The organism is Amycolatopsis sp. (genome assembly GCF_035276945.1).
Classification (GTDB): Bacteria; Actinomycetota; Actinomycetes; order Mycobacteriales; family Pseudonocardiaceae; genus Amycolatopsis_E.
Genome location: NZ_DATELF010000099.1, coordinates 1 through 57,671 on the forward strand (window position 1 = coordinate 1; position 57,671 = coordinate 57,671).

48 protein-coding genes and 2 pseudogenes (1 of these 50 running past the window's edge) are annotated in these 57,671 nt (G+C 71.5%); 6 read left to right on the top strand and 44 right to left on the bottom strand.

The annotated features are described in order from the left end of the window. The 4 genes from pgk to VJT49_RS16870 form a co-directional block, all read right to left on the bottom strand. A partial coding sequence (gene pgk, locus VJT49_RS16855; protein ID WP_324165852.1) for a phosphoglycerate kinase occupies positions 1-166 on the bottom strand: 166 nt, incomplete at its 3' end. A 4-nt stretch (positions 167-170) separates the two neighbouring features. After that, positions 171-1,172, bottom strand: coding sequence for a type I glyceraldehyde-3-phosphate dehydrogenase (gap, locus tag VJT49_RS16860; protein WP_324165780.1), 1,002 nt, complete (start codon positions 1,170-1,172; stop codon positions 171-173). Between the two features lie 130 nt (positions 1,173-1,302). Beyond that, positions 1,303-2,472, bottom strand: a complete 1,170-nt coding sequence (locus VJT49_RS16865) for a winged helix DNA-binding domain-containing protein (RefSeq protein ID WP_324165781.1) — start codon at positions 2,470-2,472, stop codon at positions 1,303-1,305. A 65-nt stretch (positions 2,473-2,537) separates the two neighbouring features. Beyond that, complete coding sequence (locus VJT49_RS16870) at positions 2,538-3,026, bottom strand: DUF6069 family protein (protein ID WP_324165782.1); 489 nt, start codon at positions 3,024-3,026, stop codon at positions 2,538-2,540. 83 nt (positions 3,027-3,109) lie between these two features. On the opposite strand from VJT49_RS16870, the gene VJT49_RS16875 reads away from it, so the two are divergent. Next, complete coding sequence (locus VJT49_RS16875; RefSeq protein ID WP_324165783.1) at positions 3,110-3,754, top strand: LysE family translocator; 645 nt, start codon at positions 3,110-3,112, stop codon at positions 3,752-3,754. 37 nt (positions 3,755-3,791) lie between these two features. Here the strand turns inward: VJT49_RS16875 and VJT49_RS16880 are convergent, their stop codons facing one another. The 4 genes and pseudogenes from VJT49_RS16880 to VJT49_RS16895 all read right to left on the bottom strand — a co-directional run bounded on the left by VJT49_RS16880 (position 3,792) and on the right by VJT49_RS16895 (position 11,241). Beyond that, positions 3,792-8,240: a hypothetical protein gene (locus VJT49_RS16880; RefSeq protein WP_324165784.1), complete on the bottom strand. Its 4,449-nt coding sequence runs from the start codon at positions 8,238-8,240 to the stop codon at positions 3,792-3,794. A gap of 87 nt (positions 8,241-8,327) precedes the next feature. Continuing rightward, complete coding sequence (locus VJT49_RS16885) at positions 8,328-9,128, bottom strand: hypothetical protein (RefSeq protein ID WP_324165785.1); 801 nt, start codon at positions 9,126-9,128, stop codon at positions 8,328-8,330. A gap of 57 nt (positions 9,129-9,185) precedes the next feature. Next, positions 9,186-10,667, bottom strand: a complete 1,482-nt coding sequence (locus VJT49_RS16890) for a hypothetical protein (RefSeq protein ID WP_324165786.1) — start codon at positions 10,665-10,667, stop codon at positions 9,186-9,188. A 125-nt stretch (positions 10,668-10,792) separates the two neighbouring features. Next, positions 10,793-11,241 (bottom strand): annotated as a pseudogene (locus VJT49_RS16895) (MarR family transcriptional regulator). A 90-nt stretch (positions 11,242-11,331) separates the two neighbouring features. Between VJT49_RS16895 and VJT49_RS16900 the strand changes: the two are divergent. After that, positions 11,332-11,769 (top strand): PPOX class F420-dependent oxidoreductase, encoded by a 438-nt coding sequence (locus VJT49_RS16900; protein WP_324165787.1) that lies wholly within the window; start codon positions 11,332-11,334, stop codon positions 11,767-11,769. Positions 11,770-11,885: 116 nt separating this feature from the next. Here VJT49_RS16900 and VJT49_RS16905 read toward each other — a convergent pair whose 3' ends face one another. The 5 genes from VJT49_RS16905 to uvrC all read right to left on the bottom strand — a co-directional run bounded on the left by VJT49_RS16905 (position 11,886) and on the right by uvrC (position 18,058). Then, positions 11,886-12,875, bottom strand: a complete 990-nt coding sequence (locus VJT49_RS16905) for a glucosyl-3-phosphoglycerate synthase (RefSeq protein WP_324165788.1) — start codon at positions 12,873-12,875, stop codon at positions 11,886-11,888. Between the two features lie 233 nt (positions 12,876-13,108). After that, positions 13,109-14,095 (bottom strand): DNA-binding protein WhiA, encoded by a 987-nt coding sequence (whiA, locus tag VJT49_RS16910; RefSeq protein ID WP_324165789.1) that lies wholly within the window; start codon positions 14,093-14,095, stop codon positions 13,109-13,111. Positions 14,096-14,177: 82 nt separating this feature from the next. Then, on the bottom strand, positions 14,178-15,137 hold the full coding sequence (locus VJT49_RS16915) for a uridine diphosphate-N-acetylglucosamine-binding protein YvcK (RefSeq protein ID WP_324165853.1): 960 nt from the start codon (positions 15,135-15,137) through the stop codon (positions 14,178-14,180). A gap of 14 nt (positions 15,138-15,151) precedes the next feature. Continuing rightward, positions 15,152-16,009: an RNase adapter RapZ gene (gene rapZ, locus VJT49_RS16920; RefSeq protein WP_324165854.1), complete on the bottom strand. Its 858-nt coding sequence runs from the start codon at positions 16,007-16,009 to the stop codon at positions 15,152-15,154. Positions 16,010-16,090: 81 nt separating this feature from the next. After that, entirely contained in the window at positions 16,091-18,058 is a 1,968-nt protein-coding gene (uvrC, locus tag VJT49_RS16925; protein ID WP_324165790.1) for an excinuclease ABC subunit UvrC, read from the bottom strand. Positions 18,059-18,246: 188 nt separating this feature from the next. Between uvrC and VJT49_RS16930 the strand changes: the two genes are divergently transcribed. Further along, positions 18,247-19,026, top strand: coding sequence for an exodeoxyribonuclease III (locus tag VJT49_RS16930; protein WP_324165791.1), 780 nt, complete (start codon positions 18,247-18,249; stop codon positions 19,024-19,026). A 242-nt stretch (positions 19,027-19,268) separates the two neighbouring features. On the opposite strand, the gene VJT49_RS16935 is transcribed toward VJT49_RS16930, so the two are convergent. The 22 genes and pseudogenes from VJT49_RS16935 to pyrR all read right to left on the bottom strand — a co-directional run bounded on the left by VJT49_RS16935 (position 19,269) and on the right by pyrR (position 42,698). Continuing rightward, positions 19,269-19,670 (bottom strand): PH domain-containing protein, encoded by a 402-nt coding sequence (locus VJT49_RS16935; RefSeq protein ID WP_324165855.1) that lies wholly within the window; start codon positions 19,668-19,670, stop codon positions 19,269-19,271. A gap of 124 nt (positions 19,671-19,794) precedes the next feature. Beyond that, a complete protein-coding gene (gene ribH / locus VJT49_RS16940) occupies positions 19,795-20,301 on the bottom strand; it encodes a 6,7-dimethyl-8-ribityllumazine synthase (protein WP_324165792.1) in 507 nt (168 codons plus the stop codon). Next, positions 20,298-21,557: a bifunctional 3,4-dihydroxy-2-butanone-4-phosphate synthase/GTP cyclohydrolase II gene (locus VJT49_RS16945; RefSeq protein ID WP_324165856.1), complete on the bottom strand. Its 1,260-nt coding sequence runs from the start codon at positions 21,555-21,557 to the stop codon at positions 20,298-20,300. Before VJT49_RS16945 ends, ribH begins: the two co-directional genes overlap by 4 nt. 91 nt (positions 21,558-21,648) lie before the next feature. Further along, complete coding sequence (locus VJT49_RS16950; RefSeq protein ID WP_324165857.1) at positions 21,649-22,284, bottom strand: riboflavin synthase; 636 nt, start codon at positions 22,282-22,284, stop codon at positions 21,649-21,651. A gap of 41 nt (positions 22,285-22,325) precedes the next feature. After that, the gene (gene rpe / locus VJT49_RS16955; RefSeq protein ID WP_324165793.1) at positions 22,326-23,009 is read right to left on the bottom strand and encodes a ribulose-phosphate 3-epimerase; all 684 of its coding nucleotides are present in this window, start codon (positions 23,007-23,009) and stop codon (positions 22,326-22,328) included. Between the two features lie 75 nt (positions 23,010-23,084). Further along, complete coding sequence (locus tag VJT49_RS16960; RefSeq protein ID WP_324165794.1) at positions 23,085-23,594, bottom strand: flavoprotein; 510 nt, start codon at positions 23,592-23,594, stop codon at positions 23,085-23,087. Further along, entirely contained in the window at positions 23,591-25,006 is a 1,416-nt protein-coding gene (locus tag VJT49_RS16965) for an RsmB/NOP family class I SAM-dependent RNA methyltransferase (RefSeq protein ID WP_324165795.1), read from the bottom strand. The genes VJT49_RS16960 and VJT49_RS16965 overlap by 4 nt, the downstream gene beginning before the upstream one ends. After that, positions 25,003-25,968: a methionyl-tRNA formyltransferase gene (gene fmt / locus VJT49_RS16970; RefSeq protein WP_324165796.1), complete on the bottom strand. Its 966-nt coding sequence runs from the start codon at positions 25,966-25,968 to the stop codon at positions 25,003-25,005. The genes VJT49_RS16965 and fmt overlap by 4 nt, the downstream gene beginning before the upstream one ends. A 72-nt stretch (positions 25,969-26,040) precedes the next feature. After that, positions 26,041-27,797, bottom strand: a pseudogene (gene ggt / locus VJT49_RS16975) (gamma-glutamyltransferase). Positions 27,798-27,929: 132 nt separating this feature from the next. Then, entirely contained in the window at positions 27,930-30,080 is a 2,151-nt protein-coding gene (locus VJT49_RS16980; RefSeq protein ID WP_324165797.1) for a primosomal protein N', read from the bottom strand. A 35-nt stretch (positions 30,081-30,115) separates the two neighbouring features. Beyond that, on the bottom strand, positions 30,116-31,324 hold the full coding sequence (gene metK, locus VJT49_RS16985; protein WP_324165798.1) for a methionine adenosyltransferase: 1,209 nt from the start codon (positions 31,322-31,324) through the stop codon (positions 30,116-30,118). Between the two features lie 59 nt (positions 31,325-31,383). Beyond that, positions 31,384-32,616 (bottom strand): bifunctional phosphopantothenoylcysteine decarboxylase/phosphopantothenate--cysteine ligase CoaBC, encoded by a 1,233-nt coding sequence (coaBC, locus tag VJT49_RS16990; protein ID WP_324165799.1) that lies wholly within the window; start codon positions 32,614-32,616, stop codon positions 31,384-31,386. A 64-nt stretch (positions 32,617-32,680) separates the two neighbouring features. Then, positions 32,681-32,953, bottom strand: coding sequence for a DNA-directed RNA polymerase subunit omega (rpoZ, locus tag VJT49_RS16995; protein WP_324165800.1), 273 nt, complete (start codon positions 32,951-32,953; stop codon positions 32,681-32,683). Positions 32,954-32,972: 19 nt separating this feature from the next. Next, positions 32,973-33,566: a guanylate kinase gene (gene gmk / locus VJT49_RS17000; protein ID WP_324165801.1), complete on the bottom strand. Its 594-nt coding sequence runs from the start codon at positions 33,564-33,566 to the stop codon at positions 32,973-32,975. A gap of 11 nt (positions 33,567-33,577) precedes the next feature. After that, positions 33,578-33,895, bottom strand: coding sequence for an integration host factor, actinobacterial type (mihF, locus tag VJT49_RS17005; RefSeq protein WP_017983071.1), 318 nt, complete (start codon positions 33,893-33,895; stop codon positions 33,578-33,580). Positions 33,896-34,013: 118 nt separating this feature from the next. Beyond that, positions 34,014-34,832 (bottom strand): orotidine-5'-phosphate decarboxylase, encoded by an 819-nt coding sequence (gene pyrF / locus VJT49_RS17010; protein WP_324165802.1) that lies wholly within the window; start codon positions 34,830-34,832, stop codon positions 34,014-34,016. A 14-nt stretch (positions 34,833-34,846) separates the two neighbouring features. Next, the gene (carB, locus tag VJT49_RS17015; RefSeq protein WP_324165803.1) at positions 34,847-38,182 is read right to left on the bottom strand and encodes a carbamoyl-phosphate synthase large subunit; all 3,336 of its coding nucleotides are present in this window, start codon (positions 38,180-38,182) and stop codon (positions 34,847-34,849) included. Beyond that, a complete protein-coding gene (gene carA, locus VJT49_RS17020; RefSeq protein WP_324165804.1) occupies positions 38,182-39,372 on the bottom strand; it encodes a glutamine-hydrolyzing carbamoyl-phosphate synthase small subunit in 1,191 nt (396 codons plus the stop codon). Before carA ends, carB begins: the two co-directional genes overlap by 1 nt. Continuing rightward, complete coding sequence (locus VJT49_RS17025; RefSeq protein WP_324165805.1) at positions 39,369-39,863, bottom strand: transporter; 495 nt, start codon at positions 39,861-39,863, stop codon at positions 39,369-39,371. Before VJT49_RS17025 ends, carA begins: the two co-directional genes overlap by 4 nt. Next, positions 39,863-41,158, bottom strand: coding sequence for a dihydroorotase (locus VJT49_RS17030; RefSeq protein ID WP_324165806.1), 1,296 nt, complete (start codon positions 41,156-41,158; stop codon positions 39,863-39,865). The genes VJT49_RS17025 and VJT49_RS17030 overlap by 1 nt, the downstream gene beginning before the upstream one ends. Next, a complete protein-coding gene (locus VJT49_RS17035) occupies positions 41,155-42,111 on the bottom strand; it encodes an aspartate carbamoyltransferase catalytic subunit (RefSeq protein WP_324165807.1) in 957 nt (318 codons plus the stop codon). Before VJT49_RS17035 ends, VJT49_RS17030 begins: the two co-directional genes overlap by 4 nt. After that, positions 42,108-42,698, bottom strand: a complete 591-nt coding sequence (gene pyrR / locus VJT49_RS17040; RefSeq protein ID WP_324165808.1) for a bifunctional pyr operon transcriptional regulator/uracil phosphoribosyltransferase PyrR — start codon at positions 42,696-42,698, stop codon at positions 42,108-42,110. The genes VJT49_RS17035 and pyrR overlap by 4 nt, the downstream gene beginning before the upstream one ends. A gap of 244 nt (positions 42,699-42,942) precedes the next feature. On the opposite strand from pyrR, the gene VJT49_RS17045 reads away from it, so the two are divergent. Beyond that, positions 42,943-43,431, top strand: coding sequence for a transcriptional regulator (locus VJT49_RS17045; RefSeq protein ID WP_020422358.1), 489 nt, complete (start codon positions 42,943-42,945; stop codon positions 43,429-43,431). Positions 43,432-43,597: 166 nt separating this feature from the next. Here VJT49_RS17045 and nusB read toward each other — a convergent pair whose 3' ends face one another. From nusB to VJT49_RS17060, 3 genes are read right to left on the bottom strand one after another with little or no spacing between them, the layout of a single operon-like run. Further along, on the bottom strand, positions 43,598-44,053 hold the full coding sequence (gene nusB, locus VJT49_RS17050) for a transcription antitermination factor NusB (protein ID WP_324165809.1): 456 nt from the start codon (positions 44,051-44,053) through the stop codon (positions 43,598-43,600). After that, on the bottom strand, positions 44,050-44,613 hold the full coding sequence (efp, locus tag VJT49_RS17055) for an elongation factor P (RefSeq protein WP_324165810.1): 564 nt from the start codon (positions 44,611-44,613) through the stop codon (positions 44,050-44,052). The genes nusB and efp overlap by 4 nt, the downstream gene beginning before the upstream one ends. 41 nt (positions 44,614-44,654) lie before the next feature. Continuing rightward, complete coding sequence (locus VJT49_RS17060) at positions 44,655-45,752, bottom strand: Xaa-Pro peptidase family protein (RefSeq protein ID WP_324165811.1); 1,098 nt, start codon at positions 45,750-45,752, stop codon at positions 44,655-44,657. A gap of 126 nt (positions 45,753-45,878) precedes the next feature. Here VJT49_RS17060 and VJT49_RS17065 point away from each other — a divergent pair, with 126 nt between their 5' ends. Next, complete coding sequence (locus tag VJT49_RS17065; protein WP_324165812.1) at positions 45,879-46,334, top strand: B-4DMT family transporter; 456 nt, start codon at positions 45,879-45,881, stop codon at positions 46,332-46,334. 4 nt (positions 46,335-46,338) lie between these two features. On the opposite strand, the gene VJT49_RS17070 is transcribed toward VJT49_RS17065, so the two are convergent. Then, positions 46,339-52,080 carry a TIR domain-containing protein gene (locus tag VJT49_RS17070; RefSeq protein WP_324165813.1) on the bottom strand — a complete coding sequence of 1,914 codons (5,742 nt, stop codon included), beginning with the start codon at positions 52,078-52,080 and terminating at the stop codon, positions 46,339-46,341. Positions 52,081-52,185: 105 nt separating this feature from the next. Here VJT49_RS17070 and VJT49_RS17075 point away from each other — a divergent pair, with 105 nt between their 5' ends. Further along, the gene (locus VJT49_RS17075) at positions 52,186-53,400 is read left to right on the top strand and encodes an SLC13 family permease (RefSeq protein ID WP_324165814.1); all 1,215 of its coding nucleotides are present in this window, start codon (positions 52,186-52,188) and stop codon (positions 53,398-53,400) included. On the opposite strand, the gene VJT49_RS17080 is transcribed toward VJT49_RS17075, so the two are convergent. From VJT49_RS17080 to aroQ, 5 genes are all read right to left on the bottom strand, one after another. Beyond that, positions 53,389-54,243, bottom strand: a complete 855-nt coding sequence (locus tag VJT49_RS17080; protein ID WP_324165815.1) for an inositol monophosphatase — start codon at positions 54,241-54,243, stop codon at positions 53,389-53,391. The genes VJT49_RS17075 and VJT49_RS17080 overlap by 12 nt on opposite strands. After that, positions 54,222-54,962 (bottom strand): hypothetical protein, encoded by a 741-nt coding sequence (locus tag VJT49_RS17085; protein ID WP_324165816.1) that lies wholly within the window; start codon positions 54,960-54,962, stop codon positions 54,222-54,224. The genes VJT49_RS17080 and VJT49_RS17085 overlap by 22 nt, the downstream gene beginning before the upstream one ends. A 46-nt stretch (positions 54,963-55,008) precedes the next feature. Beyond that, positions 55,009-55,902 (bottom strand): hypothetical protein, encoded by an 894-nt coding sequence (locus tag VJT49_RS17090; RefSeq protein ID WP_324165817.1) that lies wholly within the window; start codon positions 55,900-55,902, stop codon positions 55,009-55,011. A 115-nt stretch (positions 55,903-56,017) separates the two neighbouring features. Further along, the gene (locus tag VJT49_RS17095) at positions 56,018-57,490 is read right to left on the bottom strand and encodes a beta-xylosidase (protein WP_324165858.1); all 1,473 of its coding nucleotides are present in this window, start codon (positions 57,488-57,490) and stop codon (positions 56,018-56,020) included. Positions 57,491-57,644: 154 nt separating this feature from the next. Further along, positions 57,645-57,671: the end of a type II 3-dehydroquinate dehydratase gene (aroQ, locus tag VJT49_RS17100; protein ID WP_324165818.1), read on the bottom strand. The gene runs 405 nt beyond the window's last position; only the last 27 of its 432 coding nucleotides appear in the window; its start codon lies beyond the right edge, outside the window; the stop codon is at positions 57,645-57,647.

The following is a 57,671-nucleotide window of genomic DNA, read 5'->3' on the forward strand; positions in this document are numbered from 1 at the left end:
GCGCACCGTTGGAGCACAACGCGTTGATGGTCGGGAGCACCGCGCGGATCCGGCCGTCGTCCGTGATGGCGCTTCCGTCGAGGGGCACGTTCAGGTCGGCGCGTACCAGGACGCGCCGACCCGAGACGCCCTCGGCAAGGAGATCCTGAAGGGTCTTGACTGCCATGGGTTTACAGCGACTTGCCGACGAGGCCGATCAGGTCGGCGAGGCGGTTGGAGTATCCCCACTCGTTGTCGTACCAGCCGACGACCTTGACCTGGTTGCCGATGACCTTGGTCAGCGGCGCGTCGTAGACGCAGGACGACGGGTCGGTCACGATGTCGCTGGAGACGATCGGGTCCTCGCTGTAGCGGAGGATGCCTTTGAGCTGGCCTTCCGCCGCCGCCTTGTACGCGGCGTTGACCTCCTCGACGGTGGCGTTCCTGCTCAGCGTCGCGGTGAGGTCGGTGGTGGAGCCGGTGGGCACCGGGACACGCAGCGCGTAACCGTCGAGCTTGCCGTTCAGCTCGGGCAGCACCAGACCGATCGCCTTGGCCGCGCCGGTGGAGGTGGGCACGATGTTCAGCGCGGCGGCGCGGGCCCGGCGGAGGTCCTTGTGCGGGCCGTCCTGCAGGTTCTGGTCCTGGGTGTAGGCGTGGATGGTGGTCATCAGGCCCTGCTCGATCCCGAAGTTCTCGTGCAGCACCTTGGCGAGCGGGCCGAGGCAGTTGGTGGTGCAGGAGGCGTTGGAGATGATCACCTGCGAGCCGTCGTAGGCGGCGTCGTTCACGCCCAGCACGACGGTGAGGTCCTCGCCCTTGGCGGGCGCGGAGATGATGACCTTCTTGGCGCCGCCCGCGATGTGCGCCTTCGCGGCGTCGGCGTTGGTGAAGAAGCCGGTGGACTCCACGACGACGTCCACGCCCAGCTCGCCCCACGGCAGGTTGGCCGGGTCACGCTCGGCGAGGGCTTTGATGGTCTTGCCACCCACGACGATGCCCTCGTCGCTGACGCTGACCGCTTCGGGGAACCGGCCGAGGATGCTGTCGTACTTGAGAAGGTGCGCCATGGTCGCGACATCGCCGAGGTCGTTGAAAGCGACGACCTCGATGTCGTGGCCGGCGGCCTGCACGGCGCGGAAGAAGTTGCGGCCGATCCGACCGAAGCCGTTCACACCTACGCGAACAGTCACTGCTCTTCTCTCCTCGGGCTCGGCCCGGTCCGTACCGGGCTACACGTCTTCGGGTTCACAGCAACCCTAGCGTGCTGGCTCACACCGCCTGACATGGGCCAACGAGAGATAGACCACCTGGGGGAATCGATCAAGTAGCAAGCGCTTTCTCGGCGGGCGTGCGGAACTTCGGGGTCACCCTGGCCTCGCCCAGCCACCCGGCGAGCCGGGCCACTCGCGCCTCGATCGCGGCCACCGCGTCGGCGCCCACGTCTTCGAACAGGCGGTAGGCGAGCTCACCGCCGGGACGCTGTGCCCAGGCGCCCACGACCCGGCCCGCCCACCACACGGTCGGGCCGATGTTGCCGGTGCGGTCGAACAGCGCGGCCTCGTGCCCGCCGAGGAACCAGCCCCGCTCACGCCACCCCATCGGAGTCGGGTCGAGCGCGGGCAGCAGCGCCGCGACCGGCTCCGCCTCGGGCACCCGTTCGAGGTCCCCGGGCAGGGCCACACCCGTTGTTCCGTCGAGGTCCACCTCCACCGGGCCGATCGCGGCCAGTGCCTTCTTCAGCTGCGTCGCACCCCATCCGGTCCACCATTTGAGATCGCTGACCGGTGCCGGGCCGAACGCCCGCAGCCAGCGGCGGGCCAGCTCGGCGCGCGCCTGATCCGGATTCGGGCGCACGACTTCGCCGGGGAGCCAGGAATCGGCGGTGGCCCACGAGTACTGCGTCGACAGCCACGAGCCGCGCGGGCGGCCGCGGACGATCCGCCCCTGCGCGGCGAGCAGGAACAGCACCCGGTTGGTGATGTACCCGCGCGATTCGTAGGGCTTGCCTTCCGCCAGCAGGATCTGCGTGCGCAGCCGTGGTTCGTCGGCGGCGATTTGCTGGGCGTGCGCCGCGCCCCTCGCCTTCAGCGCCGCGTAGGTGCCCTCTTCGACGTCGGCCAGCCACTTGTCCAGGTCGGTGTCCAGCCCCGCGGTGCCGAGGTGCTGGATCAGCAGCTTCCGCTGGCGTACGGCGATGTCGCCGGCGCAGGCCACCTGCACGACCGGGGCGAGGCCGGCAGGCACCACGAACATCGTCCGGCGCATGCCGAGCATCCGCAACAGCGTGCGCTCCTCGTACAGCGCGCGCTCGATCTCCCCGGTGCTCGCGGACGACCGGGCCGCCACGGACAGGTGCACGGTGGCCGGGTCCGTGGCGTGCAGCGCGACCAGGCTTTCGGCCACCTGCTCCGGGCTCGCGGCTTCGCCCGCCAGATGGTGCCTTGTCGCCAGCCGGGCGCGGCGCCGGGCGAGGGAGATCCGTTCGGTCACACCAGGATTTCTACCAGCCCACCCCGACAGTTTTCCTTCCGCGGCACTCCGGCGGGCCTGGCGCTCTACTCCGGGTAGTACTGCGACCTCGGGTACTGGAGGGTTTCCGGGGGCCGGCGTTTCACCGGACGCGCGTTGTTCGCCGCGTTGCCGACCAGCATCCCGATCGCGACCCCGATGGCCAGGTTGATCAACGCGGTGGCCACCTTCGCACCGGTGTTCACGGTGAGCGTCAGCGGCAGCACCACCGCGATCACCGTGACCAGGGCGATGATCCAGCCGAAGAACCGCTCCGGCGCCGGGGTGGCGACGATCAGCAGGTGCATCAGCCCAGTGGCCGCGAGCGCCACGGCGGCCACCAGCGCGTAGTCAGCGTGCTCGCGTTGCCCCAGATGCCGCGGCCCTTCGGGGCGAGCACCGCCACGTCGAACAAGGCCACGGGCGACGAGCAGGCCCACCACGGCGACCACGGCGACCAGGGCGGCCACGAGCGCGGTCGCCGCACCGGCCGCCCACAGGCGCGCGGGGTCGAGTTTCTGCGGTTCCATCAGCATGACTCCTTCCGCCAGTACTGGGTTACCCCGTTTGAGGCGAAATTCGCTCGCTACTCCTTCGCGGGTTTGCCTACGCTCGGCGAATGGTCCCACCCGCGCATTTCGCCGAGTTCGCGGCGCTGGTCCTGGTCATGGTCGTGGTGCCGGGCCCGAGCGTGCTCTTCACCATCAGCCGCGCGCTCACCGTCGGCAGGCGGGACGCGCTGCTCACCGTGCTCGGCAACGCGGCCGGGGTCTACTCGCAGGTCGTCGCCGTGGCGTTCGGGCTCGGCGCGATCGTGCGGGGCTCGGCCGCCGTGTTCACCGCGGTCAAGCTGGCCGGCGCCGGATACCTGGTGTACCTGGGCGTACAGGCCGTCCAGCACCGGCGCAGGCTTTCCGAAGCCTTCCGGCAGGCGGTCACCACCACCCCCGGCCGCACGCTCACGGTGCTACGGGACGGGTTCGTCGTCGGCTTCGCGAACCCGAAGTCGATCGTGTTCCTGGCGGCCGTGCTGCCGCAGTTCGTGGACTACCCGACCGGGCGGGTGCCGGTCCAGATCATGCTGCTGGGGATCAGCCTGCCGCTGATCGCGGTCGTTTCGGACAGCGTGTGGGCGCTGGCCGCCGGGAGCGCACGCGACTGGTTCGCCCGCTCGCCGCGACGGCTGGAGCTGATCGGCGGCACCGGCGGTCTGGTGATGATCGGACTCGGTGCGGGCCTGGCGATCAACGGCCGTAAGGACTGAGTCGGCGGGTTCCCGCCGACGGCCTGTCAGGCGGTGATCAACCGCTCGTGATCTCGGCGGGTGCGCCGGGCCGGGTGAACAGGCGGGTGGCGGACAGGCGTGCGGTGCCGTCGGCCTCGCCCAGCTCGTCCAGGTGGTTGTGGATGGTCGTGTCCACCGACAGGTACTTGCGGCCCGCCCGCAGGTCGGCGTCGTTGCGGAGGCGGATGATCAGCGGGAACTCCGACAGCGCGCCGGCGTCGAACAGGCCGGTGGTGTAGATGAGCTGGACCCCCAGCGCCTCGGCGACCACCCGCTGCAGCTCCAGCAGGTAGCCGGCGGACGCGCGGCCGATGGGGTTGTCCAGGAACAGCACCCCGGAATGCCGGTTGCGCAGCTTGCCCCGGTTGTTGGCGCGCAGGGCGGCCAGCGTGCAGTACAGGATGATCGCCGCGGTGAGCTGCTGGCCGCCGGAGAACACGTCACGGATCTCCGGGACCCGCTGCCGTTCGGTGCGCAGCACCGAGTCGGGCTTGAGCATGTCGACCCGGAAACCCTTCGGCACCGCCGCCCGCACCCCGCCCAGCACCAGCGACATCCCGTCCCGCTTGACGTCCCGGCCGTCGCTGGTCCTGCCCGTGGCGGCCTCGTCGACGACCTGCCCGAGCGCCTCGGTCAGCGCGGGATCCTCGGGCTCGGCGAACCGGATCCGCAGGAACTCCTGGCCCGACCAGTCGCCCAGCCCCTCCGGCAGCCGCGAAAGCCGCTGCGCCGACCGGAGCGTCCGCAGCGCGCCTTCGACCATGCCCTGCAGGCGTGCCACGATCCCGGACCGGTGCCGGTCGATCTGTGCGAGGTCGTCGGTGAGGGTCCGCAGCCGGGGGCGGAGCGCGGCGGCCCATTCCTTCGCGCTCGCCGGGAGGCTGTCGCGGCGCACGGAGATGATCTGCCGCCGGACCGGGCTGGACAGTTTCTCGAACCGTTTCTCGGTGGCGTACTGGGCGAGCGCGTCGGCCGCCGCACGCACGCGTTTCCCGGCCTGCTCCACGGCCGACTCCGCTTCGGCCAGCGCCGCGTTGAGCTTGCGGAAACGCGCCTGTGCCGACTCGACGTCGCCGTCGAACACGGTGGCGGGCTCGGCGTCCGGACCGAGGTGATCCATCGATTCGGCGAGCAGCCGGAAGCCCGCGGCGGAGGCGTTGGCGGTGTCCAGCGCACGTCCGGCCTCGACGCGGCGTGCCCGCGCTTCCTCAAGGGCACGGGCGGCCGCGCTCGCCTCCTCGACGGCCTCGTCGATCAGCTCGCGTCCGTGTGCGATGTCGCACGGCCGTGTCTCCAGCGGCACCCCCTGTCGAGGCAGCTGGTCCAGTTCGGCCTTGCAGGTGGCGACCAGGCCGATCGCGTCGGTGTGCTCGGCCTCCAGCGCCGCCACCGCGCGGCCCGCTCGCGCCTGTGCCGCGGCGCGGGTCGCCGCGTCCGAGCCGTCCGGGGTCTCCAGCAGCCTGGCCGCCCGCTCGCGGACCTCCTCCTCCAGCGCCTCGAGCGCCGCCCGCGCCGCGGATTCGGCGTTTTCCGCCTGCTCCAGTTCGGCACGCAGATCGCTGCCGACCTCGACTTTGGCGTAGGCGTCGCTCGCCGAGGCGAAGGCCCGCCGTAGCGCGTCCACCGGTTCGCGGAGCGCCGGGTCGTGTCCGGACACCGAACCGCCACCGGGCACCTCGGCGAGTTCGGCGCGGGCGGTGCTCACCGTGCGCCGGTGCCCGTCCGCGGTGCGCTGTTCCTCGGCCGCCCCCTCACGCAGGCGCGCGGCGCGCGAGCCCGCCCGGTCGGCCTCGGCCTCCGCCTCCACCACGATCTCCCGTGCCCGCTCGGCCGCTTCCGTCCACTGGGGAATCTTGCCGAACCGCTCGGCCAGCTCCCCCAGCGCGCGCGAGCGTTCCTCGGCCATCCGGACGGCGTCGCGCAGCGGGGGCAGCACTTCCCGCAGCCGGGACCGGCGGGCCGCGAGGTCTGCCGGCTCCCGCTCCGCGGTGGCGACGGCGGCCCGGCATCCGGCCAGCTCACCGGCCGCGGTTTCGGCTTCTTCGGCCAGGGTGCCCAGCGCGCCGGGCGGGTAGTCCTCGCGCCAGGTGGTGAGCTTCCATTCCAGGGCGGCGTCGTCGCCGATCGCGGTGGCGAGGGTTTCGAGTTGCTTCTGCCGCCGCGCGTGCCGGGCGAGAATCGCCTGCCGCTCGGTGTCGGCGGCTTCCTCGTCGTACATCGCCGGATTCGGCGGCACCAGGAATTCGATGCCGGGCGTGGTTTCCCCACCCCGCACGGCGTCCTTGGTGGCGACCGGAAGCACCACGCTCGGCAGCAGCTTCGCGTCGGCCAGCGCCCGCTTCGCCCTCGGCAGCTGCGCCGCGTCGTTGACCAGCACCCCGCCGACGAGGTGCGGGAGCCGCTCGAGCACCCGCGCCCGCGCTCTATCGTCCATTGTGGACAGATAGCGCCAGCCCGACCAGGCGGTGACCCCGGCCTGCTCGAGCACGTCGAGCGCGGCCTGCACCTCCGGCGGCGCGGGCAGCAGGCCGCCGCTGCCGAGCGCGGCCAGCGCGCGCTCGTCGGCCGATTCCGCCATCCGCAGGGAAGTCTGCTCGCGTTCGGCGGTCGCCCTCGCCTCTCTCAACCGCTTGAGCAGCGAGGGCGTGTCGGTTTCGAGGTGGACGTTGTCGCCGCCGAGGAGTTCGAGCAGCCGCGGGTGCGCCGCCAGGCTGTCCGTGCGCCGGTGCGCCTTCGCCAGTTCCGCGGCGGTCCGGTCGGCGCGACCCTGCGCGGCGATGACCCGCTGCTGCGCGCGATGCACCGCCGCCTGCGCCTCGGCGTGTTGCTCCGCGACGGCTTCCAGTTCCGACTCACGCGCGGCCAGTTCGCCGACCGCGTTCTCCGCCCGGGTACGGGCCTCCTGCGCGGTCTCCGCGACCTGCGTGCCATCGGTCAGCAGGCCATCCCGCACGGCCTTGGCCAGCTCGGCCCTCAGCTCGTCGATCCGCGCGGTCAGCTGCGCCTGTTCGGCCCGATGCCGGGCCGCGGTGCCGGTCGCCTCGTCTCGCCGCCGCTGAGCGGCCACGGCCTCCTCGCGGGCCTTCGCCGCTCTCGACTCCGCCGCCCGCGCCTGCTCGCCGGCCTCACCGGCCAGTGCCAGCAGGTCGCGCGCGAGGGCGTTCGCCGCCGCGTTCTTCGCCTCCAGCGCGGGTTTCGCGGTCTGCTCGCGCTCCCCCACCAGTTGGCGGATGTCGGCCGCCTTGCGCACCGCGTTGACGTGGTTGAGTACCGTCCCGGTCTCCCGCCACGCTTCGGCGGCCCCGCGGGCGGCGGCCAGTTCCTCGTCGAGCCGTTTCTTGCCGGTAATCGCCTCTGCCAGCCGCAGCTCGGCCACGACGCGCCGAAGTTCGGTGACCACGGAGCTGAGCCGGCGGTGGTCGCCTTCGGCGAACCTTTCCGCGTCCCGCGTCTCGTCCAGATACCCCTCGAGACCGGACAGCCGCTCCGACTCCAGCCTGTGCCGCGCGACAACCGATCCCGCGAAGGTCCGAGCATCCTCCCGCGCGACCGTCGCGAGCTTTCGTGCGGCGGCCGCGAAGGACTCCTCCCCGGCCAGCGGCGTGAGCAGGTCCAGTGCCCCGGCGACGAAATCCCGCTCCGCCATCAGCTCGCCGCGCCGGCTCAGGTTGTGCGCATAGGTCCGCACCACGTCGGCGAGGTCACGCGGATCGTCCTCGGCGATGACGGCCTTGAGCAGGAACTCGACGAAGGCCTCGTCGGAGGTGAACGCGAAGGCGTCGGCCGCCTCGCCCTCCCCCGCGTTCATCGCGCGCTGGTAGCGGAACAGCTCGGTGTCCAGGCCGAGCGCGTCGAGCCGTTCGGTCCACTCGTGGTGCCGCCGGGTCCAGACCAGCTCCAGCTCCGGCTCGGCGCGGTGCGCCTCGTCCAGGCGCTCGGCGAACGCCGACATGGTCAGCAGACGGCCGTCCGAGGTCAGGGGCAGCGATTCGAGGCCGAGGCTCGCACTCGGCCGGAAGCAGAACCAGGCGTCGACCAGGTTCGCCGGATCGTTGGACACCACGTGCCCGCGCCATTCGGAGACCTTGCCGGTGATGATCCGCTGCGCGGTCTCGGTGTGCTGCCACTCCAGGACCACCTGCGCGACATCCTTGGCGGCGACGAACTTCTCCAGCACCCGCGTGCTCGTGGTGCCCACCACCTGCCGCCGCCCCGGCAGCATCACCGAGAAGATCAGCTTGATTAGCACCGACTTGCCGCCGCCGTTCTCCAGGAACAGCACGCTCGCCGGGGACGGGCGGCGCGGCAGGCCCTGCCCGGCGGTGTGGATCCCGGCGGTGAACAGCGCGTCCTGGGCCGGTGCCCGGACAAGGTCGCCGACCTTGCTGAAGTCCAGCAGCACGTCCTGGTACCGGGCGCCCGCCGGGCCGACCGAATGCAGGCGCACCCGCGACAACTCGTACATCTGCCCCCTGCCTGCCCTTATGCCCGGCCTGCGTGCTCTGTCGTCACCATCATCCCGGCTGTCATCGTCGGCTCCACCGTTCCGCCCTCAGAGAGTGTCCGAAATGGACGGCCGAAGTGAGCCGGCGCCATCCCCCACGGCGACCACGCCCAGCGTGAGCAGCTCCTCGAAAGCGCTGTCGGCGGCCAGCTCCCGCACCTGCACCTGATATCGCGGCGTGGTCCGGTACGTGCCACCCCGCTCGGGGTTGACCGGCACCAGGAACCCCTGGTCGGCCAGGAAGCGCAACGCGCGGGAGACCATGCCACGGGTGGTGTCGGAGGCCAGCCTGCCGTCCTTCGTGGCGGCGGTCGCCGGGCGGCGCGCGTAGGCCCGCCAGGCCTGTTCCAGCTCGGGTGCGTCGGACAGCGGATCGCCGTTCTCCCCCGACTTCGCGACCCGCTCGTCGAGAATCCGGCACGCCTCACGCACCACGCTGTCGACCTGCTCGACGCTCACCCGGCCGATGTAGGTGTCGTTGGCCAGGTCGTCGGGACGCGGATAACCGAGCGCGGCGGTCGCCAGATGGACCAGACCGTGCAGCACCTTCTCGGTTTCGCGGCGCTCGCGGATCTTGCTCTGCCGGGCGTAGGAGTCCATCTTGATCTCGAACACGGACTCGTCGGTGGCGGCCAGCACCGCGCCGGCCTGGGTGCTCACACCGAGCACCATCAGCCCCAGGCCCGCCGCGACCGAGTTGGCCAGCTGTTTGAAAGCGGTGTCCTCGGTGTAGCGGCGGACCAGGTCGGCGTAGACCACGTCACGCCCGGGCAGCTGCTTCGGCCGCATGCCGAAGGAGATCAGCCGGGCGGCCGCCTCGGCGTCACCGGTGGTGACCGGCCGGGTCATCGCCGGGTCCCGCGGGACACCCGCGCCCGGCCGGCCCCGGCAAGCCGGGCTCGGCGATCATCGCTCATCGGGTTCTCCAGCCCCCTCTCCCCGTTCGATCCTCGCCGTGGCGAGCAGCAGGTCGGCACCACCGAACTCGTGATCGTCCAGCGTGGTGCCGTCGTCCACCGCGACCAGCATGCGGTCGTCCCCCTGCCGGACGGCCGCGCCGACCTCCGGACTGTACGAGTGCAGCGCGCGTAGCGCGACCAGCCTCACCAGTCCGGGATCGGTCTCGCGCGCCTCGGCCAGCAAGCCGGACAGCCTGCGCGGGACCTCCGGCAGGTCCAGCAGCTCGTCGGCGCGCCGCCACTGCTCGTCACTGTAGTAGCCGGCGGTCTCCGACGGGACGAGCTCGGGCTCGGGCACCTCACCGACCAGCTTGTCGCGTTCCGGCGCCGGGCGGAGCAGTAGCGAGACGAGCGAGGGCAGCGCGGGCACTCCTGGCACGTCGATGCCGGCGGCCGCGTGGAAGAACCGCTCGGTCGGTGCCGCGGCGTCGGCGAGCGGCAGTTCGAGGCTGGGCACGAGGAGCTGGCCGAACAGGTCGAGGGTGGCCCGCTGCGGCGGCCCGGAGAACTGCTGGCGGTCCTGCTCGGCCCGGAAGATCGCGCCCGCCGCCTGCAGCCGGGACTGGAGCTGGGTGTGCCTGCTGATGCAGTCGCCGACGATGTCGACCAGTTCCGCCGCGCGCCGCTTGTGGCCGGGGTCCTCGGCCTCGTCCCGGGCCTTCGTGATGTTGCGCAGGATCGCGTTTTCCGCCCGGAACCGCGCTTCGATGTGTGACAGCGCCGAGTCCAGCAGCTCCGGTATCTCCTCGGCCCAGTCGACCGCGCGCACGTCCCGGCGGGTCGCTTCCAGCTTGGCGCGCAACGTTTCGCCGTACTGCACGGTCCGGTAGCGGGCCTGTTCGGCGGCCAGCTTCGCGTCGGCGAGCCGGCCACGGCTGATCAGGTTCTCCAGCTTGACCTCGGCGGCGATCTGCGCCGACTCGACGTCGGTGTCCAGCGCGCCGACGAGCACGTTGATCGCCTCGTCGCTGGCGCGCAGGTACACCTCGCCGTCCGGTGCGGCCAGCTCGATCAGGAGCTTGAAGTCGAACGCGCGCCGCTGGTAGGAGCCGGAGGCGTCGACGCTGCCGTAGACCCGCCGGAACCCGCGGTCGGCGGTGCCGACGTTGATCAGGTTGTCCAGCACCCAACGCGCGACCCGCAGGTGCTCGGCGGCGGCGCGGCCGGGCGCCTGCGCGGCGATGAACGGCTGCAGGCGGCGGATCACGTCGTCGTGGTTGGCGCCGGTGTCGAAGTCCATCGCGATGGTGACCTGGTCGATGGTGTGCAGGGCGATCTCCGCCATCTGGTAGACGGTGGCGTCGGCCCAGTCCAGCTTCGCCTTGCGCGCGTCGAGGTCGTGCAGCGGCGCGGTGCAGGCGAGCGCCTTGAGCCGCCGGGCCAGGCCCTCGTCCACCAGCCCGCCGCTGATCAACTCCGCTTCTCGCACATCGGGAGAGACTAGCCGCGAGAACCGTGTCGGTTGAGGGTGGTGGGCTCTGGGTGGGTGCCGCGTCGCGGAGCGACTCCGCTGAGGGCGGCGGGCGGGGCGGGGTAGCTGCCGCTTCCGCGCGCCTACCCGGCGCGGTTGACCTCCCGCTCGTAGGCCCGGAGCGCGTCGGTGACGGTCTGGCGCTGTTCGGGCGCCAGCGGGACGAGCGCCTTCCGCCAGGCGTGGGCGCTTCCGGCGAGCCATGCCTCGACGTCCGCGCGGTGCTTGCCCGCGATGGTGACGATGGTGCGGCGCCGGTCGGCCCCGTCCTCGTGGCGCTCGAGGATGCCGCTTCGGCTCAGGAGGTCGCCGACCATCAGGCTGACCGTCGTCGGCGCTACCTCCGCGCCGCGAGTTCGTTCACGGCCAGCGGCCCGTCGAAGATCAGGCAGGCCAGCAACGACAGGTGCCGCGGGGCAGCGAGAACGACCGGAGGCCCTCCGGCACGGGCAGCCGTTTGGCGCGCGCGACCAGGCGCGGCATGCAGCAGCATCGTACGGAACCCCTTGTCGACGCTCGGCCCGGTTGACATGGCGCGAACTCCCCTAATTACCTTTGCGTTCAAATCTCACAGGGCCCGTCCCACGCGCTGAAGCGGGACTGATCCACTACCGTCGGGGCCATGCGCGAGATGAGCAGGCAGGAATGGTGGGACTTCGCCAGCGCGGGGACCCGGACCGGGAAGCTCGCCGTGACGCGGGCGGACGGGTCCCCGCACGTGACACCGATCTGGTTCGTCCTCAACCAGACCGGGGACGGCGATGAGCTGATCTTCAACACCGGCGTGGACTCGGTCAAGGGCAAGGCGCTGCGCCGGGACCCGCGGCTCTCGCTCGTCGTCGACGATCAGGAGCCGCTGTACTCCTTCGTGCAGTTCACGGCGACCGCCGGCCTGCACGAGGACGTGGACGGGATGCTCCCGTTCTCGACCGCCATCGGCGCGCGCTACATGGGCGAGGGCAAGGCCGAAGCCTTCGGCAAGCGCAACGCCGTCCCCGGCGAGTACCTGGTCCGCGCCCGGATCACCAAGGTCATCGCCCTGGCCGACCTCGCCGGCTGATCCGGGAAGGTCACCGTCGCCCGCGCCCACGGATGGTCCACAGTGGACCAACTCCGATCCCGGTCACCCCAGGGGGCTTGCCTCCGGAAAGGCACGGTGACCTTCCCCCGGCGGGGTCAGGCGATTTCGCGCAGGCCCGTGCCGCCGGTGGCGCGCAGGCTCGCCAGCGGCGGACGCTGGTGGCAGGTGAGATCGGTGAGGACCATCTCGCGTTCCACACCGTGGCCCGACTCGCCCCGGCGGAACTGCGCGAGCAACGTGGCGGGCGGCTGCGCGGAGACGAGCCGGCCGTAGCGCTCCAGCCGGTCGAACACGGTGAGCATGATCTGCCCGGACATCCGCCCCAGGGCATGGGTGCTCTGATGCCGGTGCGTGCGCTTGCCGAGATCCACCTGGGCCAGCGCGTCGAGACCGCGGGAGGAGAGGATGTCGATCAGGTGCCCGATCTCGACGCCGTAGTTGACCACGAACGGGATGCTCTCCAGCACCTCGCGGCGGCCCGCGTACTCACCGGCCAGGGGCTGCACGAACCCGGACAGCTCCGGCCAGTACATGTTCAGCAGCGGGCGCGCCACCAGCTCGGTCACCCGGCCACCGCCGTCGGCGTCCGTGGCGGTGGCGCCGACCAGGGGCCGGTGGTAGAAGCCCTTGACGTAGGCCACCGCCTCGTCGGTCAGGAGCGGGCCGAGCAGCCCCGTCACGTACGAGCTGGTGAAGTCGTAGAGGTCGCCGTCCACGAACACCACGATGTCCCCGGTCGTGGCGGCCAGTCCCTTCCACAGCGCCTCACCCTTGCCGGGCAGGCCCGGCAACATGGGCAGCACCGAGTCCTGGGCCACCACGGCGGCGCCGGCCTCCACGGCGACTCGCGCGGTGGCATCCTCGGAGCGTGAGTCGACCACGACGACCTCGTCGACCATGGGCAGCGCCTCGACCAGGTCACGCCGGATGGTCCGGACGATGTCGCCGACCGTTTCCTCCTCGTTGCGAGCCGGGATCACCACGCTGACGGTGGTTCCCCGCTTGGCGGCCAGCAGGTCGGCGGCCCGCCAGTCGCCCGCGTGACTGCTGCGCCGAGAAAGCCACTGGCCCACGTCAGCGGACATCTTCAGGTCTGGCCCCTCGGTCGTCCTGTGGCCCTCAAGCATGAGAATTCCCCTTCCCCGAACCGGACGTAAGCACGATCCAGGCTCCCCGGGCAGGGTTTCCACAAACCGCGCCGCCGTGAAACCGCCGCGTTACGAGTTGTCCTGCTTCCATGCAGCTGTGTAACACCGGATGCACATCGCCCACCCCAACCGGGAAGCACGGCGGTTCCAGCCCGGCCGGGCGCGCCGCCTCACGCTTCTTCTTCGAGCATTTCCGCGGTGACGGCCGACTCGGTGTCGGGCACGCGGAGTTCCTTGGCACGCTTGTCCGCCATCGCGAGCAGACGGCGGATGCGGCCGGCGACGGCGTCCTTGGTCATCGGTGGGTCGGACAGCTGGCCGAGCTCCTCCAGCGAGGCCTGGCGGTTGGCCAGGCGCAGTTTTCCGGCCGCCAGCAGGTGATCCGGCGCGGTGTCGCCAAGGATGTCCATCGCCCGCTCGACCCGTGCGGCCGCCGCCACCGCGGCCCGCGCGGACCGGCGCAGGTTCGCGTCGTCGAAGTTGGCCAGCCGGTTCGCCGTGGCCCGCACCTCGCGGCGCATCCGGCGCTCCTCCCACTGCAGCACGCTGGAATGCGCGCCGAGCCGGGTCAGCAACGCGCCGATCGCGTCGCCGTCGCGCACCACCACCCGGTCCGCGCCGCGGACCTCCCGGGACTTCGCCTGGATGCCCAGCCGGCGTGCGGCCCCCACCAGCGCCAGCGCCGCCTCGGGTCCCGGGCAGGTGACCTCCAGCGACGACGACCGGCCGGGCTCGGTGAGCGAGCCGTGCGCCAGGAAAGCGCCCCGCCACGCCGCTTCCGCGTCCGCGACACCGCCCGAGACGACCGCGGCGGGCAGCCCGCGCACCGGGCGGCCCCGCTGGTCGATCAGCCCGGTCTGGCGGGCCAGGCCCTCACCGTCCTTGACCACCCGGACGAGGTACCGCGTGGTCTTGCGGAGCCCGCCCGCGGAGAGCACGTGCACATCCGAATGGTGCCCGTACAGCTCCTGGATCTCCTTGCGCAGCCGGCGCGCGACCGAGCCGGTGTCCAGCTCGGCCTCCACCACGACCCGGCCGCCCACGATGTGCAGTCCCCCCGCGAACCGCAGCATCGACGCGACCTCGGCCCGGCGCGGCCCGATCTTGGTGATCTGCAGCCTGCTGAGCTCGTCCTTGACCGCGGCAGTCATTGCCATGTAACGCCCCCTCCTAGCCCTCTTCGCCCCCTGCGCGCCGTGCCGGCGGCGAGTGGCGCCACTTCTCTTCGCACCAGCTCTCCTAGCTCTTCCGGCGCCCGATCAGTTCGAGAGCTTCCCGCACGCAGCCCGCGAGCGCATCCGGATCGTGCGAACCAGCCACCTTCGGGTCAGCGACGTCCGCGAACAGCGTCCGCGCCCCCAGTCCCGCCGCGGCGTCACTGAGCCGGGCCGGCGCCGCCACGGAACCACGATCCGCGATCACCACGTCCACCCGGAGATCGGGCGCGTGCTGGAAGAGTACGTCCAGGTGCCGCTCGGGCGAGAAGCCCGCCGTCTCCCCCGGCTGGGGGATTAAATTGAGGATCACGACTTTGGTCGCCTCGCTGCGCACCAGCGCATCGTGCAACTCGGGCACCAGCAGGTGCGGCAGCACGCTGGTGAACCACGAGCCCGGTCCCAGGAACACCGCCTCCGCGCCGAGCACCGCGTCCACCGCCTCGGCGCAGGCACGCGGCGCCCCGCCCGGCCGTTGCGGGGTCCGGAGTTCGATGCGCCGCACCCGGCCCGGTGTGGTGGCCACCGCGACCTGCCCGCGAATGGTCCGCACCGCACCGTCGTCGGTCAGTCCGGACACCTCCGCCTCGATTTCCAGCGGCTCCGGCGACATCGGCAGCACCCGGCCGGAGACGCCGATGAGCTTGCGCGCCTCGTCCAGCGCGGCGACCGGATCGCCGAGCACCTCGAACAAGCCGGCGAGCAACAGGTTGCCCACCGCGTGACCGGTCAGCGCGCCGTTGCCGCCGAAACGGTGCTGGAACACCTCCGCCCACAACGACCCGCCGTCCTCGGCCGCCGCGAGCGCGGCCAGCGCCTGCCGGAGATCCCCCGGCGGCAGCAGCCCGAGTTCGCGCCGCAGGCGGCCGGACGAGCCGCCGTCGTCGGCGACCGTCACCACCGCCGTGACGCACGCGGTGATCCTGCGCAGCGCGGTCAGCGTCGCGTGCAGCCCGTGGCCGCCACCGAGCGCGACGGCGCGCAGCGGTTGGATTCCGCTCACTCGCGACCCAGATCCCGGTGGATCACCTTGACCGCCATACCGTCCTCATTGGACATAAGGCAGGCCAGTTCCTCGGAGATGGCCACACTGCGGTGCTTTCCGCCGGTGCAGCCGACCGCCATGGTGAGATAACGCTTTCCTTCCCGCTTGTACCCGGCGCCGATCAGCCGTAGCAACTGGTGGTACCGGTCGAGGAACTCCTCGGCGCCTTCCTGGGACAGCACGTAGTTGCGGACCTCGGCGTCCAGCCCGGTGTGCTCGCGCAGCTCCGGGATCCAGAACGGGTTCGGCAGGAACCGCACGTCCATCACCAGGTCGGCATCCATCGGCAGACCGTACTTGTAGCCGAAGGACAGCACGGTGACCCGGGTCTGGGTGGCCGAGTCCGAGCCGAACGCGTCCTCGATCTTCGCACGCAGGTCGTGCACCGACAGCGCCGACGTCTCGAGCACCAGGTCGGCCTCCTCCCGCAGCGGCGCCAGCAGCGCCCGCTCGGCCGTGATTCCGTCGGCGAGCCTGCCGTCCCCCTGCATCGGGTGGCCGCGCCGGACCTGCTCGAACCGGCGCACCAGCACCGCGTCGGTGGCCTCCAGGAACAGCACGCGCGGCTTGTAGCCACGGGCGTCCAGATCCTTGATCACCGAGGCCAGGTCGTCGGTGAACGCCCGCGAACGGACGTCCATCACCACGGCCACCTTCGTGATCGCCCCCCTGGCCTGCGCGCCGAGCTCGACCATCGTCGCGATCAGCTCCGGCGGCAGGTTGTCGACCACGAACCAGCCGAGATCCTCCAGGCATTTGGCGGCGGTGCTGCGACCCGCCCCGGACAGCCCGGTGACGACCGCGACCTCCATCCCCGAACTTCGCTCGTCCTCGCTCATCGCTCCCTCTCCCCTGCTAGGTCCTTCGGGCAGGCCACCCGCGGCCGGGGGCCTTCACGGACGGCTCTTCTCAGCCGGCTCCTGGGCCGCCAGTGCCGCGTAAATCGTTTCGGCGGTACGCCTGCCGATCCCCGGCACCTGCGCGATCTCGTCCACCCCTGCCTGCTTCAGCCTCTTCACCGAGCCGAAGTGCTTGATCAACGCGGTCTTGCGGGCCTGCCCGAGGCCAGGCACCCCGTCCAGCGCGGAGGCCTGCACCCGCTTCGAACGCTTCTCCCGGTGATAGCGGATCGCAAATCGGTGCGCCTCGTCGCGGACGCGTTGCAGCAGGTACAGCGCCTCCGAGGTGCGCGGCAGGATCACCGGATCGGGGTCGGCGGGCAACCACACCTCTTCGAGCCGCTTGGCCAGCCCGGCCACGGCCACATCGGTGATGCCGAGCTCGGCCAGCACGTCCGCCGCCGCCGTCGCCTGCGGGCCCGCGCCGTCCACCACGAGCAGGTTCGGCGGGTAGGCGAACTTGCGCGGGCGGCCGGTCTCCGGGTCGATACCGGGCCGCTCCCCCTCGTCGGTGCTCGTCCCGGTCCCGGTCGCGGCGGTCTCTTTGAGATAGCGGGCGAAGCGCCGCCGCACCACCTCGGCGATCGACGCCACGTCACCCTCGTCGGCCGCCTCGCGCAGGGCGAACCGGCGGTACTCGGACTTGCGGGGCACGCCGTCCTCGAAGACCACCAGCGAGGCGACCACGTCACTGCCCTGGATGTGGCTGATGTCCACGCATTCGATGCGCAGCGGCGCGCTGTCCAGGCCGAGCTGCTCCTGCAACTCGGCGAGCGCGGCCGACCGGGCGGTGAGGTCGCCCGCGCGGCGCAGCTTGTGCTGGGCGAAGGCCTCCTCGGCGTTGCGCTGCACGGTTTCCGCGAGCGCCCGCTTGTCCCCGCGCTGCGGCACCCGCAACTGCACCCGCGAGCCACGCAGCCCCGACAGCCACTCGCTGATCGCGTCCGCGTCCCCGGGGAGTTCCGGCACCAGCACCTCACGCGGCACCGGCGAGCCGGTTTCCGGGCTCTGTACGAACAGTTCCACCTGCTCGGCGTAGAACTGTGAGAGAAACTGCGCGACCAGCCCGGGGACGCCCATCTCCTCGGCCTTGTCGATCACCCAGCCCCGCTGGCCACGCACCCGGCCGCCGCGCACGTGGAACACCTGCACGGCGGCTTCGAGCTCGTCGTGGGCGAAGGCGATGACGTCGGCGTCAGTGCCGTCGCCCAGCACCACGGCCTGCTTCTCCATGGCCCGCCGGAGCGCGCCGATGTCGTCCCGCAGCCTGGCCGCCTTCTCGAACTCCAGCGCCTCGGCGGCTTCGCCCATCTCCTTCTCGAGCCGGCGGACCATGGCGTCGGTGCGGCCGGCGAGGAAGTCGCAGAAGTCCTCGACGATCGCGCGGTGCCCCTCGGCGGTCACCTTGCCCACGCACGGCGCCGAGCACTTGTCGATGTAGCCGAGCAGACACGGGCGCCCGATCTGGGTGTGCCTGCGGAACACGCCGTTGGAGCAGGTTCGCGCGGGGAACACACGGAGCAGGAGATCGAGCGTCTCCCGGATGGCCCAAGCGTGCGCATACGGGCCGAAGTAGCGGACGCCCTTCTTGCGCGGGCCGCGGTAGACGTGCAGCCGCGGGTACTCCTCGCGCAGCGTCACGGCCAGTACCGGGTACGACTTGTCGTCGCGGTACCGGACGTTGAACCGCGGGTCGAACTCCTTGATCCAGTTGTACTCGAGCTGGAGTGCCTCGACCTCGGTCGAGACCACCGTCCATTCGACCGCGGCGGCCGTGGTCACCATCTGCCGGGTGCGCGGGTGCAGCCCCGACAGGTCGGCGAAGTAGGAGTTCAGCCTGCTGCGCAGGCTCTTCGCCTTGCCGACGTAGACGACCCGCTGCGTGGCATCGCGGAACTTGTACACGCCGGGCGCGTCCGGGATGCTCCCCGGCGAGGGACGGTAGGTGGACGGGTCAGCCACGCCTGCAAGCCTATGGCGCCCCTCCGACAGTTCCGCACACCCCTGGGTCAGGGCGCCCGAACACGCGCCGGCACCCCGGCGAACTGGTACCGCACCTTCGACGGCGCTGGGTTCGGCACGGCTGAGTAGCGCCGTCGCCAAGGGGAGTCCTGATCGGCTCACCAGCGCGGTGTGGGATTCTCGGCGCCATGCGGATCGCGACCTGGAACGTCAACTCGATCGCCGCGCGGCTTCCCCGCCTGCTGCCCTGGCTGGCGGCTGCCCAGCCCGACGTGCTCTGCCTCCAGGAGCTCAAGTGCGCGACCGAAGCGTTCCCGGGCGACGAGGTGTCCGCGCTCGGTTACGAGGTCGCCGCCTACGGCCTTGGGCGCTGGAACGGGGTCGCGATCCTGTCCAAGGCCGGGCTCGAGGACGTGCGGCGGGGACTGGTCGACGAGCCGGGCTACGAGGACGCCACCGAGCCACGGGCGATCGGGGCGACCTGCGGCGGCGTCCGGGTGTGGTCGGTGTACGTACCCAACGGGCGCGAGCCGGGGCATCCGCACTACGCCTACAAGCTGCGCTGGCTGGAGGCCCTCCGCGCCACCGTGGTCGCGGAGTCGGCCGAGGACCGGCCGCTCGCGGTGCTGGGCGACTTCAACATCGCCCCGGCCGACGACGACGTGTGGGACATCAGCCTGTTCGACGGCGCCACCCACGTCACCGAGCCCGAGCGGAAGGCACTGGCCGGGCTGCGCGAAGCGGGCCTGTCCGATGTGGTGCCCCGGGCGTTGAAGTACGACCGCCCCTACACCTACTGGGACTACCGGCAGCTCGCGTTCCCCAAGAACAACGGCATGCGCATCGACCTGGTCTACGCCGACGCGAAGTTCACCGGCGCGGTCGCCGACGCCTACGTCGACCGAGAGGCACGCAAGGGCAAGGGCGCCTCCGACCACGCTCCCGTCGTCGTCGATCTCACCCTTTAGCGATCTCACCCTTTAGAGCGTGTCACCTGCCATGATCCCCTAGCCAGGATCCCACGGAGTCAGGCCGCGAATCCTTTCAGGAGACCAGCCCGCACGCCGGGTAACCCGGCCACCGAAGCCGCGACTTCCCCCGCACCCGCGGCATCCACGTCCAGGACGGCGACATGCCGGCCCCGCGACCCGACCGATCCCGCGCGGCGAGGCGGCGCCGGTGACGGGCGCGACGCGTTCCGCGGGAAAGGTCACCGCTGCCCGGCCCAGGCCTGCTTGTGCAGCCGCCGCAGTGCCCGCACCGCTTCCACCGCCCGTTCCCGGTCCACCGCCTGGATCGCCAGGAGCCCGTAGTACTCGTCCTCCGGCAGTTCCAGCCGCGCGAACGAGGCCCCGTCCGGGAAGCTCACCCCGAGCACGTCCAGCCAGCCGAACTTCCGGCCGATGAGCACGTTGCGCACCTCGATGCCGTCGGCGTCGGCCCGCACCCTCGGGGTCGCGAACAACATCGACGCGGCCGCCAGCAGCACCCCGACGCCCATCATGGCGATCTGGTCGGACAGCCGGAAGATCGCGCCCGTGTCCGAACCACGCAGCAGCACGGCGACCACCGCGAACACGACGAGCAGCACGACGGCCACCACGGCGGACATCCACGCCGCCCGCCACGGCCGGATCACCACGACTGTGCCGGTATCACTCACACTGTCCCCTCCGCGATCTTGCGCGGGCGCGCCCGGTGGTCACCTTGACGGCCGCGGCCTGACGCACGTGTTTTCACACGAAGTCCCGTTCGGTCCACGGCTGGCGCAGCGAGCGCAGCACGTGCGCGGTGTCCAGCGCGGCCAGCGTCGCCTCCCGGCCTTTGTCCTCTTTGGACCCCGGCAGCCCGGACCGGTCCAGCGCCTGCTGCTCGGTGTCGCAGGTGAGCACGCCGTTGCCGACCGGGGTGCCTTCGTCCAGCGCGACCCGGGTGAGCCCGGCGGTCACGGAGTCGCACACGTACTCGAAATGCGGGGTGCCCCCGCGGATCACCACGCCGAGCGCGACGACCGCGTCGTGGTCGCGGGCCAGCGACTGCGCCACGACCGGCAGTTCCACCGCCCCCGCGACCCGCACGACCGTCGGCTCCTCGGACAGCTTCGCCTCCTTCGCCGCCGAGAGCGCCGAGGCCAGCAAGGCGTCGGTGATCTTCGCGTGCCAGCGGGTGGCGACGATCGCGAGCTTGAGGTTCTCGCACTGGCTGAGGTCGAGCTCGACGTCGGGACGTCCTTCGCCGCTCATTGAGCACCATCCCCCGTGGTCTGCACATTGGCGCCGACCTGGTCGAAGTCCTCGAGCTGCGACAGGTCGTGCCCCATCCGGTCCCGTTTCGTGCGCAGGTAGCGCAGGTTCTCCGGGTTGGGCGAGATCGGCAACGGCACCCGACCGGTCACCCGCAGGCCGTAGCCCTCCAGACCGACCCGCTTGGCCGGGTTGTTGGTGAGCAGCCGCATCGACCTGACGCCGAGGTCGCACAGGATCTGCGCGCCGGTGCCGTAGTCACGGGCATCGGCGGGCACACCCAGCGCGAGATTGGCGTCCACCGTGTCCGCCCCGTCGTCCTGCAGCTGGTAGGCCTGCAGCTTGTGGAGCAGCCCTATGCCACGCCCTTCGTGCCCGCGGATGTAGAGCACGATTCCCCGCCCCTCGGTGGCCACGGTCTCCAGCGCCGCCTGCAACTGCGGGCCGCAGTCGCAGCGCAGGGACCCGAAGACGTCACCGGTGAGGCATTCCGAGTGCGCCCGGACCAGGATGTCCTCGCCGTCGCCGATGTCTCCGTAGACGAAGGCGATGTGCTCGATCCCGTCGAGCAGACTGTCGTAACCGATGGCCCGGAAAATGCCGGCCTCCAGCGGGATCCGCGCCTCGGCGACCCGCTCGACCTGCTTCTCGGTGCGCCGCCGGTAGGCGATCAGGTCGGCGATGGTGATCATCTGCAGGTCGTGGTCCGCGGCGAAGACCTCGAGTTCGTCGCGGCGGGCCATGTCCCCCTCGTCCTTCTGCGAGACGATTTCGCAGAGCACCCCGGCGGGCTGCAGCCCGGCGAGCCTGGCCAGGTCGACGGCCGCCTCGGTGTGCCCGGGCCGGCGCAGCACGCCACCCTCCTTGGCGCGCAGCGGCACCACGTGACCGGGCCTGCGGAAGTCGTCGGCCCCGGCCTTCGGGTTGGCGAGCAACCGGATGGTGTGCGCGCGGTCGGCGGCGGAGATCCCGGTGCTGACCCCGTGCGAGGCGTCCACGGTCACCGTGTACGCGGTGCCCCGGACGTCCTGGTTGGTGTGGTACATCGGCGGCAGGTCGAGCCGGTCACAGTCCGGCTCGGTGAGCGGGACGCAGATGTAGCCCGACGTGTAGCGGACCATGAAGGCGACCAGCTCGGGTGTCGCCTTCTCGGCCGCGAAGATCAGGTCGCCCTCGTTCTCCCGGTCCTCGTCGTCGACCACGATCACCGGCCGCCCCGCGGCGATGTCGGCGATCGCGCGCTCGATCCCGGCCATGTCCAGCGGCACCCCGGCACCACACGGTGTCCCTGTCGTCACGCGTCCTCCCGTGCCCTGCGGGACACCCGGTGGGACCGCATGATCGGGCTCATGCGCCCTCCTCGGTGGTGCCCCGTCGCCCATTGTCCTCCGAAAGGCCGGCCAGATGCGGGGAGACCAACTTCTCGACGTACTTCGCGATCACGTCGACTTCGAGGTTGACCAGGTCGCCCGCCCGCACACGGCCCAACGTCGTCAACTCCAGTGTGGTCGGGATCAAGGCCACCGTGAACTCGTCGTTGGTCACACTCGTCACCGTCAGGGAGATCCCGTCGACCGCGATCGACCCCTTCTCGACCACGTACCGGGCCAGCTCCCGCGGCAGGGCGAACCTGGTCAGGCCGACGGCGTCGCGGGACAGGAACACGCCGGTGCCGTCGACGTGGCCCTGCATGATGTGCCCGCCGAGCCGCGCGCCGACCGCGGTGGCGCGTTCCAGGTTCACCCGGTCACCGGCGGCGATCTTGGCCAGCCGGGAACGCCGCAGCGTCTCGTGGACCACGTCCACGGTGAACTCGTCGCCGGACACCTCGACGACCGTGAGGCAGACCCCGCTGACCGCGATGGAGTCGCCGTGCCGGGCGTCGGAGCTGACGAGGGGGCCGCGCACGGTGAACCGCGCCGCGTCGGGCAACTGGGTCACGCCGGTGATCTCACCGAGCTCCTCGACGATACCGGTGAACATTCCCGTCGCCTCCTGTTTCGCGTTGTGGTGAGCGAGGCCGCTCACGAGTCGTTCCGGCCCCTGGCCGCCGACGCGGCCCGCTCGCGCAGCGCCTCGACCGCCTTGCCCGGATCGCCGGCTCCGTACACGGCGGACCCGGCGACGAAACAGTCGACACCCGCTTCGGCGGCCTGCTCGATGGTGTCGGCGTTGATCCCGCCGTCGATCTCCACGAGCAGCTTCAGGTGCCCGGTGTCCACCAGCCTGCGCGCGGTGCGGACCTTGTCGAGCACGTCGGGGATGAACGCCTGGCCGCCGAACCCGGGCTCGACCGACATCACCAGCAGCGTGTCGTAGTGCTTGAGGGTGTCGAGGTGGTCTTCCAGCGGCGTGCCGGGCTTGACCGACAAGCCGGCCTTCGCGCCGGCCGCGCGAAGGTTCTTGGCGAGCATGACCGGATCGTGGGCCGCCTCGACGTGCACGGTGACGTTGTGGGCACCGGCCTCCGCGTAGCCGATCGCCCAGCGGTCCGGGTCCTCGATCATCAGGTGGCAGTCCAGCGGCACGTCGGTCGTCTCGAGCAGGGACCGCACGACCGGGAGCCCGATGGTCAGGTTGGGCACGAAGTGGGCGTCCATCACGTCCACGTGCACCCAGTCGGCCCCGCGCGCGGCACGGATCTCTTCCCCCAGACGGGCGAAGTCGGCGGACAGGATGCTGGGCGCGATGAGCGGTCGATGGGCCACGACTACGCATCGTAGGTGAGCACTGGGGGCGGCCCTGGAGTCAGGTCTGGGATCGGGCCGGCGCCCGGCGGCGGCTCACGGCCGGGTGCTTCCGGGCAGGGCGTTTAGGACCAGCCGCCACGCCCCGTCCAGGCGCTCCGTGCGAACCCCGGCCGAGTGCAGCGCGTCCAGGTGGCCTCGCCACGCCGGATGGCCCGCCCTGGGGTCCCGCACGCTGTACCCGACCACGATCGTCACCGCCGGGTCGCCGAGCGCGTCACCGAGGACGGTGAGCGCCTGGTTGTCGGCGATGCCGAGGGCGAGTTTGGCCACCGAGTTGGCCGTGGCGGGCGCGAACAGGAACACCGTGGGATCGGGATGCGGCCGGGGTTGGGTGGGCAACCGGGAAGTGCTGCGCACCTCGAGGTCGGTCAGGTCCTGCAGCTTGGCGATCTCGCCCGCGGCGTCCAGCCAGCGGGCCGCGGTCGGGGTCAGGGTGATGGCCAGGCGCCAGCCCCGCTCGGCGGCCGGTTCGGCGATCTCCGTGCGGAACCGGGCGTCCAGGCCGCCGCACGAGCTCGCGACCAGCCCCAGTACCCGGCTCATGGTTTGCGCAGCAGGGCGCAGAACATCGCGTCCGTGCCGTGCCGGTGCGGCCAGAGCTGTACGTAGGGGCCGTCACCGAGCTGCGGCACGCCCGGGAAGAACTCGCGGGTGTCCAGCATCTCCGCCTTCGCCCGCCGCGCGGCCTGGCCGACGACGCCCTCGGTCTCGGCCAGATGCGGCGAGCACACCACGTACGCCACGATTCCGCCGGGACGGGCGAGCTCGAGTGCCGAGGCCAGCAGCTCGCCCTGGAGCTTCGTCAGCTCCGCGACGTCGGACGGCTGCCGCCGCCAGCGCGCCTCCGGTCTCCTGCGCAGCGCACCGAGCCCAGTGCACGGCGCGTCCACCAGCACGCGGTCGAAGCCCGGCTCGAGACCGGGTTCGCGCCCGTCGGCGACGTGCACGGCGACCGGCAGTCCTTCGGTTGCCTGTTCGACCAGACGAGCCCGGTGAGGCGCCTGCTCCACCGCGTCCAGGGCGGCGCCGGAGGTCGCCGCGAGCGCGCCGAGCAGCGCCGCCTTGCCACCAGGGCCGGCGCACAGGTCGAGCCAGCGCTCGTCCGGCCCGTCGAGCGGAACGCGGGTCAGCGCCACCGCACAGAGCTGGCTGCCCTCGTCCTGCACCGCCGCCAGCCGCTCACGGATCGGCTCCGAGTCGCCGGGGTCGCCCGCACCCGGGGGCAGATGCACGCCGTAGGGCGAATAGGGCGCGACCTCGCCGCCGGTGATCGCGGCCAGTTCGTCGGCGCTGATCTCGCCGGGCCGCGCGGCGAGATGCACCGCGGGCCGGGCGTCGTCGGCCTGCAGCGCCGCTTCGAGGTCCGCGCCCTTGTCGCCCAAGGCTTCCGCGAACGCGCGCGCCACCCAGCGCGGGTGTGCGGCGCGGAGCGCGAGGTGCCCGATCGGGTCGGCATCGCGATCCGGCGCGAGCTGCCGGAGCCAGCCCTCTTCGTCCTTTTCGGACACTTTCCGCAGCACCGCGTTGACGAAACCGGCGGCGGGCGAACCGGTGTCGGCACGGGCCAAATCGACCGTGGCGGCCACCGCGGCGTGCTCCGGGATGCGCGTGCGCAGCAACTGGTAGGCACCCAGCCGGAGGCAGTCCAGCAGCACACCGTCTACTTTGGACAACGGGCGGTCGAGGCAGGCGGTGAGCACTTCGTCGAGCAACCCCTGGGCGCGGGCCGCGCCGTAGGTCAGTTCGGTGGCCAGTGCGGCATCCCGGCCGGTCACCCCGCGCCGGCGGAGCATCTCCGGCAGCATCAGGTTCGCGTAGGCGTCACGCTCACGGACCGCGCGAAGCACGTCGAGCGCGACCCGCCGGGCCGGATCCTCCGCCGGCGGGCGACGTGGCCCCTGCTTGCGGGGCGCCGGCCTGCCCCGGCTCGGCCGCGACGGCCTGCGTTCACTCATCGCAGCCACTCCCCTCGCTCGATCCGCGCGCCGCGGGCCCAGTCGGTGGCGGCCATCCGTTTCTTGCCCTGGGCCTGCACCTCACCGAGCCGGACGGGCCGGCCGGCGGTGCCGACGAGCACACGCCTGCGTTCGATCTTCAACTCGCCCGGAGCCAGGTCCACGGTGTCGTCGGTGTCGTCGGTGTCGTCGGTGTCGTTGGTGTCGTTCACGATCGATACCGGGCCCAGCTTCAGCCGCTCGCCACGGAACTCCGCCCACGCGCCCGGCTCCGGGGTGACCGACCGTACCAGCCGGTCCACCGCCACCTCCGGACCGGCGAAGGAGACCTTGGCGTCCTCCACGGTGACCTTCGGCGCGTAGCTGACCCCGTCCGCGGGCTGTGGGACGGCCCGAAGCGAACCGTCCTCGATTCCGTCCATTGTGGACACCAGCAGGCGGGCGCCCGATCTGGACAGCCGGTCCAGCAGCTCGCCCGCGGTGTCCGTGGGCCCGATCTTCTCGGTCACCACGCCGTACACCGGCCCGGCGTCCAGCTCGTGCACGATCTGGAAGGTCGACGCCCCGGTGATCTCGTCGCCCGCGCGGACGGCGGCCTGCACCGGCGCCGCGCCACGCCAGGCCGGCAGCAGCGAGAAATGCAGGTTGACCCAGCCGTGGACGGGGATGTCCAGCGCCCGCTGAGGCAGCAGCGCACCGTAGGCCACCACCGGGCAGGCGTCCGGCGCCAGCTCCCGCAACCGGCCGAGGAATCCGGGGTCGCCGACCCTCGCGGGGGTGAGCACCTCGATCCCGTGCTCGTCGGCGAGCGCGCCGACCGGGGACCGCACCAGCTTCCGGCCGCGCCCGGCCGGGGCGTCCGGGCGGGTGACCACGGCGACAACCTCATGCCGCGCCGAGGAGAGCAGGGCGGACAGGGCGGGCACGGCGGGTTCCGGGGTGCCGGCGAACACGAGGCGCATCACGGCACCTCGGCGAGGACAGGCTGGGCGAACATCGCAGCCCAGTCTAGAGACCGATCACGGAGCGCCTCCCTACGGCAGCACCATGGCCGATCCCCCGCCGCGCCGCACCGGCTCCGCCGCGGCGAGCCAGCGGCCGTCCGCCAGCCGCTCGACCCCGGTGGTGGCGCCGATCTCCGCGGGCGAACCGGAGAACAGCTGGCCGCGGGCCACCAGGTCGGCGGTCGCCGGCTGGTCGAGGAACGCCTGCTCGACCTGCGCCGGGCCGGAGTTGCGCTGCGACGCCCGGGGCGCCGCGATCGCGTCCACCAGCCGCAGTCCGCGATCCAGCCGCCCGAGCAGCACCTCCAGCACCGTGGTGATGATCGACGGGCCGCCGGGAGATCCCACGGCCAGCAACGGCGCCCCGTGCCGGAGCACGATCGTCGGAGCCATCGACGACCGCGGCCGCTTGCCGGGTCCGGGCAGATTCGGGTCCGGCACGCCCGGGGTGGCCGGGGTGAACGAGAAGTCGGTCAGCTCGTTGTTGAGCAGGAATCCGCGGCCGGGCACCACCATGCCGCTGCCGCCCTCCTGCTCGATGGTCAGCGTGTAGGCGACGACGTTGCCCCAGAGCGGTCGGCGACGGTCAGGTGCGTGGTGTTCTCGCCCTCGTAGGGCGTCGGCGCGGCCGCCGCGGTGGCGGCGCACGGCCGCGGAGCGCGCGGGTCGCCCGGGGCGACGGTGCCGGTCGCGGCGTGGGCGGGATCGATGAGGCAGGCCCGGGTGTTCGCGAACCGCTGGCTGAGCAGCTCCCTTGCCGGGACGTCGGCGAACGCGGGGTCGCCGATCCAGCGGTTCCGGTCGGCGAAGGCGAGCCGGGTGGATTCGAGGAAGTAGTGCAGGTAGTCGGCCTGGCTCAGCTTCGCGACATCGAAGTTCTCCAGGATGTTCAACACCTCGGCGACGGTGAGCCCGCCGGACGACGGCGCTGGCATCCCGTAGACGTCGAGGCCCTGGTAACGCGTGTGGGTCGGCTCGCGCTCGATGGTCCGGTAGGCCGCGATGTCCGCCGCGGTCAGCTTCCCGGGCCGCACGATCAGCCCGGAGGCGGGGTCGACGGGCGGCTGCTGGACCGTCCGCGCGATCTCGGCGGCGAGTTGCCCGCGGTAGAACGCCTGCGTGCCTTGGCGGGCCAACGTTTCGTAGGTGGCGGCGAGATCGGGATTCGTGAACGTGCTGCCGACGGCGGGTGGAGCGCCGCCCGGCAAGTACAGCTGCCGTGTGCCGGGGAACGCCGAGAAACGCTTTTCGTTGTCGGCGACCTGCGTGGAGAACGTCTGGTCGACCACGAAGCCTCTCCGCGCGAGCTGCGCCGCGGGCTGGAGCAGCCGGGCCAGCGACCGGGTGCCCCAGTCGCGGAGGGCGGTCGCCCAGGTGGCGGGCGTGCCCGGAACCCCGACGGACAGGCCGCTGGTCACCGCGTCGGCGAACGGGAGCGGTTTGCCGTTTTCCAGGAAGAGGTTCTCGTCGGCCGAAGACGGCGCCGTTTCGCGGCCGTCGATCGTGTGCACCTGATGCGTGCGGGCGTCGTAGTAGACCAGGAAGCCCCCGCCGCCGATGCCCGCCGAAAACGGGTCGGTGACGCCGAGGGCCGCCGCGGTGGCGACCGCCGCGTCGACGGCGTTGCCGCCCTGCCGCAGCACGTCGATCCCGATCGCGCTGGCGTCGGCGTCGATGCTCGACACCGCACCGAGATAGCCGACCGCGACCGGTTGTTTCGGCGATGGTTCGGCGGCTTGGGCGACGGTCGCCGGAGCGACCAGCGCCGCGCTGACAAGAAGGGCCAGGGCAGGAAAACGTCGCACTCGCCGCAGTCTGCCTGCCGTTGACGGGTCCTTCAACCGCCAGCCGCACTACACCGCATTACACGGTCGCGAGTTCCCCTGAAAAGCCCTGTAAGACCCTGTAAGACGACGCACTCAGATGAGTTCGAGCGGGTCGAGCTGGATCCGGACCGGATTGACCTCCTTACGGGCGGCGCGGCCGGCCTGGGCGGCGGCGAGGGACGCGGCGAGGACGCGGCCCTCCGTGCGGGAAACGCGGATCAGGGCGCGCTCCCGTTCGGTGCGACCGTCCGCGTCCGGCTCGCCGAGTGGCACCGGGCCCAGCACCTCGCCCGACGCGGGCAGCGAAACCTCGTCCAGGAACGCGGCCACCGCATCCGGGCTTCCTTCCACGCTCGCCATCCGCACCGCGGGCGGGAACCCCAGCTCACGCCGTTCGGACAGCTCACGCTCGGCGTGCCAGGCCGGGTCCCAGCGGACGAGCGCCTGCACCGGGGCCAGCGCGGCCTCGGCGCCGACGACGACCCGGCCGCCCGCCGACGCCGGACGCACCAGTGCCGCCGCGGCCATCCACCGGCGCAGCGTCTCCTCCGCGGCCCGAAGGTCCTGACGACCGAGCAACGCCCAGCCGTCCAACAGCAGCGCGGCCCCGTAGCCGCCTTCGGCGACGGGCTCGGCACCCGGCGTGCAGACCACCAGCGCGGGTTTGCCGGGCACGGTGGCCAGCACCTCCGGTGCCCCCGATGTTCGCACGGCCGTGCCCGGGAAGGCCCGGCCCAGTTCCTCCGCGGTGCGCTTCGAACCGACGACCATCGCCCGCAACCGGGTGAATCCGCAGGCCGGGCACCGGAACGACGCATCGGGCACCCCGCACCAGCGGCAGCTCGGCGGCCGGGTGGCGTCGCCCGGCAGGGCGAGCGGTCCCGCGCAGCGGCGGCAGTGCGCGGGGGCGCGGCAGCGCGCGCACGCCAGAGCCGGCACATACCCGCGCCGCGGTACCTGCACCAGGACCGGCATACCGGCGCCCAAGGCCTGCCGCGCCGCCTCGAAAGCCACGGCGGGCAGGCGCGCCGCCCGCGCGGCCTCGTCCCGCGCCACGTCGAAGTCCTCCCCGACCGGTGTCACCCGCGGGGCCGCTTTGCGCAGCTCGTCTCGCGAAGCGACGACGGGATGCGCCCACCCCGACTCGACCAGCGACTGCGCCTCCGCCGTGCGCGCGAACCCGGCGACCACCAGGGATGCGCGGTCCGCGTGCGCACGCAGCGTGAGCACGTCGCGCACCTGGGGGTAGGGCATGTGGGGATCGGCGTGCAGGTCGTCGCCGTCGTCCCAGACCACGAACAGCCCCGGATCGGCGACCGGCGCGAACATCGCCGCGCGCGTACCGACCACGACGGGCACGCTGCCGCGGGAGACCGCCAGCCAGCGCCGGTACCGTTCCGCGGGGCCGAGGTCGGCGAACAGCGCGACCACGCCATCCTCCCCCACCAGCCGCGCGCAGGCGGCGTGTAGCCGGACCAGGTCCCGCTGGTCGGGCACGACCAGCAGCGCGCCACGACCACCCGCCACCACCACCGCGGCCGCCTCCGCGAGCCGGGACGGCCAGTCCTCCCCCGGCAGCGCCTGCCACGCGGCGTGCGCCTGCCTGCTGTCCCGCAGCGCGTCGAGAAAGGCCGGACCGCGCTGGTAGCGCGCCCAGCCACTCGGGTCCGGCTGAGCCGGGACCAGGGGGGTCCGGGGGCTTGCCCCCGGACGGGGTCCGGGGGTCGCACCCCCAGAAGGCAGATCGGCCTGGGGGCCCGCCCGGGTTGCGTCCCCGGACGACACCGCGGGCCCGCTGCGGGCCTCCCTCTCGGCCTTGGCGTGGCGGGGCGGGATCGCCAGGCGCAGCACGTCGATCATGGTCCCGCCGTACCGGTCCGCGACGGCACGGGCGAGCACGGCGAGACGGCCGCTCAGCACGGGCTCGCTGGAGGTGACCCGCTCGAGAAAGGCGAGCCGTCCGGTGTGCTCGCTGGTTTCCGCGCGTTCGGTGACGAAACCGTCCACCAGTTGCCCGGCGAAGCGCACCCGCACCCGGCAGCCGGGCACCACCGCCTCGTCCAGCCGGTCGGGAACCTGGTAGTCGAAGGTGCGGTCCAGGTGGGCCAGCGGAACGTCGACCACGACCCGCGCGACGGGGTTCCGGTCGGCGGGTCGCTGCTGGCCCTTACGCGTGGCGGGCTTCCCCGAGGCGCGTTTCGCCTCGGGCAGGTCCCACAGGGGGGTCGTCTCGGGCCCGCTCACACCCGTTCTCTACCAGCCCACCCCGGCAACCCGGGCTACGCGGCGGCGCGCAGGGCGTCCGCGCGGTCGGTGGACTCCCAGGGCAGGTTCAGCTCGGGGCGGCCGAAGTGGCCGTAGGCCGAGGTCTGCGCGTAGATCGGGCGCAGCAGGTCGAGGTCCCGGATGATCGCCGCCGGCCGCAGGTCGAACACCTCCGAGATGGCGCGCTGGATCTTGGCCGGATCCACCGTCTCGGTCCCGAAGGTCTCCACGAACAGCCCGACCGGCGACGCCTTCCCGATCGCGTAGGCGACCTGCACCTCGACCCGTGTCGCCAGCCCCGCCGCGACCACGTTCTTGGCCACCCAGCGCATCGCGTACGCGGCCGACCGGTCCACCTTCGACGGGTCCTTGCCGGAGAAGGCGCCACCGCCGTGCCGCGCCATGCCGCCATAGGTGTCCACGATGATCTTGCGGCCGGTCAGGCCCGCGTCGCCCATCGGACCGCCGATCACGAAGCGGCCCGTCGGGTTCACCAGCAGCCGGACCTCCGCCGAGTCCAGGTCGATCGCCGCCAGCTCGGGCTTGACCACCTGCTCACGCACATCCACGCCCAGCATCGTGTCCAGGTCGATGCCCTCGGCATGCTGGGTGGAGACCACCACGGTGTCCAGCCGCACCGGCCTGTCGCCGTCGTACGCGATGGTCACCTGAGTCTTGCCGTCCGGGCGCAGGTACGGCAGCACGCCGTCCTTACGGACCCGCGTCAACCGCTGCGAGAGCCGGTGCGCCAGCGCGATCGGCAACGGCATCAACTCGGGCGTGTCCGAGCAGGCGTAACCGAACATCAGGCCCTGGTCGCCGGCGCCCTGCCGGTCGATCTCGTCCGGGTTTTCTCCCGGCGTTCCTCCCACTCGTGACTCGTACGCCGTGTCCACGCCCTGCGCGATGTCCGGCGACTGCGCCCCGATGGCCACGTTGACCCCGCACGAGTTGCCGTCGAAGCCCTTGGCCGACGAGTCGTACCCGATCTCGAGGATCTTCTCCCGCACGGTCGTCGGGATATCGGCGTAGGCCTCGGTGGTCACCTCGCCCGCGACGTGCACCTGCCCGGTGGTGATCATCGTCTCGACCGCGACCCGCGAGCGGGGGTCCTTGGCCAGCAACGCGTCCAGGATCGAATCGCTGATCGCATCGCAGATCTTGTCCGGATGCCCCTCGGTCACCGACTCCGAAGTGAACAACCTGTGGGTCGACTCGGTCACGGTGCTCGTTCCTTCCCATCTCCGACCACGTCGGGCGATCTTCAGCCTACTGAGCCAACCTAAGGGCGCGCTCGACGCGAGACCAGTCCGGCCACCGCATCCCACACCGCCGTCGCGAGTTGCGACTTCGAGCCGAGTGGGATAGGGCGTTCGGTGCCGTCCGAGGCCAGCAGCCAGCCCGCGTTCTCCTCCACCTCGAAGGCGCGGCCGTCGCCGACCGCGTTGACCACCAGCAGGTCACAGCCCTTGCGGGCGAGCTTCGCCCGACCGTGGTCGAGCACCGAACCGCGCTCGTCCCCGGTCTCCGCGGCGAACCCGACGACGAGCTGGCCGGTGGTCCGCTTCCGCACCAGTTCGGCGAGGATGTCCGCGTTGCGGGTCAGGGTGATCGCCGAATCGGGCTGACCCTCGGACTTCTTGATCTTGTATCCGGCCCGCGTCGCCGGGCGGAAGTCCGCCACGGCCGCGGCCATCACCACGACGTCGCAGCCGGGGGCCGCCTCGTGCACGGCCACACGCAGTTCCTCTGCCGTGGACGCGTGCCGCAGCTCGACCCCGGCAGGCTCCGGCAGCGCGGCGGTGTGCGCGGCGATCAGGACGACCTCGGCGCCCCGCTGCGCGGCCACGCGGGCCAGTGCGTAGCCCTGCTTGCCGGACGATCGGTTGCCCAGGTAGCGCACGGGGTCCAGCGGTTCCCGGGTGCCGCCCGCGGTGACCAGCACCCGCACGCCCTCCAGGTCGCGGGGCAGCGAGGCGGGCTCGGCGAGCAGCAACCGGGCCAGTTCGACGATCTCGGCCGGGTCGGCGAGCCGGCCCTTACCGGTGTCCGCGCCGGTCAGGCGCCCCGACGCGGGTTCGGCGACGACGAGCCCGCGCGAGCGCAGCAGCGCGACGTTGTCGCGGGTCGCCGGGTGCTCCCACATCTCGGTGTGCATCGCCGGGAAGAACGCGACCGGGCACCGGGCGGTGAGCAGGGTGCCGGTCAGCAGGTCGTCGGCGCGGCCGTGGGCGGCGCGGGCCAGCAGGTCGGCGGTGGCGGGCACGACCAGCACCAGATCGGCTTCCTTGCCGACGCGCACATGCCGCACCTCGGGCACCTCGGTGAACACGCCGGTGTGCACCGGATGCCCGGACAGTGCCTCGAAGGTGGCCGCGCCGACGAAGTTCAGCGCGGCCTCGGTGGGCACCACGCGGACGTCGTGACCGGTCTCGGTCAGCCCGCGAAGCACCTCGCAAGCCTTGTAGGCGGCGATCCCGCCGCCTACACCCAGCACGACCCTGGGCTTACTCACCGGCTTGTCCGCGACTCCACGCGCCTGCGCGATCGCGTCGACTGGGCGCTGCCACCGCCCGTCGTCACTCGCCTTCGGTGTGCTCGAGCAGGCCGGCGTGGATCTCGCGTAGCGCGATCGACAGCGGCTTCTCGCGCGAGCCCGGCTCGACCAGCGGGCCGACGTACTCCAGCAGACCCTCACCGAGCTGGGCGTAGTAGTCGTTGATCTGACGGGCGCGCTTGGCCGCGTAGATCACCAGCGCGTACTTGGAACTGACCTTGCTCAGCAGGTCGTCGATCGGCGGGTTGGTGATGCCTTCCAGTTCCTCGCCGTGGATACCCAGCGCCGCACTCACTCGCGTTGCTCCCGAATCACTAGAAGTCTTGGTCCATCAAGTCTAACAACCGCTCGGCGGCTTCCCGCACGTCGGCGTTCACCACCCGCGCGTCGAACTCGCCGGCAGCCGCCAGCTCGCGCTCCGCCTCGGCCAGCCTTGCCCGGACCGCCGCCTCGTGCTCGGTGCCGCGGCCCGTGAGCCGGCCCACCAGTTCGTCCCAGGACGGCGGCATCAGCATCACCAGGCGCGCGTCGGGCATCGCCGCGCGGACCTGGCGCGCCCCCTGCAGCTCGATCTCCAGCACCGCGGGCCTGCCCTCGGCCAGCGCCCGTTCGACCGGCTCCCGCGGCGTGCCGTAGCAGTTGCCCGCGAACTCGGCGTGTTCGAGCAGTTCACCGGCCTCGACCAGCTTGTCGAAGGTCGCCCGGTCCACGAAGTGGTAGTGCTCCCCGTCGACCTCGCCGAGCCGCGGGGAACGGGTGGTCACCGAAACGCTGAAGAAGATCTCCGGCTTCAGCCGCCGCAACGCGGAGACCACGCTGGATTTGCCGACCCCGGAGGGACCCGAGACGACGGTGAGCCGACGCCGGAACGCTGTCCGTTCCGGCCCCGGCTCACCTGCCACTGCCATCGTTACGTCGTTCACTCGCCGCTGAACTCGGCCAGCAGCGCCTTCCGCTGCCGGTCACCAAGGCCGCGCAGCCGCCGGCTTGGCGCGATCTCCAGGCGCTCCATCGTCTGCTGAGCGCGCACCTTGCCGACGCCGGGAAGAGCCTCGAGCAGGGCGGAGACCTTCATCTTACCGAGGACCTCGTCCTCGTCGGCCTGCTTCAGCACGTCGGTCAGGGTGGTTCCGCCCCGCTTGAGGCGTTCCTTGAGCTCAGCACGGGCACGGCGGGCGGCAGCGGCCTTCTCCAGCGCCGCCTTGCGCTGTTCCTCGGTCAGCTGGGGAAGTGCCACGTTTTCCTCCGTAGTACTCAAAATTCTGGGTGGGTGACGCGACGGTACCCACCCCTGGCCACCGGCCACAATGCGGGGGTGGCCGGTCCGTTCCGATTGCGGGGCCTGATATTAGCCCTCATCCGGCCAGCGACGCGGCGACTCGGCGCACTTCGTCGCGCAGCGCCGCGGGGTCCGGACCATGCCGCAACAAGCCGCGGGATGACGCCGGGAGCACGCCGCGCAGCTCCCTGCCGAACAGCCGGTGCAGCTCCGCCACACCCGCGCCCTGGGCACCGAAACCGGGCGCCAGGATCGGCCCGCCGAGTGCGCCGAGGTCGAGTTCGCCGGGGGCCACGGTCGCGCCGACGACGACCCCGACGTCGCCGAGCGGACCAGCACCCGCGTTACGCTCCGCGACGCTGTCCACAATGGATTGGGCAACGGTCTTTCCGTTGTCCAGCAAGGCATTCTGCAGCTGGGCAGCCTCGGGATTGGAGGTTCGGGCAAGCACGAACAACCCCTTCCCGCCGGCCTCGAGAGCGGGTGCCAGCGAGCCGAATCCGAGGTAGGGCGAGACGGTGATCGCGTCGGCGTCCAGGGTGCTCGTGCCCCCGAGATAGGCGGCCGCGTAGGCGGCCATGGTGGAGCCGATGTCACCGCGCTTGACGTCCAGCAGGACGAGCGCGCCGGCCGAGCGGGCGTGGTCGATCACCCGCTCCAGAACCGCGATTCCGGACGCTCCGTAAGCCTCGAAAAATGCCGACTGCGGCTTGACCACGGCTACCTCGGGCGCGAGCACATCCACCGCTTTCAACACGAAATTTTCCATTCCGTGCACATTTCGCGACAGATCCCAGGCATCCAGCAGGCCCGGATGCGGGTCGATTCCGGCACACAGCGGGCCTCGCGCCGCCAGGGCCTTGGCCAGCCTTGCGCCGAACGGGTCAGTCCTCATTACTCCCTCCGCCGTCACGAACCGGCCCGCAGCGCGGCCTGAAGGTGCTGGAGCGAACGGACCCCGATGTCACCCCGGATGAGAGCCTCGATGCCGTGCACGGCGGCCGCCGCGCCCTGAACCGTGGTGATGCACGGGATGTCACGGGACACCGCCGCGGTGCGGATCTCGTAACCGTCTATGCGCGGGCCGCTGTTACCGTACGGAGTGTTGATCACCATGTTCACCGCGCCGTCCAGGATCACCTCGACGATGTTCGGCCCGGCGGATCCGGCCGTGTCTTCGGTGCCTTCGGTGTCTTCCGTGTGCTTGCGCACCACCGTGCACGGCACGCCGTTGCGGCGCAGCACCTCCGCGGTGCCGGAGGTCGCCAGGATCTCGAATCCGAGGTCCGCCAGCCGCTTCACCGGGAACACCATCGCCCGCTTGTCCCGGTTGGCCACCGAGACGAACACCCGGCCCGAGGTGGGCAGCGAGCCGTAGGCCGCGGCCTGCGACTTGGCGAACGCCTCGCCGAAGGAGGTGTCCACGCCCATGACCTCGCCGGTGGACTTCATCTCCGGCCCGAGCAGCGAGTCCACCCCCATGCCCTCCGGGGTGCGGAAGCGATGGAAGGGCAGCACGGCCTCCTTGACGGCCACCGGTGAGTCCGCGGGCAACTGCCCGCCGTCGCCGTCGGCAGGCAGCACGCCCCGGGTCCGCAGCTGCTTGATGCTGGACCCGGTCATGATCAGCGAAGCCGCCTTGGCCAGCGCCACGCCGGTCGCCTTCGACACGAACGGCACCGTGCGCGACGCCCGCGGATTGGCTTCCAGGACGTACAGCACGTCGTCCTTCAGCGCGTACTGCACGTTGAGCAACCCGCGCACGCCCACACCGCGCGCGATCGCCTCGGTGGACGCGCGGACGGTCTCGACGTCCTGCCGGCCCAGGGTGATCGGCGGCAGCGCGCACGACGAGTCGCCGGAGTGGATCCCGGCTTCCTCGATGTGCTCCATCACGCCGCCCAGGTACAGCTCCTCGCCGTCGAACAGCGCGTCGACGTCGATCTCGATCGCGTCGTCGAGGAACCGGTCCACCAGCACCGGATGCTCGGGCGTGACCTCGGTGGCGCGCTGGATGTACCCGGCCAGGGACGCCTCGTCGTAGACGATCTCCATGCCCCGCCCACCGAGCACGTAGGACGGCCGCACGAGCACCGGGTAGCCGATTTCGTCGGCGATCCGCTTGGCGCCCTCGAACGAGGTGGCCGTGCCGTACTTCGGCGCCGGCAGCCCGGCGTCGCCGAGCACCTCACCGAACGCGCCCCGGTCCTCGGCGAGGTGGATGGCCTCCGGCGGGGTGCCCACGATCGGCACGCCCGCGTCCGCCAGCCGCCGGGCCAGGCCGAGCGGGGTCTGCCCGCCCAGCTGCACGATCACCCCGGCCACCGTCCCGGACCGCTGTTCGGCGTAGACCACCTCGAGCACGTCCTCGAAGGTCAGCGGCTCGAAGTACAGGCGGTCGGAGGTGTCGTAGTCGGTGGAGACGGTCTCCGGGTTGCAGTTGACCATCACGGCCTCGAACCCGGCCTCGCGCAGGGCGATCGCGGCGTGCACGCACGAGTAGTCGAACTCGATGCCCTGCCCGATCCGGTTCGGCCCCGAGCCCAGGATGATCACCTTCGGCTTGTCGGGCTGCGGGGTGACCTCCGATTCCGCGGCCGGGTCGGACTCGTAGGCCGAGTAGTGGTACGGCGTCCTGGCGGCGAATTCGGCGGCGCAGGTGTCGACGGTCTTGAACACCGGTCGCACGTGCAGCCGGTGCCGCAGCGTCCGCACCCCGTCCTCACCGGCCAGCTCCGGCCGCAGCGCGGCGATCTGCTGGTCGGACAGGCCGGTGCGCTTGGCCTCGCGCAGCAGGTCCGCGTCCAGCACGGGCGCGTCCCGGACCTCGGCGCCCACCTCGCCGATCAGCGCGATCTGGTCGATGAACCAGGGGTCGATACCGCTCGCCTCGTGCACCTGCTCGACGCTGGCGCCCAGGCGCAGCGCCCGCTCGACCGCGTAGACGCGGCCGTCGTGCGGGGTCCGCAGCTCCTCCAGGGTCCCTTCGAGCGTGACACCTTCGGGGTCGGGCCGAGTCCAGAACCCGGCCGCCTTGGTGTCGATCGAGCGCATCGCCTTGCCCAGCGCTTCGGGGAAGCTGCGGCCCAGCGCCATCGCCTCGCCGACGCTCTTCATGGTCGTGGTGAGCGTCGGATCCGCACCCGGGAATTTCTCGAACGCGAACCGCGGCACCTTCACCACCACGTAGTCCAGCGTCGGTTCGAACGAAGCGGGCGTCTCGCCGGTGATGTCGTTACGGATCTCGTCGAGGGTGTAGCCGATCGCGAGCTTCGCGGCGATCTTGGCGATCGGGAACCCCGTCGCCTTCGACGCCAGCGCGGAGGAACGGGACACGCGGGGATTCATCTCGATCACGACCATCCGCCCGTCACGCGGGTTGATCGCGAACTGGATGTTGCAGCCGCCGGTGTCCACGCCGACCTCGCGCAGCACCGCGATACCGACGTCCCGCATGTGCTGGTACTCGCGGTCGGTCAGGGTCATCGCCGGGGCCACCGTGATCGAATCCCCGGTGTGCACGCCCATCGGGTCGAGGTTCTCGATCGAGCAGACCACCACGACGTTGTCGCGGCGGTCGCGCATCAGCTCGAGCTCGTACTCCTTCCAGCCGAGCACGCTCTCCTCGATGAGCACCTCGGTGACCGGCGACTCGGCGAGGCCGGTCGACGCCAGCCGCTCGAGTTCGTCGTGGGTGTGCGCCATGCCGGAGCCGAGCCCGCCCATGGTGAACGACGGCCGGATCACCACCGGCAGCCCCAGCTCCACGACGGTTTCGCGGACCTCCGCCATGGAGTGGCAAACCCGGCTGCGCGGCACCTCGGCCCCGACCGCGCGCACGATGTCCTTGAATTTCTGCCGGTCTTCGCCGCGCTGGATCGCGTCGATGTCCGCGCCGATGAGCTCGACGCCGTACTTCTCCAGCACACCGCGCTCGTGCAGGGCGACCGCGCAGTTGAGCGCCGTCTGCCCGCCCAGGGTCGCTAGCAGCGCATCGGGCCGCTCGGACGCGATGACCTTCTCCACGAAGTCCGGCGTCACCGGCTCGATGTAGGTGGCGTCGGCGAACTCCGGGTCGGTCATGATCGTCGCCGGGTTCGAGTTGACCAGGCTCACCCGCAGTCCTTCGGCGCGCAGCACACGGCAGGCCTGCGTCCCCGAGTAGTCGAACTCGGCCGCCTGGCCGATCACGATCGGGCCGGAGCCGATGACGAGCACGTGCTCGATGTCGCTACGTTTCGGCATTACTGGGTCTTCTCCTGTGTCTCACGGGGCACTTGCACCCGGCCGGCCCCCGCGAGCGAAGTCGGCCGGTTGTGGCTCGCGCGGGCCTCCATCAGCGCCACGAACTCGTCGAACAGCGGCGCGGCATCGTGCGGGCCCGCCGCCGCCTCGGGGTGGTACTGCACCGAGAACGCGGGCACATCGCCGCACCGCAGGCCCTCGACCGTGCCGTCGTTGGGACAGTAGTGACTGACCTTCACCGTGCCGAACGGCGAGTCGAAGGTCTGCCCCGGCTCACCCTCCAGGGCGAACCCGTGGTTCTGCGCGGTGATCGCGACCAGCCCGGTGCCGGTGTCGATCACCGGGATGTTGATGCCGCGGTGGCCGTAGCGCATCTTGTAGGTGCCCAGCCCCACCGCGCGGCCGAGGATCTGGTTGCCGAAGCAGATCCCGAACAGCGGGATCTCCCGGCCCAGCGCCGCCCGGGTCAACGCGATCGCGTGGTCCTGGGTCTCCGGGTCTCCGGGGCCGTTGGACAGGAACACGCCGTCCGGCTCGACGGCCAGCAGGTCCTCGATCGAACTGGCGGCGGGCAGGATGTGCGTCTCGATGCCGCGCCTGCTCATCTGCCGCGGCGTGTTCGACTTGATGCCGAGGTCCAGCGCGGCGACCCGGAAGCGCCGCTCACCCCGGGCAGGCACCACGTACGGCTGGGCGGTGGTGACCTCACCGGCCAGGCTCGCGCCCTTCATCGGCGGGCCGGCCAGCACCGTGTCGAGCATCGCGCCCTCGGTGTCCAGTGCGTCGCCGGAGAACACGCCGGCCCGCATCGCGCCCTGCTCGCGCAGGTGCCTGGTCAAGGTCCGCGTGTCCACCCCGGAGATGCCGACCACGCCCTGGCCGGCCAGTTCTTCGTCCAGTCCGCGGCGCGAGCGCCAGTTCGACGGCGTGCGGGCCGGGTCGCGCACGACGTAGCCGGCGACCCAGATGCGGGCCGACTCGTCGTCCTCGTCGTTCCATCCGGTGTTGCCGATCTGCGGCGCGGTCTGCACCACGATCTGCCGGTGGTAGGAGGGGTCGGTCAGCGTCTCCTGATACCCGGTCATCCCGGTGCAGAACACCGCCTCGCCCAGGGTCCGCCCCCGCGCCCCGTAGGCCGAGCCGCGGAACACCCGGCCGTCCTCCAGCACCAATGCCGCCGGCGTCCTCACCGGGCACCTCCCTTGATCCGCAACCTGTCGATCCACTGTGGATAGTCATCGGGCTCGTCCGAGCGGAAACCCGTGTCCAGCTCGACATCGCCGGCCCGCCAGGTGATCACCAGCAGGCTGTCCGTGCCCATCACCTTGCCGGCGATCGCGCTCCGCAGCCCGGCGCCGGTGATGGACTCCCGCGGGATCCAGAACCCGGGAGCGCCCGCCCGGTCCACCTCGACGCCGCCGGGACAGAGCCGCAGCCGGGCCCGTCCCCGCAGGCCGGCGCCGCGGGTGACGATCCGGTCCTGCCAGTTCCCCGCGGTGGTCGTGCTGACGTAGAGACCCTTGGCCACCAGTTCGGGCTCCCCGGGTTCGCCGGGAACCCGCGGGAAGGGCGGCACCAGCACACTCTGCGACCGGGCCTTGCGCCGCCAGCCCACCCGCATGCCGTAGACCAGCAGCAGGAAGCAGGCGAGCACGATCAGCGAGAGCACCAGACGTTCCATCAGCTGATTTTCCCTTCACGAGCCGTGATCCGGCCGCGCAGCAGCGTGAGAGTCACCACTGCGGGCAGGCGCATGCCCTCGTACGGCGTGTTCGCCGCGATGCTGGCCAGTTCGGCGCCCCGGACCGTCCACTCCGCCTCGGGGTCGACCAGCACGAGGTTGGCCGGCTCCCCCGCCGCCAGCGGGCGGCCCTGGTCCGGCAGTCCGGCGATCTCCGCGGGGCGCTCGCTCATCACCCTGGCCACCCCGCGCCAGTCGAGCAGGCCGGTGCGGACCATCGTCTCGGCCACCACCGACAGCGCGGTCTGCAGGCCGAGCATGCCCGGCCGGGCCGCCGCCCACTCGCAGTCCTTGTCCTGCACCGCGTGCGGGGCGTGGTCGGTGGCCACGCAGTCGATCACGCCCTCGGCCAGCGCCGCGCGCAACCGGGCCGTGTCCGGGCCGGTGCGCAGCGGCGGGTTCACCTTGTTGACCGGGTCGTAGGTGACGAGCCGTTCGTCGGTGAGCAGCAGGTGATGCGGGGTGACCTCGGCGGAAACCCGGGTCCCACGGTCCTTCGCCCACCTCAGGATGTCGGCCGTCCCCGCGGCCGAGACGTGGCAGACGTGCAGCCTGGCCCCCGCGTGCGCGGCCAGCAGGCAGTCGCGCGCCACGATGGATTCCTCCGCGGAGGCGGGCCAGCCGGCGTAACCGAGGCGCGAAGCCCGCTCTCCTTCGTGCGCCTGGGCGCCGACCGTGAGCCGCGGTTCTTCCGCGTGCTGCGCGATCACCACGCCCAGCGCGGTCGAATACTCCAGGGCCCGCCGCATGATCAGCGGATCCGCGACGCATTGCCCGTCGTCGGAGAACAGCCGTACCCCGGCCACCGACTTGGCCATCGTGCCCAGTTCGGCGAGCTTCTCGCCCTTCAGCCCGGCCGTGACCGCGCCGACCGGATGCACATCGACCAGCCCGACCTCGCGGCCACGGCGCCAGACATGCTCCACGACCACCGCGTTGTCGGCGACCGGATCCGTGTTGGCCATCGCGAACACCGCCGTGTAGCCGCCGAGCGCCGCGGCCGCCGAACCGCTCTCGATCGTCTCGGCGTCCTCGCGGCCCGGTTCGCGCAGGTGGGTGTGCAGGTCGACGAACCCGGGCAGCAGGACCTGCCCGTCCGCTTCGACGACCTCGGTGCCCTCGGTACCCTCGCCCGGTTCGACCGCGCCGATTTCCACGATGACGCCGTCGGCGACCAGCACGTCCACCGGGTCACCCTCGCCATAGAGCCGGGTTCCCTTGATCAGCACGCTCACTTCTCCTCCTCCCCGGCCAGCAGGTGGTAAAGCACCGCCATCCGCACATGCACCCCGTTGCGCACCTGCTCGGTGATCGCGGACGCGGGCGCGTCGGCCACGACCGACGCGATCTCCATGCCGCGCAGCATCGGACCCGGATGCAGGACAACAGCGTGCTCGGGCAACAGGCGCAGCCGTTTCTCGTTCAGCCCGTAGGTGATCGAATACTCGCGCGCCGACGGGAAGAACCCGCCGTGACTGCCGCCAGGTCCGGCAGGCCCGGTTATCCGTTCGGCCTGAACCCGCAGCATCATCACCGCATCCACCGCCGGCAGTTCGGCGTCCAGTTCGTGGGACACGGTCACCGGCAGCGTCTTCACGCCGGTCGGAAGCAGCGTCGGCGGCGCGACCAGGACCACCTCGGCGCCGAGCGCGGCCAGTAGGTGGATGTTGGACCGCGCGACGCGGCTGTGCAGCACGTCGCCGACGATCGCGACGCGGCGGTCCTTCAGCGTGCCGAGCCGCTCACGGAGCGTGGCCGCGTCGAGCAGGGCCTGGGTCGGATGCTCGTGGGTTCCGTCGCCCGCGTTGACCACGGAGGTGCCGGTCCCGGCCAGCCACCCGGCCAGCCGGTGCGCGGCGCCCGAGGCGGGATGGCGGATGATCACGCAGTCGGCGCCGGCCGCGGCCAGTGTCAGCGCGGTGTCCCGCAGCGACTCCCCCTTGCCGACCGAGGAACCGCCGGACGAGACGTTCACGACGTCGGCGCTCATCCACTTGCCCGCGATCTCGAAGGACACCCGGGTGCGGGTGGAGTTCTCGTAGAACAAGGTGATGACCGTGCGGCCGCGCAGCGTGGGCAGCTTGCGCACCTCGCGGCCGAGCAGGGTCTTCTTCAGCCCTTCGGCGGTGTCGAGCACCGCGGTGGCCAGATCCGGGTCGAGCCCGTCGGTGGCCAGCAGGTGTTTCACTCCTCCACTCCCTTGTCACGCAGCACCACGGCGTCCCGCCCGTCCACTTCGGACAGCAGGACGTGCACCTCCTCGCTCCGGGAGGTCGGCACGTTCTTGCCCACGTAGTCCGCCCGGATCGGGAACTCACGATGGCCACGGTCGACCAGCACGGCGAGTTGCACCGCGCGTGGGCGCCCGTGGTCACGCAACGCGTCGAGCGCCGCGCGAACCGTACGGCCGGAGAAGAGCACGTCGTCGACCAGGATCACCACGCGGTCGTCGATCCCGGCGTCGGGCAGGCGGGTGGACGCGAGCGGGCGGGTCGGCTTCCGGCGCAGGTCGTCGCGGTAAAGGGTGATGTCGAGGGCGCCGGTCGGCGGCTTGACGCCGGAGAACTCGGTGATCCGCTCGGTCAGCCGGGTGGCCAGGGACGTGCCACGGGTGGGGATGCCCAGGAGCACGGGCGGATCGTCCACGTCGGCACCGAGCGCAGTCTTCTCGATGACCTGATGGGCCATTCGAGCGATGGTGCGGGCGACGTCACCGGCGGAGAGCAACTCCCGCTCACCACCCGGCTCCGCCGCGCCACGGGAGCGTGACGCCACGGCAGACTCCTTCCCCGCCTCGCCGGACGGGTCCTTAAAGGATGTCGACAACCCCTGTGGCCAGGGATTCCAGGCGAGGCTACCAGGCGCGCCCTCACCTGCATCGGGTGGTATGACTCCTCTCTTTCCAATCCTTTGCTTGACCTGGTGACGACAATGCGTAACCATTACTCTGAGTGTTCAGCTCAGCAGTCCCCCGGGCGGTCCTGGAGACCGACTGGGCGAGGAAACGGAGAACCACCAGATGGGCGATTACGCCAAGGCGCTCGGGGCCAAGCTCCGCGGGATCCGCCAGCAGCAGGGACTGTCCCTGCACGGGGTCGAGCAGAAGTCCGGCGGACGCTGGAAGGCCGTCGTGGTCGGTTCGTACGAGCGAGGCGACCGGGCGGTGACCGTCCAGAAGCTGGCCGAGCTGGCCGATTTCTACGGTGTGCCGGTGGTCGAGTTGCTGCCGGAGGGCCGCGTCCCGTCGGGCGCCGAGCCCGCCACCAAGATCGTGATCAACCTGGAGCGGCTGCAGCAGCTCCCGGCGGAGAAGGTCGGGCCGCTGGCCCGGTACGCCGCCACCATCCAGAGCCAGCGCGGCGACTACAACGGCAAGGTGCTGTCGATCCGCACCGAGGACCTGCGCTCGCTGGCGATCATCTACGACATGACCCCCGGCGAGCTCACCGAGCAGCTCATCGACTGGGGCGTCCTGCCGCCCGAAGCCAGGCCCGCGAAGGAAGACTGACCCGCGTGAAAACAACCCGGTGACGGTACGGAACTCTGGGCACCTGAAGTGACCCCTGAGCTCGCCGGGGCGAAAAACTCTCGGGAACGCGGAGGCGGGCCAGAGGTCCGTCTGCGCGTTCACGATCGCGCGCAGGCCGTGAAGAAGACGTCCCTCGCGCCTTCAACTACAAAACCGCTCGCAACCGGTCCGCGATGGTGCCGATGCGGCCGAGCACACCGTTGACGAACCGGGGCGAGTCGTCCGTGGACAGTTCCTTGGCCAGGCCGACCGCCTCGTCGATGGCGACCGGATCGGGCACGTCGGCGGCCCACAGCAGTTCGTAGACACCCACGCGGAGCACGGCCAGGTCGACCGGCGGCATGCGCTCGAGGGTCCAGCCCTGCGCGTGCTCGGCGAGCAGCTCGTCGATCCGCTCGCGATGCGCCGCCACGCCCTCGACCAGGCTGATCGTGTAGTCGCCGACCGGGTCGACATCGGTGGAGCCGACCCGCTCGGCCAGCAGGGTCACCGGGTCGAGGGAACGCTGCGCGGCCTCGTAGAGGAACTCCACGGCACGCCTGCGCAAAGCGCGGCGGCCCAGGGAGCCGCCGCGCCGGGGCGAACGTTCGGAAGGGCTCAACTGGAGATCCTGCCCAGGTACCGGCCGTCGCGGGTGTCCACCTTGACCTTCTCGCCGGTGGACACGAACAGCGGCACCTGGATCTCGGCGCCGGTCTCCAGGGTCGCCGGCTTCGTGCCGCCGGTGGAGCGGTCGCCCTGCAGCCCGGGGTCGGTGTGCTGGATGACCAGCTCGACCGAGGTGGGGAGCTCGACGTAGAGCGGCTCGCCCTCGTGCGTGGCCACCTGCACCTCGGTGTTCTCCAGCAGGTAGCTCGCGGACTCGCCGACGGTCTCCGCGGGGACGGTGATCTGGTCGAACGTCTCGCCGTCCATGAACACGTAGTCGGCGCCGTCGTTGTACAGGTAGGTCATGGTGCGGCGGTCGACGGTGGCGGTGTCCACCTTGGTGCCGGCGTTGAACGTCTTGTCCACCACCTTGCCGGTGAGCACGTGCTTGAGCGTGGTGCGCACGAACGCGCCACCTTTGCCCGGCTTGACGTGCTGGAAGTTCACGACGGACCACAGCTGGCCGTCCAGGTTCAGCACTATGCCGTTCTTCAGGTCGTTGGTGGTGGCCACTACGTTGTCCAGTTCTCCACTAGTCGTTTCTCCCGGCCGCGCTAGACGACCACGAGTTCCTTGCTGCTCAGGGTGAGGAGTTCGGCCGTGGAATCCCGCACGACCAGCGTGTCCTCGATGCGGACGCCACCGCGGCCCGCGATGTACACGCCCGGCTCGACGGTGACCGTCATACCGACGGAAAGTGTACCGGCGCCGTTGCGTGCCAGCCGGGGCGCCTCGTGGATCTGCAGCCCCACTCCGTGGCCGAGGCCATGCGAGAACTCGTCACCGTGCCCTCCCTGCTCGATCACCTGCCGTGCCGCCTTGTCGACCTCGACCACCTCGCTGCCCGGCAACACCGCCGCGCGCCCGGCGGCCTGTGCCCGGTACACCAGCTCGTACACCTCGCGCTGCCAGTCCACGGGCCTGCCGAGCACGACCGTGCGGGTCATGTCCGAGTGGTACCCGTCCACGGTGGCTCCGAAGTCCAGCTTCACGAACTCGCCCGCGGCCAGCACCTTGCCCGTGGGCCGGTGGTGCGGGATGGCCGAGTTGGCGCCGGCGGCCACGATGCTGTCGAACGACGGGCCGGACGAACCGTAGTCGAGCATCCGCGTTTCCAGGTCGCGGGCCACCTCGCGCTCGGTGCGGCCCGGCCGGATCCCGCCGTGCTCGAGCAGATCGGCCAGGGCACGGTCGGCGGCGGCACAGGCCATCCGCAGCGACTCGATCTCGGTCGCGTCCTTGACCAGGCGCAGCCGCTCGACCAGGCCAGGCGCACGCCTGAGCTCGATCCCGCCGGCGAGCGCGGAAAACGCTTCGTAGTCCTCGACGCTGACGTGGTGACTTTCGAAACCCGTCCGGCGGTAACTCGCCCCCTGCTCATCGGCGCGGCTGAGCAGGGCCCTGGCACTGTCGCGGTCGAGCACGCGCTCCAGATCGGGCACCTCGCCCGCGGACTGCGTGGCGTACCGGCCGTCGGTGCAGAAAACAGTTTCCTTGTCGCTGCCGGCGTGGAGCAGCAGAGCCGCGTTGGAACCGGTGAACCCGGTCAAATAGCGGATGTTGAGCAGGTCGGTGACGAGCAATGCGTCCACGTCGGCTTCGTGAAGCAGCTCGCGCAGCGCGTTACGGCGAACGAGGTGAATTTCCGGCACCAGCCCAGCCTAGGGGCGGCGCCAGTCGATACCAATCCGGCCGACCGTGCCACGAGCGGCGAAACGCAGGTCGGCCGCCGGTTTGACGGGGAGGCTCACTTTCGGTCTGCTTGGTAAGGTGACCCGATGCGGCCCTGGCTGACTCGCGGTCTCGGGATGGCGCTGCTGCACGGTGTCGCCGCCGTCGCGCTGGCGAAGGCGGAGGTCTACACCCCGGCCGGCCTCACCACCATCAAGATCATCGTGATCGCGCTGCTGGTGGGCACGGCCGCGCTGTGGAGTGCTATCGACGCCTGGCGGTGCGCCCCCAGCCCGTCCCCGAAGCCCGCGAGAGCGTTGCGGCGGGACGATCTCGGCCGGACCTGGCTGATCTCCGCGCTGATCTCCGGGCCGGTGTCCGGGATCCTCTACGTGATCGGCAAGGCGGTGCTGGTCGACCAGAGCGGGACGAGCGAGTTGTGGCCGGCGCTGTCCGGTGGCGCCGCGTTCACCTCGCTGCTCGTGCTCGTCCCGGCCGGGCTCGGCATCTTGGTGGGCGGCCGGCCGCAGCCCGCCCGGAAGTCGGCGTCGGCCGGAAAGTAACGGCTCAGAACGGGACCTCGCCGGCGAGCTGGCGGATGCCCGGCAGATCGCCGTCGAGCTCCCCGGTCTCGAACCGGCACATCCCGATCACGTGCCAGAACTGGCCACCCGGGTCCCCCTCGACCTTGTAACGGCCGTCCGGGGCCAGCGCCGCCCAGCCCTCCGGCAGCCCGAGCAGCACCAGCCTGGCCTCCGCCCGCTGCCCGGTCACCGTCCACAGCCGCACCGTGCCGTCGTCACCGCCGCTGGCCAGCAGCCGGCCGGACGGGCTGAACTCGACCGACAGGACGTCCCGGCTGTGCCCGATCAGGGTTTGCAGGTGGGCGCCGGTCGCCGGATCCCACAGGCGGATCACCAGGTCGTTGCCCGCGGTGGCGAGCAGATCCCCGGCCGGGTTGAACGCGAGCGTTTGCAGGCGCGCGATATGCCGGGTCAGCACGTGCCGGACCTGCCCGGTCCCGGTGTCCCACACCCTGGCCGTGGTGTCCCAGGAGGCACTGGCCACCACGCCGTTTCCGAACGCCACGGCGTAGACCCGGTCGGTGTGCCCTGCCAGGGTGCGCAGGAGCTTGCCGGTGCGGGCGTCCCACAGCCGCACCATCGAGTCATCGCATCCGGTGACGAGCAGGGTTCCGTCCCGGTTGAACGCGATCGAGCGGACCCGGCCTCGATGTTCACCGAGGGTGTGCAGGAGCCGGCCGGTGGTGCGGTACCAGAGCCGGACGGTGTCGTCGTCGTTCGCGGTCGCGAGCTCGTCGCCGGACGGGCCGAACGCCAGCGCCCAGATCGGCGCGGATTCGACGTTCAGGTGACGCTCGTAGACCGCGGCGACACCGCCTTCCGTCCTGGTGAGGCTGAGCAGGTTGAGCCTGCCGTCGTTGGTCGCGGTGGCCAGCCGGGGCGCGGCCGGGCTGAAGACGGTGGCCTCCACGGTGAGCAACCGGTCCGGCGAGCCGAACAGCTGCTCGACCCGGCGTCCGGTGACCGGGTCCCACAGCCGCGCCACGCCGTCGTTGCCGCTGGTGGCCAGCAGCTCGCCGTCCGCGCCGAACCGCACACCGGTGACCCGCCGCCCGTGCCCGGACAGCACATGCCGGCACTGGCCGGTCTCCGGATCCCACAGGCGCGTGGTGAACTGGTCGTCGCTGATCGCGAGCTGGCCGCCGTCCGGGCGGAACGCGAACGGCCACACCGAGCCGAGATGGCCTTCCAGCCGGTGCCGGACCTCGCCGGTCGCGCTGTCCCACAGGATCACCTTGCCGGCGCTGTCCCCGGTGGCCAGGATGGCACCGGACGGGCTGAAGGCCACGCAGTAGATCGCCGCCACATGCCCGGTCGGCGCTCGCACGCACTGCTTGGTCGCGGTGTCCCACACGCACACGCCGCCGTCGGTGTCACCGCTGGCGAGCAGGCTCCCGTCGGGATGGAAGGCGAGGCTGTACACCCCGCCGGTGTGCCCGGGGAGATCGGCGAGGCGACGGCCCGTCCGCGGATCCCACAGCCGCACGGCGCCCCCCTGCCCGCCGGTGGCCAGCAGATCGCCGGACGGGCTGAACGCCACCCGGTACACCGAGCCGACGGCGCCGGTCAACTCACCCAGCGACGCACCGCTCGCGGTGTCCCACAGGCGAACGCTGCCGTCCCGGTACGCCGCGGCCAGCACGGCGCCATGGAAGGCCATGCTGAAGACGAAACCGCGCCCGCTGGGCAGTTCGTGGACGGGCTCACCGGTCGCCAGATCCCACAGCCGCAGCACGCCGTCGGCATCGCCGGTGGCCAGCCGCCCACCGGACGGGTCCAGCTCGACCGGCCACGGCCACTCCCGGTGCCCCTCCAGCACATGCCGGGATTCGCCGGTGGCCGCGTCCCAGACCCGGACCTTGCCGTCGGCGGACCCCGTGACCAGGACGTCCTCGCCGTAGGTCACGGCGAACACGCGGTCCCGGTGGCCCTGCAGGGTGCGCAGTGGCAACCCGGTGACGCTGTCGCAGATCAGCACCCCGCCGTCGTCGCTGCCGATCGCCAGGGTTCCGGCGTGGGGGCTGTAGTCGAGCGCCCGGGGGAGGCGGCCGAACTCGGCGTGGAAGCCGTGCCGCACGCCGATCGAAGCCGGTGCGAACTCGGTGTGCGCGGGCTGGCCGGGCGCGATGGCCGCACCGCGCAGGTGGCCGGGGTCCGGAAGGCCCTTCGCCGCGATCAGGGCGGCGCGGCGCCAGCGGCTGCCCGTCAGCACCGCGCCGGTCAGGTCGGCCCGTTGCAGCCTGGCTCCGGTGAAGTCGGCGTCGCGCAGGTCGGCACCGCTGAGGTCGGCGTCGTCGAGTCGTGCCCGGACCAGCGTGGCGTCGCGCAGGACCGCGCGGGTGAGGTTGGTATCCACCAGGCGAGCGCCGGTGAGGTCGGCGCCGGTGAGATCGACCTCGGCGAACTCGCGGTAGGACAGATCCTCGCCCGGCAACGACGCGCCCCGCAGGTCGGCGGTGGCCGGGGTGCGCAGGCGCGTGCTGACCTTGATCGCGTTGGTCCGGGTGATGTCGCTCGCCGCACCGTCGGCGAGCACCCCTTCGGCCCATTGCTGGCAGACCCGGGTTTCCGCGATGTCGCACAGGAAGTCGACGGTCAGCTGCGAAAGCGGGCGCTGCCCGAGTTCTCCCGGCGCGCTCGTCCCGGAGTAGAACCGCCCGGCGATCGCGTTGGCCACCAGCCACTCCATCACCGAGCTGTGGATGAACCCGAACTGCCCGTCGTCGGTCCGGACCAGCAGGCTGCCCGCGCCCATCGCATGCGCCGCCTGGGACCCGGACAGCCGCCCACCGGCCAGGCCCGAGAGCGTGTCGGCGACCTCATGCAGTTCGGCCAGGCCCAGGAACGATTCGCCGGACTCCCAGAGCCGCAGCGCGAGGGTCGTGACGGCCAGCCACAGGTCGTCGAGCTCGAGGCCGACGGGCGAACCCGGCCCGCCCGCGGCCCGCCGGGCCTCGAAGCTCAGCCAGTTCTGCAGGATTTCGCGGTAGAGCGCGGCCGCCGACAGCGTGTGCCGGGCCCGCACCGCCGCGCGGACCCGCTCGTCGTCCAGGTCGGAGATGAAGCTCAGCATGCGCGGATTCCGTGACAGGCCGAGAAGGTCCTGGATGCCGTTGATCAGGATCAGGCGGGCGGTGGCCTTCTCCTCGTCGCCGCCGTAGCGGTTGATCAGGTACCGGCGGATCTGCTCCGGCGTGAAGTCCTCCACGGCGAGGATCCGCCGGTGCGGCAGCAGCCCGACCCGCTCGCCGAGCGCGGTGAACACCTGGGCGTGCGACTTGAAGTGCTGCGTGCGGCTGGCGACGATGATCTTCGCCTTGTCCCGGGCCGCCTGCAGCAGGGTCTCCAGGTGGTCGGCCGCGCGGTCGTAGGTGACCCGGGTGACCAGCTCGTCGAAGCCGTCGAACAGCAGCACGATCCGGCCCTCGCGCAGCATGTAGTGAAACGCCTTGAGGTCGATCAGCTCCTCGCCGTGGTTGGCCAGGTGCGCCGCCACCAGCGCGTCCACCGAATGCGCCTTGTCCAGTTCCCGCAGCTCGATCAACAGCGGGATCACCGCGGGGACCGTCTCGGCGATGCGCCGGGCCACCTCACGCAGCACGAACGTCTTGCCGCGGCCGAAGTCGCCCAGCACCAGCACGAACCTTCCGTGGTCGCCGGTAGCCAGGCGGACCAGCTCGTCGGCCAGGTCCTCCCGCACCTCGGCCTCGTTGCGGTCGAGCTCACGGAACCGTTGCGGCACATAAAGATCGGGCGGGTAGCGCCGGTCGGTACGCAGCCGGAGGGTCTGCTCGGCGACATACTCGTCGAGGTCGAGCAGGCCCTGGAACTCGGTGAAGCTGCGCAGGCGCACCCCGCGCCGGGCGACCTCGTCCCGCAGTGCCCCCGACGGCGACGGCCCCTGGTAGACCAGCTCGGAGCCGGGACCGGGGTCGTGCCGCAAGAAGTCTTCGACGACTTCGCGGGTCACCTCACCGACATAGGCGCCGACCCGCCATTGCGGGGTGAACCCCTCCTCCTGCCGGGTGACCAGCAGATGCGGTGGCCGCGCGTCGACGCGGCGGATCTTGGCCCCCTCGTAGCGGGTCGCGCAGACCTCGGCGACCCGCTCGAGCAGGCGGCTGTCCGGATCGTTCGCCTCGGCCTGCTCCTCCGCCGGCACCGGCGCCTCGGCCAGCTCGGCGAAGCCCCCGGTCGCCGCGGGCGCGACGAAGGTGCCGCCGGCCGACTGCCACTGCCGCGTCACCCGCTCGGCCCGCTCACCCACCCGGTCCTCGTACACCGAAAACCGCCGCAGCCCGTCGGCGGTCACCTGGATGATCTCGTCCCGGCCCGGCCCGGCACCCGCCACCGCGGGCAGGCCGGAGTCCAGGAAATCGATCCGGGTGCCGCCGGGACCGGGACCGTGCAGCAGCAGGTTGAGCCGGCTGCCGAGCAGCCGGTCGAGCAGTTCGGCGTCGGAGAGCAGCACCGGGTCGCGGCCGGGCAGCCGCCCGCCCGGCGTCGGGTCGTGGCGGAGCACGCCCAGCCGTAGCCAGCCGGAGGACTCGAAGGGCCGCAGGCGTTCGGCGAACCACGCCACCTGGGACTCCCCCAGCAGGCCGTAGTCGTCCTCCGGGCGGTGGCTCATCGCCATCGTGGAGTTCATGGCGGCGATCGCGACCCGCAGCTCGGGAACGGCGAACAGGGTCCACGGCTGGGCGACGTCGAACACCGGCCCGTCGAGGCCCTGGTAGAGCTCGGCGAACAGCTCCGCGTAGTGGTCCAGCTTCGGGAAGTAGGGCTCCTGGGGCCGCCGGTCCCGTGCTTCGCACTGCAGGAAGTAGGCATGGCAGGCGGCCTTGGACACGTCACGGCCACCCGGCGCGACGATCAGCCGGTGTGGCTCCAGGCCGAGCAGCACACGCAACCCGGCGAGGAAGTTCAGCGCCTCGTCGACCTGGCCTGGCCTGGCCGACTCGGTCAGGTCGCCGCTGACCACGATCAGTTCCGGTTCGGGCGCCCCCGAGTCGGTGAGCCGGCTGACGTTCGCCCTGATCCTGGCCTGCAGCTCGCGTGCGGTCAGCGGCTCACCCGCCCCGACGGTGCCGCGGCCGAACCGGGGACCGGGCACGTGCAGCACCGTGACGCTGTCACGCCCGGCAGGGAGCGGCGTGGCCGCGGGCGGGTAGGCCGGTGCGGCCACCGGCGCGCGGCGCGTCCGAGGCGGTTCACGGGTGACGGGCTCCGGCTCGCGGGGCACCTGCGGGGCGACGGTCGCGTGCGGGTAGGCGGGCTCCACTTCCGGTTTCGCCCGGCCGGCCAGGGTCTGGCGGAGCTGGCCGAGCAACGCCTCACGCGCCGCGTGCTGGTCGGCGATGCCGAGCAGGTCCAGCCAGGTGATCGTGGCGAGCAGGCCGTCCACCGGACAGTCCTCGATCCGGACGGTGACCAGCTTGCCCGGGTCGCTGCGCAGCGTCGCCTGCCATTCCATGGTCCCGTAGCGGGAATTGAGGTAGTTGCGGGAAAGCACCGCGACCACCACGGCCGCGTCACGGATGCCGCGGTTCATGAAGTCGATGAAGTTCGTGCCGGGCACGAAATCCCAGGCCTGGATCAGCGTCCGGTGCCCGGCCGCCTCCAACTGCCAGGCGATCCACGCCGCCCAGCGTTCGTCCGCCGGCGAATAGCTGATGAAGAAATCGATCGGACGGCCGGGATCCACCCGCTCCCCTCGCCAGTCCATAGGGCTCAGTATCGCGGTGCGATCGGACGATTGCCCAGCGTCCATTCGGGTTGGGATCATGGGCCGGTGGCCGGCCGTGAAAAGGTTACCGACAAGATCCCCACCGTGACCTCTGAGCTTCGGCGGCTGCTGGCCAAGACGAGCGTGCTCTCCTGGATCAGGATCGGACTGCTGACGGCCGGTTTGCTGTGCGTGCTGACCGGCCTCCTGCCCACCGGCGAAGCCGCCGCGAGCATGCGGCGGATCGGCCCGCTCCTGCTGTTCCTCGGCAGCGTCATCGTGCTCGCCACGCTCGCCAGGCAGGCACTGGTCTTCGACGTCATCGCGACCTGGCTCGCGATCGTCGGCCGCGGCAACTACTTCGCGTTGTTCCTGCTCTGCGTGGGGTTCGCGACGGTCACCACCGTGGTGCTCAACCTGGACACCACGGCCGTCCTGCTCACCCCGGTCTTCCTGGCGCTGGCGCCGAAGGCGAAGATCACCGCCCTGCCACTGGCCATGACGACGGTGTGGCTGGCCAACACCGCCAGCCTGCTGCTGCCGGTGTCGAACCTGACGAACCTCCTGGCCGCCAACCGGGTCGCGCTCGCCGCCCCGCAGTTCGCCGCCCGGATGTGGGCGCCACAGCTGGCCTCGCTCGTCGCCACCATGCTGTTCCTCTGGCTGTGCTACTGGCGCCGGGGCCAACGCGGTGAGGACCGGTACATGCCGCCGCCACCGGTCCGGCTCGCCGGGCCCCGGGAACGGGCACTGTGCTGGATCACCGGCGCGGCCTGCCTGCTGTTCATCGCGGCGATCCCGCTGATCCACGACCAGATCGGCTACGCGGCCGCGGCCGCGGCGCTGGTCGCGGTCATCGCGTTCGCGTTCCTGGATCGCGAGAAACTGCACCCGCGGCTCATCCCGTGGCAGTTGCTGAGCTTCGTGAGCGGGCTCTTCCTGGTCGTGCCGACCCTGAGCCGGTACGGGCTGGGCACCGTGATGACCGCGCTGGTGGGCGTCGACGGCAGCGTCCTGGGTGCCTTCCGCGCGGCGGCCGCGGGCGCCGGGCTGTCCAATGTGGTCAACAACCTGCCCGCCTACACCGCGGGCGAGGCGGTGGTCCCGCCCGTCAACCACGACCAGCTGCTGGCCCTGCTGATCGGGACGAACGTCGGCCCCATCGTCACGCCGTGGGCGTCGCTGGCGACCCTGCTGTGCCTGGAATCGTGCCGCCACCACGGGCTGCGGGTCCCGATGGGCCGGTTCGTACGCAACGGTCTCGGCCTCGCCGTGGTGGCGCTGGCCACGAGCGTCGCGGCGCTGTGGCTAACCAGGTAGGCCCGCGATGGTGATCCGCCCGGCCGAATCGACCAGGTCGAGCAGGCCGGGAATCGCCTGCGGATGCCCGGCGACGAAGCTGCGGTCGTTCGGGAGGTCGATGCGGTCGTCGAAAGGCTCGCCGTCGAAGCCGTACACCGCGATCCCGGCCTCGCGCGCGATCAGGCTTCCCGCCGGGAGATCGATCGCCTCGGCCCGGTAGCCGACGAACCCGTCGATGTCGCCCCTCGCCAGCATCACCCAGGCCAGCAGCGGCGCCCACAACTGGAGCACCCGGCGTGAGCTCGACTCGAGCACCACCCGCAGCGCGCGGGCCACCTCGTCGGCGCGCCCGACCTCGTATCCCTGCGCCCACGCGAGAACGGGGTGCCGGGGCTTGCGGTAGCGGGGCCGCAGCCGCCCGCCGGGCCCGACCGTGCCGCGATCCTGCACCGCCGACCAGCTCTCGCCCCGCACCGGGTCGTGGACGACACCGAGCACCGGCACGCCGTCGCGGCACAGCGCGATCCCGACCACGTAGTTGTTCAGACCTATCGCCACGTTGTTCGTACCGTCCAGGGGGTCCACGAGCCACACCCACGATTCGTCGGACGCGTCCAGCAGGCCCGACTCCTCGGCCACGATCCGGTGCCGTGGGAAGGCGTCACGGAGACGCGCCACGATCACTCGTTCGGCGGCCAGGTCGAGGTCGGTCACCACATCCCCGGTCGCGCTCTTGGTGCGCACCCCCAGCGTGCCGGTCGCGCCGGCGAGCAGCAGCGTCCCCGCTTCCTCGACCGCGCCGAGCGCGACCTGCCTGGCCTGTTCCAGATCAACCTGCGTCAGCGTGTGCTGTGGCCGCACGGATCCTCCCGCGGTCGAGGGGGCCTGGAGGCTGGCCCCCAGGCGGGGTCTGGAGGTTGCACCCCCGGAGGGCGCTGTCCGGAGCCGGCAAGTCGCATGACGACCATGCCGGCCACGTACACCGTCTCATCGTGATCGCAGAGCTGCCGCTTGGTCCGATGGCTTTCAGTGTGCAGGTCGCCCAGCGCCAGGTCCACCGCCCCCGGACGGCCGAGGCCGAGGGCGACGGTTGCCGTCTCACCCACTGGTACGGTCTCATGGAAAACTCCCGCCGGCAGGCCGTAGACGTCGCCTTTTCGATGAACTTCGGTGACGCTGCCGCCACGGCGCACCAGTCTGGACGTGCGGCGGATCTCGTCGCCGTCACCGCCGCTCTCGATCTCACAGACCCGATGGGTGGGCCCGTCCGGTTCGTCGGTCACCGCGACCAGTTCGTTCCGCAGTGTGCCGTAGAGGACATAGCTGAGCAGGTCCCAGCTGTGCGCGTGCGTGGTCGAGGTGGTGGCGCCGGCGTGCGGAACGTGATCGCTCCACACATGCACGCAGACACCGCGCTCGCCGGCCCGCTCCAGCGGAAGGCAAAGGAAGCCGAGTGGATGCCGCACGGCCAGGACCCTGCCACGGCCCGCGGCCACCTCGCCGAGCCGGTCGGCGGCCCACCGGGGAACGGCCCGGTCCCTGGCCTCGCCCGTCACCGCCCGATAGATCGTGTCGTACATGGCCTCCCCGCATCCTTTCCCAGCGCGCGAACGGGCGCGGGCAGCCTTACCAGTAGGGGTTCTTCGGCTGGAGGGCCCTTCGCACGATGTCGGCGACGTCCCGGTCGGTGAACGAACCGGGCAGTTCCAGGTCGAGCAGGGCGAACAGCTTGCGCGTCTCCTCGACCGACGGCTCGTCCGACAGCGGTAGGTCCTTCGCCCTGCCGATGTCCACGTGCCGGGTCTGCTCGAAGCTCGCCATCAGCTCACGGCTGTAGGCACGGTAGTGCGGCTTGCCCTTGTCGAACAGCAGGGCCGGCGCCGCCGGGTCCTCCTGGGTCATGATCACCCACTGCGAGGAGATATCCCAGCGGAAGGTGGTCATCACCTTCGACAGCCCGACCTCGATCCTGAGGAAGGTGAACCGCTGGCGGTACCAGCAGGCCGCGAAGATCGTCGCGAACGCCTCCTTACGCGTACGGTCGACGGTCCAGGTGTCGCCGGTCCGGTCGGGCCCCGGGGTCAGCGAAAGGCGGTACTGCGAGTACTCCTGGCACAGCACCTGGTTCGTCGGGTCGACGATCTCGATCTGCACTCTCAGCGGGCGCTTCGCGCGCCGCGCGTTCTCGACGCACTCGGGGAGCGTGACCGCCCTCAGGTAGGTTCCGGTGCCGCCCTTGAACATCCACTGCTCGGTCTCGTGATGCGCGTCGGCGTGCACGCGGCCCACCTCGGGGCCGTTCACCAGCCGGACCGCGAAGGTCTCGGCCAGCGCCCGCGCCGCGAACCTGCGGTCGCGCAGCAGGGTCGTGGCCAGCAGGGCCAGCGTGAGCAGGACCGCCGCGTTGATCTGTTCGGTGCCGAAGACGTCGAACACCCCGAGCAGCGCGACCACCGCCGCGATCACCAAGGCCAGGAAACCGTCGGCGTTACCCCTCAACCACGCCGCGAGCCGCGCCATCCAACCCGTGTCTTTCGGTAGCCGGTTTTCGTCCGAGGGTAACAAGGAGCCGCGGCCGCGGGAAGAACCAGAGCAACCAGTACGACCAGAAGAACCAGCAGCAAACGCGAAAGTTTCACAGCGGAGGGCCCGGCGGGTGGTCGCGCCACTGCGCGTCGGTGATCGACGTGACGGCCGAGCCGTTCATCGCGACGATGTCCGCCGAGGCGACCGGCCACAGCCTGCCGTCGTCGAGGATCAGGCCGAAACCGTAGCTCGGGGCCTGCACCGCGGCGGCGCCGGACGCCAGGCGCGCGGCCACCGGAACCTGGCCGAGCGCCACGATCCGCTGGTCGAGCACCCGCGTGGCGAGCTTCTCCGCCACCGAACGGCGGTCGATCCGGACCAGCCTGCCGTCCACCACGAAATCCATCGTGCGCACCGGCGAGGGCATGGCGAAACCGTTCAGCGTCGCCAGCGCCTGCGCCTGGTTCGCACAGCCGCTGACACCTGTGAGATCGAGGCCGAACCGGCGCAGGTCGGTCGGCGCGCCCGCCTCACCGATGACGGTCGCGCGCACCACGTCCACCGGCACGCGCCCGCACGGGTCGGCCATCGAGACCGGCGCGTGCCCGTCCGGCCGCCGCACCAGGCCCGGTCCCTCCCGCCAGGTACCCGGGATCACCACGGCGCGGTAGGGCCTGGTGGCGAAGTCGCGGTCGAAGAACGTGATCGTCGTACCGCCGTCGGTCTCGTGCGCGATCGCGAAGGCGTTGAGCGCGTCGACCCACATCAGATCGACGCTGAAGGCGTCCACCACCGATCTGGTACGAGGGGCCGCGGTGCCGGGGACGGGGGCGAAACCGTTGTCCTCCAAGGCTTCCACACCGGTACGGAACGTGGGGTCCTTGGCGCGCAGCACGAACTGTCCCGCGCCGTTCCACCCGGCGCCCCGGCCGGTGGTGTCGGTGAACATCAGGTAGAACCAGCCGTCCAGGTACACGGCCGCCGGTTGCCCCGCTCCGTAGAGATTGTCGCGGTGCACGTCCTCGGCCGGCCCGACGATCGCGTTGCCGTCGTTGGCCCGTGTCCAGGTGCGGCCGTCCCTGCTGGTGGCCACACCGATCGAGTTCCCGAGCGCGTGATCGCCCGCCGCGCCGGTGTAGTAGAGGTAGTAGGTCCCGTCCACCCGGATCACCGAGGGGTCGCAGGTATGTGCGCCGTCGAAGTGGCCAGGGTCGCCGGAAAGAACCGCGGGGGGCGTGGTCCCGCCGGGCCCGGTGAACGGTCCGTCGAGGGAGGCCGATTCGCCGTAGAGGATGTCGTCGCCGGGTGGTGGCGCGGCCGGGGACTGGCTGCACCACCACGTGCGGGCGCGGTCGCCGTCGAGCATCACGGTGGGGCCGTAGTTGTAGGGGGTGCCGGGTCCGCCCGCCGCGACCACTCCACCACTGGCGCGGCTCGCGCCGGTGGTCAGCGGGACGTCTCCGGGGTTCGCCGCCGGTTTGTCGCCGCCGATACCGCCGTTCTGCCCGGCGCCCTCGGCCTGCGTCTGCCCGGCCGCCGAGCAGCCGGCCAGGCCTGCCGCGGCGAGGGCCGCGACCAGCACACCGGCCAGCCTCCACCGGACACCGCGCAACGCCAAACCCCACCCCTCCAGCTTCCCGCGGCCGCCGGTGGGCGACGGCACGAGCCAGTGTAGAGACTCACTAGCCCGCTCGGGTGACACCCGATCTTGCCGGGCAGGGTTCGGGCGTTCGCCCTCATCCCTGGTGCTCTGCCAGCCACCG

Coding starts and splice junctions, on each gene's coding strand:
- VJT49_RS16870 (WP_324165782.1), bottom strand. CDS start 3,026: ATGCTGATGGAACCGCAGAAACTCGACCCCGCGCGCCTGTGGGCGGCC.
- VJT49_RS16875 (WP_324165783.1), top strand. CDS start 3,110: ATGGTCCCACCCGCGCATTTCGCCGAGTTCGCGGCGCTGGTCCTGGTC.
- VJT49_RS16880 (WP_324165784.1), bottom strand. CDS start 8,240: ATGTACGAGTTGTCGCGGGTGCGCCTGCATTCGGTCGGCCCGGCGGGC.
- VJT49_RS16885 (WP_324165785.1), bottom strand. CDS start 9,128: ATGACCCGGCCGGTCACCACCGGTGACGCCGAGGCGGCCGCCCGGCTG.
- VJT49_RS16900 (WP_324165787.1), top strand. CDS start 11,332: ATGCGCGAGATGAGCAGGCAGGAATGGTGGGACTTCGCCAGCGCGGGG.
- VJT49_RS16905 (WP_324165788.1), bottom strand. CDS start 12,875: ATGTCCGCTGACGTGGGCCAGTGGCTTTCTCGGCGCAGCAGTCACGCG.
- whiA (WP_324165789.1), bottom strand. CDS start 14,095: ATGGCAATGACTGCCGCGGTCAAGGACGAGCTCAGCAGGCTGCAGATC.
- rapZ (WP_324165854.1), bottom strand. CDS start 16,009: ATGGAGGTCGCGGTCGTCACCGGGCTGTCCGGGGCGGGTCGCAGCACC.
- VJT49_RS16930 (WP_324165791.1), top strand. CDS start 18,247: ATGCGGATCGCGACCTGGAACGTCAACTCGATCGCCGCGCGGCTTCCC.
- VJT49_RS16935 (WP_324165855.1), bottom strand. CDS start 19,670: ATGTCCGCCGTGGTGGCCGTCGTGCTGCTCGTCGTGTTCGCGGTGGTC.
- ribH (WP_324165792.1), bottom strand. CDS start 20,301: ATGAGCGGCGAAGGACGTCCCGACGTCGAGCTCGACCTCAGCCAGTGC.
- VJT49_RS16945 (WP_324165856.1), bottom strand. CDS start 21,557: ATGGCCGGGATCGAGCGCGCGATCGCCGACATCGCCGCGGGGCGGCCG.
- VJT49_RS16950 (WP_324165857.1), bottom strand. CDS start 22,284: ATGTTCACCGGTATCGTCGAGGAGCTCGGTGAGATCACCGGCGTGACC.
- VJT49_RS16960 (WP_324165794.1), bottom strand. CDS start 23,594: ATGAGCCGGGTACTGGGGCTGGTCGCGAGCTCGTGCGGCGGCCTGGAC.
- VJT49_RS16965 (WP_324165795.1), bottom strand. CDS start 25,006: ATGAGTGAACGCAGGCCGTCGCGGCCGAGCCGGGGCAGGCCGGCGCCC.
- fmt (WP_324165796.1), bottom strand. CDS start 25,968: ATGCGCCTCGTGTTCGCCGGCACCCCGGAACCCGCCGTGCCCGCCCTG.
- gmk (WP_324165801.1), bottom strand. CDS start 33,566: ATGGCAGTGGCAGGTGAGCCGGGGCCGGAACGGACAGCGTTCCGGCGT.
- pyrF (WP_324165802.1), bottom strand. CDS start 34,832: ATGAGGACTGACCCGTTCGGCGCAAGGCTGGCCAAGGCCCTGGCGGCG.
- carB (WP_324165803.1), bottom strand. CDS start 38,182: ATGCCGAAACGTAGCGACATCGAGCACGTGCTCGTCATCGGCTCCGGC.
- VJT49_RS17025 (WP_324165805.1), bottom strand. CDS start 39,863: ATGGAACGTCTGGTGCTCTCGCTGATCGTGCTCGCCTGCTTCCTGCTG.
- VJT49_RS17045 (WP_020422358.1), top strand. CDS start 42,943: ATGGGCGATTACGCCAAGGCGCTCGGGGCCAAGCTCCGCGGGATCCGC.
- VJT49_RS17065 (WP_324165812.1), top strand. CDS start 45,879: ATGCGGCCCTGGCTGACTCGCGGTCTCGGGATGGCGCTGCTGCACGGT.
- VJT49_RS17070 (WP_324165813.1), bottom strand. CDS start 52,080: ATGGACTGGCGAGGGGAGCGGGTGGATCCCGGCCGTCCGATCGATTTC.
- VJT49_RS17085 (WP_324165816.1), bottom strand. CDS start 54,962: ATGTACGACACGATCTATCGGGCGGTGACGGGCGAGGCCAGGGACCGG.
- VJT49_RS17090 (WP_324165817.1), bottom strand. CDS start 55,902: ATGGCGCGGCTCGCGGCGTGGTTGAGGGGTAACGCCGACGGTTTCCTG.